This window comes from Pantoea sp. USHLN256, from assembly GCF_037149875.1.
Lineage (GTDB): Bacteria > Pseudomonadota > Gammaproteobacteria > Enterobacterales > Enterobacteriaceae > Pantoea > Pantoea nemavictus.
The window spans coordinates 345,004-402,133 of record NZ_JBBCQO010000005.1; the positions used below are offsets into that span (position 1 = coordinate 345,004).

The window sequence follows — 57,130 nt, forward strand, 5'->3', positions numbered from 1 at the left end:
TTACCGGCAACGTGATTGTGACCCAGGGTTCAATCAAGATTACCGCCGATAAAGTGGTGGTAACACGTCCTGGTGGCGACAGTAAGAAAACTATCGTTGATGCCTACGGTAATCCAGCCACCTTCTATCAAATGCAGGATAACGGTAAGCCGGTGCAAGGCCATGCCAGTAAGCTGCACTATGAGTTGGCGAACGATTTCGTTGAGCTGACGGGAAATGCCTTTATTCAGCAGCAGGATAGCAATATTAAAGGCGACCGCATCACATACCTGGTGAAAGAGCAGAAGATGCAGGCTTTCAGCCAGGGTGAGAGCAAGCGCGTGACCACCGTTCTGGTACCGTCGCAGCTGCAGGATAAAAACGGTTCCTCCGCGAGCCCTAAAAAGAGTAACTGATTGCTATGGCCACACTAATCGCTGAGAACCTGGCGAAAGCCTACAAAGGCCGCCGCGTGGTGGAAGATGTTAGCCTGCAGGTAAAATCCGGTGAGATTGTCGGGCTGCTGGGCCCCAACGGTGCGGGTAAAACCACCACGTTTTACATGGTAGTAGGTATTGTGCCGCGCGATGCGGGGCGTATCGTGATTGATGATGAAGATATCAGCATTCTGCCGCTGCACGCACGCGCACGTCGCGGCATCGGCTATCTGCCACAGGAAGCCTCGATTTTCCGCCGCCTGAGCGTGTACGACAACCTGATGGCTGTACTGCAAATTCGTGATGACTTAACGGAAGAGCAGCGCCAGGATCGTGCCAACGAGCTAATGGAAGAGTTTCATATTGCACATTTGCGCGACAGCATGGGCCAGGCGCTGTCAGGTGGTGAGCGTCGTCGTGTGGAAATTGCTCGTGCACTGGCAGCGAATCCGAAATTTATTCTACTGGATGAACCTTTTGCCGGCGTTGACCCCATTTCGGTTATCGACATCAAAAAAATCATCGAGCATTTACGCGACAGTGGCCTTGGCGTGTTGATTACCGACCACAATGTGCGTGAAACCCTCGCAGTCTGTGAACGCGCTTATATTGTCAGCCAGGGACATTTGATTGCCCATGGCACGCCTGATGAAATTCTTGTAGATGAGCAGGTTAAGCGTGTTTATTTGGGCGAAGAGTTCAGACTCTGATAAGGTGTTGTAACACCCTACGTTTGCTTAGGAAATTCTAACCGAATTATGAAGCAAGGTTTGCAACTCAGGCTCAGCCAACAGCTGGCGATGACACCACAGTTGCAGCAAGCAATTCGCTTGCTGCAACTTTCTACGCTTGAACTCCAGCAAGAACTCCAACTGGCGCTGGAAAGCAATCCGCTGCTTGAACAAACCGATCTGCATGAAGAAGTCGACGCACGCGAATTTCAGGATCAGGAAAGCGATTCGTTAGACACGCGCGAAGCACTTGAACAGAAGGATATGCCCGAGGAGCTGCCGCTCGACGCGACCTGGGATGAAATTTATACCGCTGGTACCCCTTCCGGCACAGGTACCGATTATCAGGACGACGAACTGCCGGTCTATCAGGGTGAAACGACTCAATCGCTGCAGGATTACCTGATGTGGCAGGTTGAGTTGACGCCTTTCACCGATACCGATCGTGCCATTGCCACCTCCATTGTCGATGCCATTGACGACACCGGCTATCTCACCGTCAGCTTACAAGACATTTATGACAGTATTGGCGATGAAGAGCTGACGCTGGAAGAAGTCGAAGCCGTGCTGAAACGCGTACAACGTTTCGATCCGGTGGGCGTAGGTGCGCGCGATTTACGTGATTGCCTGTTAGTTCAGCTATCGCAATATTCCGCCGCAACACCCATGCTGACAGAAGCTCGTTTGATTGTTAGCGAACATCTCGATTTACTGGCCAATCACGATTTCCGCAGCCTGATGCGCGTCACGCGTCTAAAGGAAGAGGTGCTAAAGGACGCGATGCTGCTGATTCAGTCGCTCGATCCGCGTCCAGGCCAGTCGATCAATACCAGCGAGCCGGAATATGTGATTCCCGATGTGCTGGTGCGTAAAGTCAGCAAACGCTGGACGGTTGAACTCAATTCCGACAGCATGCCGCGCCTGAAGATCAATCAGCAATACGCTGCGATGGGCGGTGCCGGACGTAATGACAGTGACAATCAGTTTATTCGCAGCAACTTACAGGAAGCCAAGTGGCTGATTAAGAGCCTGGAGAGCCGCAACGACACGCTGTTGAAGGTGACACGCTGTATCGTTGAACAGCAGCAGGCGTTTTTTGAGCAGGGTGAGGAGCACATGCGTCCGATGGTACTGGCGGATATCGCTCAGGCCGTTGATATGCATGAATCCACCATTTCCCGCGTCACCACGCAGAAGTATTTACACAGCCCGCGTGGCATCTTTGAATTGAAGTATTTTTTCTCCAGTCACGTCAACACCGAAGGCGGCGGCGAAGCCTCTTCCACGGCGATTCGTGCACTGGTAAAAAAATTGATCTCTGCGGAAAATCCCGCAAAACCCTTGAGCGACAGCAAACTGACCTCCATGTTATCCGATCAGGGCATCATGGTAGCGCGACGTACGGTTGCTAAATATCGCGAGTCTTTATCTATACCGCCCTCAAACCAGCGTAAGCAATTGGTTTGACCGAACGAAGAAGGAAGACCTATGCAGCTAAACCTTACCGGACATAATGTTGAAATTACCGAACCTCTGCGTGAATTTGTAAATAGCAAATTTGCCAAACTGGAACACTATTTTGATCGTATCAATCAGGTTTATATTGTTCTAAAAGTAGAGAAGGTAACGCAGATTGCGGATGCAACACTGCACGTCAACGGCGGGGAGCTGCACGCCACATCGGAAGCGGAAGATATGTACGCGGCCATCGACGGGTTAATCGATAAACTCTCCCGTCAGCTGACCAAACACAAAGACAAACTGAAAAAACACTAACCTTCACGCTTGCAGAGTGCTGACTGATTCGGCACTTAGAGCCAGGATGGGGCGGATTTAACCGCCCCGTTTTGTCATCTGCGCAAGCGCCAACGGGCGCAGGGCAATGAAACCCATTGTCTGCTCCTTGCGGCTATGTGAACTCGCAAGTGAAACGATGATGAACAACGATCTAACACTGGAATTGAGCTCGGTCCTTTCCCTGGACTGTACCCGTAGCGGCGTACACTGCCAGAGTAAAAAACGCGCGCTGGAAATTATCAGCGAGCTGGCAGCGAAGCAGCTCAATCTGCCGCACCAGACGCTTTTCGAAGCAATCCTCACCCGCGAACGTATGGGCAGTACCGGCATTGGCAACGGCATCGCCATTCCACACGGCAAGCTGGAGGAGGACACGTTACGCGCTGTAGGCGTATTTATCAGCCTTGATCAGCCTATCGCTTTTGATGCGGTTGATAACCAGCCGGTTGATCTCCTGTTTGCTTTGCTGGTGCCCGCGGACCAGTGCAAAACCCACTTGCATACGCTTTCGCTTGTCGCCAAGCGTCTGGCGGATAAAACCGTCTGCCGTCGTTTACGCGCGGCACAAAGCGACGAAGAGCTCTACGCCATTATCACAGAAGCTCAGGAAGCACACTCTTAAGCGACAAATACTTTTACCGGCGTCTTCGCCGGTTTAAAACGGGAGAAATGTGATGGTGCTGATGATCGTTAGCGGTCGTTCAGGCTCAGGAAAGTCAGTTGCGCTGCGTGCCCTTGAGGACATGGGTTTTTACTGTGTTGATAACCTGCCGGTCGTGCTGTTGCCAGAGTTGGCGAATACCTTAACTGAACGCAACATCTCTGCGGCGGTTAGCATTGACGTGCGTAACATGCCTGAATCGCCGGAAGTGTTCGAAGCCGCACTCAATAATTTGCCCGACACCTTCTCGCCGCAGCTACTTTTTCTTGATGCCGATCGCAATACACTAATCCGTCGCTACAGCGATACACGTCGCTTGCATCCGCTTTCGAGCAAAAATTTGTCGCTGGAAAGCGCCATTGATGAAGAGAACGATCTGCTGGAGCCACTGCGCTCGCGCGCGGACCTGATCATTGATACATCAGAAATGTCAGTCCATGAGCTTGCAGAAATGCTACGCACGCGTCTGCTAGGCAAACGTGAGCGTGAGCTGACCATGGTGTTTGAGTCGTTCGGCTTTAAGCACGGCATTCCGATTGACGCTGATTATGTTTTCGACGTGCGCTTCCTGCCGAACCCACACTGGGATCCCAAACTGCGTCCGATGACCGGTCTGGATCGTCCAGTAGCGGCGTTTCTTGATCGTCACACTGAAGTGCATAATTTCATCTATCAAACGCGCAGCTATCTGGAACTGTGGCTGCCGATGCTGGAAACCAATAATCGTAGCTATCTGACCGTCGCCATTGGTTGTACCGGCGGGAAGCATCGCTCAGTGTATATCGCTGAACAACTAGCAGATTATTTCCGCTCACGCGGTAAAAACGTGCAGTCTCGTCATCGCACTCTGGAAAAACGTAAATCATGAGCGTGAAGCAAACCGTTGAGATTCGAAACAAACTGGGCATGCACGCGCGCCCGGCAATGAAGCTGTTTGAGCTGGTGCAGAGCTTTGATGCGGAAGTGCTGTTGCGCAATGAGTCCGGCACTGAAGCCGAAGCCAGCAGCGTGATTGCGCTGCTGATGCTCGACTCAGCCAAAGGCGGCCATATTGAAATCGAAGCCAGTGGTCCGCAGGAAGTGCAGGCACTGGCAGCGGTTATTGAACTGTTTGAAGCGGGCTTCGACGAAGACTGAGCGTTTTAGTGCAGCTTGTAACGATTCAGGAAACCCTCTCCGCCCAACTGCCGCATCTGACGCATAATCCATTGCTGACGCTGGCGAGTGTAGCCTGAGGGCGCATCGGCGCGGAAACGGATCGGATTGGGCAATACCGCCGCTAACAACGCCGCTTCCGACATCGTCAGGCGGCTGGCGGGTTTATGGAAGTAGCGCTGGGAAGCCTCTTCGACTCCAAACACACCGTCGCCAAATTCAGCAATATTCAGATAAACCGTCAGGATGCGACGCTTAGTCCAGACGGTTTCTATTCCCACCGTTAATCCCGCTTCCAGCCCTTTGCGCATCCAGCTGCGCCCATCCCAGAGAAACAGATTTTTCGCCGTCTGCTGCGACAAAGTTGATGCGCCGCGCATGCGCTCTTTACCCTCGTTATCCAGCACTGACTGAATGGCATCGACGTCAAAACCCCAATGCTCAGGAAACTTTTGATCCTCCGAAGCAATCACTGCCAGGGCCATCCACGGTGAAATCTCATCCATGCCGACCCAATCCGAGTGCGCCACATAATCAAAGCGCCCATTGAACCAGGCACCAATCTGCCGCTCGACCATCACCGCGGAGAACGGCACAGGTATAAATGCAAACAACAAAATGCCCGCTAGCCAGATGCCAAGCCAGGCGAGCAGTACTTTTGCAATCAGCAGTTTAATTCGTTTTCCCAGCGTCCCTTTACTCTTACTCATGCAATTTTCTCTTACCAGTTCCCTGTATTAATCAATCACCCAAGTCATGATAGCGAACACTCGCGTCTCACCACCAAAATTTATCCTCATACACCCAATGCTAAGAGGGTTAATTGTTGCCTACGCAACCAACGTTCCTCTATTAGAGCCAATCACATCAAGCACTTCCATTAAAAAGGAATCGGTTCCATCGCGTTACCCCGGGCAGGTGCTGCAGGCTTGCACACTTAACTAAATGTGATATCGCTCACGTAAAATCTTTCACAAAGCTTAACTATAATTTTTAGTAGTGTTCGAAGATGCTCATTGTTGAGCAAGACCATTCTGAAAAACACCGCTGAATTGGTGCCATCCTGTGCACATTCTGGCGCAGTATTGGTAAAGCGATTTATCGCACGTTTGGTTTACATAATTCATTAAACTGGAAACTGGAACTTTCTGCTGATGGTTTCCAAAACGTTTTGGATAACCCAGCGGGAAATGGAAATTTACTATTTAATATCAGCACGTTAATCTTACTTAACTTCAATTTTTCGCCCGATTGAGTTTTTCGCCGCATCTGCCAGCCTTTTCCTGCTGTCGAGTGAAGCAAAACCAGGCAAAAAACAGATTAATTGGTCAAAAAAGGTGCAATATGGCAAAGAAATTAATTCCTTGCTTGACTGTGTCAGCAAATTAATGTTTTCTGTATTTAATCGCTGCTCAACATCACACAATTTAATGAATCTTGTCGCAAGCATTGGCGAATTTGTTAAGGTGATTTTGAAGCGTTAACCAATACCAAACTGTTGCTTTTTTATTCGACCTCTAATAATAGCAGCAGTACCGATTTCCCTGGTGTTGGCGCAGTATTCGCGCACCCCAGTTTCGACTGGGGTCATTTTTTTCTAACGTCCTGTACTTTTTCCCGCTCCGCAACCCACTCACGTAACACGTTCACGTCCTGCAGCCACTCCTGTTTTAGCTCGTCGATCCACTCCTGTACGTTGTCCCACCACGCTGGCAACTCCGGCGACTGAATCTGCTTCGCCAACTGTTGCAAATGCAGTAAACCAACCGAACCCGCCGCGCCTTTGATTTTGTGCCCTTCTTCCGCAATGCCTTTTTGGTCACGCGCCATCATGTTGGAATCCAGCACCTCGAGATAGCCCGGCATCATCTGCTCAAACATGGTGAGACTTTGCGTAATCAATCCTGGGCCAACCAGTTCAATGTATTGCTCCAGCATTGGCACATCTAACAGCATGCGTGATTGCTCGGCTGAGGACTCAATAACTAACGCCTCCTGCTCCGGCTGATAATCCCAGAACTTTTTGATCATCGCCGTCAACGCCGGTACGGCAAGCGGTTTGCTCAACACATCATCCATGCCTGCATCGAGATACTCTTTTTTGTCTTTCAGCACGTTTGCCGTCAGGGCCACCAGCGGCGGCAAGGATGTGCCAGCATGACGCTGATGAATGGCGCGCGATACATCGAGCCCGGTCATATCCGGCAGCTGGATGTCTAACAACACCAGATCGAACTCCTGCGGATCAAACATCGCCAGCGCGTCCGTACCGGTCATTGCGACTTCAACGCTGCAGCCCAGCTTCTCCAGTACCGAACGCGCCACAATGACGTTGAGTTCAATATCTTCCACCAGCAGTACGTGCAGCGCCGGCAATGGCATGCTGTCATCCAGATTGTCGTCCTCAACCTCCTCAGCGACGCGTGGCGCGTTGATCTCGACGGTGAAGCAGGAACCCTGCCCCGCAACGCTACTCACGCTGATATCGCCGCCCATTGCCTGTGCCAGCCGACGCGATACCGCCAGACCAATACCGGTGCCCGTCGCCGGTTTGCCGCCATGCTGATCCTTCACCTGGTAATACATCGCGAAGATCTTATCCTGCTCTTCCTGCGGAATGCCCATGCCGGAATCCTGCACTTCAAAGTGCAGCGTTTCGTCCTGACAATAAGCAACACGCACCACGATTTCGCCCTGCTGGGTAAATTTCACCGCGTTACCAATCAGGTTCCAGAGAATCTGACGCAAGCGCGTGCCATCCGCCGAGATTTTATGCGGCAGCGGCAACTCTGGCGCCATGACAAACCTCAGTCCTTTGGGCTGCGCCAGCAGACCGGAGAGGTTTTCCAAATCGGCAAGGAAGCCGGTGAAATCCAGCGGCTGATTATCCAGCTGTACTTTGCGGCGTTCGATTTTGTCCACTTCGATGACATCATTGAAGATGTTGCCCAGCGTGATGGCCGAAACATGAATGGTTTTGAGGTACTTGAGCTGCTCCTGATTGAGATCGGTATCCAGTAGGATGCGACTTAGCCCAACAATGCCATTAAGCGGCGTACGCAGCTCGTGGCTAATAGTAGAGATAAAGGTGGTCTTCTCGCGGCTGGCATTCTCCAGCGCGTCCTGATAGCGCTTACGCTCGGTAATATCGCGACCAAAGCCCATCAGGCCACTGCGTTTTCCCACGCGGTCGTAATAGGGCACTTTACGGATCTCGAAGCAGGCTTTGCGCCCATCGGGATACTCCAGCCACTGTTCGTACGTCAGCGACACATTGTGACGGAACACCTTCTCATCGGTTTCAAGCACTTTGGTGGCGGCTTCATCATCGTAAATATCGCGCGGCGTCAGGCCGATCAGCTGCTTTTCGCTCATGCCGGTTAACAGTTCCATGGCGCGGTTACAGCCGGAGAACTGCTTATCAATATTGCGGTAGAACACCAGGTCCGGCGATGCATCCAGGAAGGAGCGTAGGAAGGAGGATTGCTGTTCCAGCTCGATTTGTGCCTGTTCGCGCCGCGCCATCTCTTCGCGCAGCTTGTCCATCACCTGCTCACGCGCTTGTTCGGCTTTAATACGGTCGTTAATTTCCTGATTAAGCTGGGTGATGGTCTCTTTCATCTGCTGATTCAACTCGAGATCGCGCGTGCGCATCTCTTCCAGCTTATCCACCAGTTTCGACAGGCGCTGGCGTGACTCCTCCAGTTGATCGACCACCACCGAAAGAAAATAGACTGCCCAGGGCGTTATCAACAGACCGAAGAAGATCGAACGCACCACGTCGATGCTCTCAACATGGCCGCGCAACACCATGGTGACCGCCATCTGTACCACCATCGCCAGTACCACCAGCGCCGATGCCAATAGCAGTGAAAAGCGCACCAGGCCGAGTTTGACCATCAAATCAACGTAATACTGCGCTAAAAGACGAATCTGTTTCATAACGAGCTCCCTGAACGAAATCTGGCTCATGATAGCGTATTTATCGCCGCGCCGCGCCGCGCCGCTTCGCCTTGCCATATCGCGCGGGTTATGCCCTGTAATGGTGCACCACAGCGGCATTTCGCCGACGTTCCCTTCTATATGCGCAAAGCGCTTGACTAATTCTGCCAACTGAATAATCTGGAGGGCCGCGCTTTTGCGGGCCTTTTCTCAACATCCTGTGCTAATCAGCACTCTGGCAGCCATTCGTCGTAATGGTTGCGCGCCTTTATTGCATACCCATTCAACTTAAATGATTTTTTAATCACGCCCCGCATGATTAATTTTACTAATGGCAGCCCCATTTTGATTCAAATATGACGCCATAAGAAAAACAGATACATGCTGTGTGTGAACCCCCCTCAGCAGAATTAAATGCTGTTATAAGCATACCTGCCAGCATTGTTTAGATATCAGAGGGCTGGGTCACAGTGAGACGGCTCACACTTCCTGGGGGAATGCGCAGCGGGAGATTGACATATATTTACGCAATAAAGTCTTTTTAATCATTTAGTTAAGCGACATAAAAGCCAATTACCCTCAACAAAGCTGGCTATTTGACCTGAGTTCGCTTTCCCGATAAGTTGGAATTCCACTGGGAGCTTTCCTTGTGGGCCTGTGTCTCGGCATATCTATGCAGCAAGAAGACTCCCTCTAGATGCAAGCTATCTCCCGAAAGAGACCGGATTAAAGAGCAGCTCATTAAGGACGTGACAACAGTGTCTGGAGAGCCCTTGCTCGGTGTTGCGACGCCTGCTCTTTATGAGCGGCACAAGAATTGATACCGCCACGTTGTCTGACTCAGTAACGCGGCAGTACGCGAAATAATGCAGGTAATGTCAAAAGAAGTTTAAGGAGACTCTCAATGTCCACGCAAAAACCGAATCCCTATGGTTTGTATGATCCATCAGCCGGAAGTGACAGCTGTGGTGTAGGTTTCATTACCCGTAAGGACGGCGAGCAGACCCATGAGATCCTGCAGATGGCCCATAGCGCGCTTTGCACGGTCCCGCACCGTGGCGGCATGTCTGCCGAAGGCGTGGGCGATGGCGCGGGTGTTAACGTCGATCTCTCCCTGAACTTCTTCCGTAAGGTTACGGGCATGGCGCTGGAAGCCGGTCGGTTTGGCGTGGGTAACTTCTTTGTGCCTAAAGACGCTGAACTGCGAGCTAATGCTGAGCGTCTGGTAGAAGAAACGCTGGCGGCACACAACTTCCCGGTATTAGTGAAACGCGATATGCCGCTCGACGGCAGCGTAACACGACCCGCCGCCCTGCCATTCCAGCTGCCAATTGTGCAGTGGGTGTTTGCTGCGCCGCAGGAAGTGACTGAACAACTGGAGTTCGAACGCCAGATTTATCGCGCGCTGCTGGATATCGAAGCGCGTGCCTTTACCGAAAGCGAATTCGGCGGTCTGTATCCGCTGTCGCTCTCCTCGCGCACGCAGGTGTTTAAAGCCCGCCTGAACTCCAACGAAGTGATTCCGTACTTCAAAGATTTAACCGATGCGGACCATCAGGTGCGCGGGCTGTTCTTCCATACCCGCTTCTCCACCAACACCGATCCGCATACCACCATGGCTCAGCCGTTCCGCCTGATGGCGCACAACGGCGAGCTGAACACCGATCGTAAAAATCGTATCGCCGAAGCGGCACTGATGCTGGCGCGCGGTAAGAAAATTGTCCGTCCTAAAGGTCAGTCCGACAGCTCCCGTCTGGACCAAAGCATCCACAGCCGTTTGATGGAAGATAATCTCGACCTGATCACCGCGGTGGTGTCCATGATGCCTCCGGCCTGGGAGAACGATACCTCGCTCTCTAATGAAGTACGCGCCATGCTCGAGTACTTCTCATTATATGAAGAGAAGAACGATGGCCCTGCCGCGCTAATCTTTGGTAACGGAGAAGTGATTGGCGCCCGTCTGGACCGCCTTGGCCTGCGTCCGCTGCGTTCCGTTGAAACGGCGGAGTATATCGGTGCCATGTCTGAAGCGGGCCAGATCGCCTTCCCACCAGAAAGCGTGCTGCGTCGTGGCCGTATCGAAGCCGGCGGCATGCTTTATTACGATCACCAAGAGAAGCGCTCTTACACCACCGTGGAAGCGCTGGAAAAACTGGCAGCAGAGAAGGATTACCTCTCCCTGCTGAGCAAAGCGCGCGTCGATCTGGAAGATCTGCCAGAAATCCAGGCTGAACAGTTAGGTTCTCCGCTGCGTTATCGTGGTGACCTGCAAACCTATCAGCGTTTTGTCGCCTACTACTACAACCAGGAAAGCTTCAAATTCATGATGGACCCGATGCTGCAAACCGGCGCTGAGAAGATCTCAGCCATGGGTTACGGCAACGCCATCAACGGCCTGTCCGACCATGAAGGAGGCATGGCTCACTACTTCTCGCAACGCTTTGCGCAGGTGACTAACCCGCCGCTCGACTCCATCCGTGAAGCGGACGGCATGACGCTGCGTGTTGCCCTCGGCGCTAAGCCGCACCTTGGCCGCAGCAAGGGCCAGCAGATCATTGTGCCAACACCGATTTTGACGCACCTCGACATGCTGCGCCTGCGCGAGCAAACCGTCGCTCCTTACGCGCGCTTCGAGATGCTGTATGAGCCGGTAGTCGGTAAAGATATCGTCAGCCGTGCAGCCAACGCCAACGCGCTGGAAAAAGCCATCGATGACTTAGCGCAGCAGGTGGTGGATTTCGCACGCCAGCAAGGCGGCATCGCCGTGATTACCGACCGCCACATCTCCTCAACCCATGCAGCGATCCCGATGCTGTTGATGGTGTCGGCGATCAACCAGCGTCTGGTGCAGGAAGGTTTGCGTCTGGATGTTTCGCTGGTAGTAGAAAGCGGTCAGAGCATCTCTTCACACCATATCGCCGCCACGTTGGGCTTCGGTGCTTCTGCCGTTTACCCACTCGGCGTGCAGATGCGTGCGGAAGAGAAGTTCGGTGAAGGTGTAGAGGGCAATAAAGCGTTTAAACGCTATGCCAAAGCCGCTGAAAAAGCGCTGATGAAAACCATGGGCAAAGTGGGCCTGTGTACGGTTGAGAGCTACAGCTGCGGCGAGTTCTTTGAGCCGAATTTCCTTGATACTGAAGATCCGGTATTGAAGAAATACTTCCCGAATATCAAAACGCCGGTCGGCGGCGCAGGCTTCCCGGCTATCGCCCAAATGGCGGTTGATTGGCATCAGAGTTCGTTAAAAATTCAGGGCGAAGCGGAAGTCCCGCTGCTCGGCCTGTTCAAAGAGCGCGCAGAAGGTGCTGGCCACTCGTACGGCACCATTGCGGTACGTACCTTTATTGATATGACGGAACAACCAATTCGTTTTGCTAACAAAGAGCGCGAAGAGGACAACTTTATTCGTTTGATGACGCTGGCCAAGCTGGATAACGCTTTCAATATCAAAGCGGAAGCCTTTAAAGACAGCAGCTTCGAGCGCATCCCGAATGATGTGATCGACACCTTTGCCATCACACCAGATTACCGTCAGTTCTCCGGCCTGATGCACGCTGAACGTAAACGTCGTCCTGCGGCGCTGCGTGACATCCTCGCGCTGCCGTGCGATTTAACGCACGTGGATAGCGAAGCCGAATTCGGTCGCAAGCTGGGCCGCTACTCGCTGGTCAACAACGGCTTCGCTACGCGTGGTCTGCAATGCGAAGCGGTGAACGGCAGCCTGAACCAGTTTGAGCTGCGCCTGATTGATGCGATTGCTGGCCTGAAGCCTGAGAATGAGCGTCTGGAAGCGCTGTCACGTGCACTGAAAACCCGCTTTATCGATGATATCGAAAGCAGCAATGTGGCTGATGGTGTACTGCACATCACCGCTTACGGCAAAGCCGCGGATTATCTGTCACTGATCTTCACCGCGCTGCCATCGCTGCCGCTGGAAGAGATCCAACCGGCACATGAAATCACCCGGACCTTTGCGTCGGGCGCGATGAGCCACGGAGCGCTGGTGGCGCCTGCGCACGAAGCGGTTGCACACGGCACTAACATGGTTGGCGGCATGAGTAACTGTGGTGAAGGTGGCGAGCACTATTCACGTCACGGCACCATCCGCGCGTCACGCATTAAACAGCTGGCATCAGGTCGCTTCGGCGTGTGGGCGGCTTATCTGGCTGACCCAATGCTGGAAGAGCTGGAGATCAAAATCGGTCAGGGCGCGAAGCCAGGTGAAGGCGGTCAGCTGCCGGCACCGAAAGTGACCGTTGAGATTGCGGCAGCGCGTGGCGGTACGCCGGGCGTTGAGCTGGTTTCACCGCCACCGCACCATGATACTTATTCGATCGAAGATTTGGCTCAGTTGATCCACGATTGCAAAGCCGCGCGCGTGCGCGTCATTGTAAAACTGGTTTCATCTGAAGGCATCGGCACCATCGCCGTCGGCGTGGCAAAAGCCGGCGCCGATGTGATTAACGTCGCGGGTAACACCGGCGGTACCGGTGCAGCATCGGTCACCAGCCTGAAATATACCGGCCGCGTGGCAGAAATCGGTATCGCCGAAGTACACCAGGCGCTGTGTGCCAATGGCCTGCGCGACAAAGTACAGCTGCGCTGCTCCGGCGCGCAGCAGACCGGCAGCGATGTCATCAAATCTGCCCTGCTCGGTGGCGACAGCTTCGAATTCGGCACCACCGCGCTGATGATGCTGAAGTGCGTGATGGCGAAAAACTGTAACGTCAAATGCCCGGCCGGTTTAACCACTAACGCCGAAGCCTTTGATGGCGATCCACGTCAGCTGGCGCAGTACTTCATCAACGTGGCGCAGGAAGTGCGTGAGTTCCTTGCCCGCCTTGGTCTGCGTTCACTGCGTGAAGCGCGTGGCCGCTCGGATCTGCTGCACTTGATGGATCACCCGCTGGAAGTCGGCAAACTGGATCTGCGCGCGATGTTAACCGTGGTGCCAGAGCAGAAAATTGCTAAGCCGGTCTATCTGGAAAAAGACTTTGAGCTGGATGATGGCTGGGTCAACGAACTGAAAACCCAGCTGGTTGGCGAGGCAAGCCGTGAAATCGCGCTGGGCGCCGGCATCACGCTGAACAACCGTAACAAGAGCGTGGGTGGCCAGTTGGCGATCGATATCGAACGCATGCTGAACCATGAACTCTCGAAAGAGCAACTGGCAGCATTGCCAGCGGTGCTGAAAGACGATCGCGGTCGTCACTATCTGGCGCCAGCCACCGTGCTGATCAACACCAGCGGTTCTGCCGGCCAGTCGTTCGGCGCATTCTGCAACGACGGCATGCAGATGAAACATTACGGCACCTGTAACGATGGCGTCGGTAAAGGCCAATGCGGCGGCGAGCTGGTGGTGATGTCACCGGGCGGCGGTGCACAGGATAGCGACGGCAACGTGCTGATCGGTAACTTCGCCCTGTTTGGTGCTACCGGTGGTCGTTTGTTTGTTCAGGGCCAGGCGGGTGACCGCTTCGCGGTGCGTAACTCTGGCGCAACCGCGGTAGTGGAAGGCGTCGGCGACTTCTGCTGCGAATACATGACCAACGGCGCCATCCTCAACCTTGGCACCTTCGGTAAAGGCTTCGGCAACGGCATGAGCGGCGGTTTCGCTTACCAGTACGACCCGTATGGATCGCTGGCGGCACACGCAGCGGGTGATTCAGTACTGTTTGGCTCCATCGCCGATGAAGATGAAATGGCGCAGGTGCATAAACAAGCGGTGCTGACCATGCTGAACTGGCATCTGGAAGCGACCCAATCCCCACGTGCCGCATGGCTGCTGGATAACTGGGAAACCGAGTGCCACCACTTTGTTTACGTAATGCCGCGTTCGCTGTTGCTGTATCAGGATGGCACCGAGATTCTGAAGGCCAAATCGCGCAAAGATCTGCTCGAAGAGCTGTCGACGTCGCTGGCTGCGCATCAGGTAGCGAAGTTCAAATCCGCCTGGCGTGACGGTAAAACCATTGCCAATGGCGCAGTACCGGCTTACGGCGCGACCGACACGCTGGAGATGTTTGTGCTGCTGAACAACTACACCGTTCTCAGCCTTGCGCAGCAGCTGGCGCTGGGCAAGCTGCCGAAAGGCACCGCGGTGGAGGATGCGGCAGTCGAGAAAGCGGTACGTAATCTGCTGATGACCGAAGATTTTACGCTGATTAGCAAGCTGCAACGTCACGCGCGCTCCGCGATTGAGAGCTACAGCGATGACGAGCTGGCCAGCCTGATCGCCGCGAAACGTATGGCCGATTACAAAGCGGCATTGACGCAACGTAACATTCGCTCCATGGATAGCCTGGCGACTTACGGCTGGATCATTTATCAGGATGCCTGCAACCGTGAAGTCCTTGGCCATCTCCCTGATTTTGAAGAGCTGTTTGCCCGTGCTGCATTGCCAGAAATCGCTGCTGCGGTCGGGAAACTTTCCTGATTACAGCACTACTGAACATGTGTAATTTAGACCCTCCCCTAAATAATTCGGGGTGCAGGAAGGCGGCAAACGAGGGCATCACGATGAGCTTACTCAAGTAAGTGATTCGGGTGAGCGAGAGCAGCCAACGCATCTGCAACTTGAAGTATGACGGGGAAAAAATTTTGAACAGGATTGAGTGCCTTACCGATGAAAATTCCTTACATTCCTGAAGATGCACCGTTTAACGGTGAGCAGAAATACTGGCTGGCAGGCTTTCTCGCCGGTCTCCATTCGCGCCTGCTGGTATTAGAAGACAAGCAGAGCGCGCCGGCCGCAGGTGCCAATACGCAACTGCATATCCTGTTCGGTTCACAGACCGGTAATGCTGAAGCGCTGTCACAAACGGCTGCCAAGGCCGCTCGTGCCAAAGGTCTGGTGCCGGTGGTACAGGCGCTGGGTGAGGTGGATCTGGATGTGTTCGCCACTATGCGCCACGTGCTGATCGTTACCTCAACCTACGGCGAAGGCGAAATGCCGGATAACGCCCAGCTGTTTTGGCAGGCGATTTCAGCCAGCACCGCGCCACGTCTGGAGCAGATGCACTTTGCGGTCCTGGCAATTGGCGACACCGGCTACGACGGTTTCTGCCAGGCAGGTAAATTCATCGATATGCGTCTCGAGCAGCTCGGCGCGAAACGTGTTGCCGATCGTATCGACTGCGATATCGACTTTGAAGAGCCATCCAGCGAGTGGATCGGCACGGCAATGCCACAGTTTGCTGCCAGCGCTGGCAGTAGCGGTACCGCGCTGGAAAGTGCGCCAGAAGCGCCGGTGATTCCGGGCAGCAATAAGCAAAATCCCTATGCAGCTGCGCTGGCAACGAACAAGCGTCTTTCAGCAGAAGAGTCGGCAAAAGATATTCGCCACTTTGAATTCGATCTCAGCGACAGCGGTCTGAAATATGAAGCGGGCGACGCGTTGGGTGTGATTCCCGTGAATGACGCAGCGTTGGTGTCACTGCTGCTGGCCGAACTGAAAGCGGACTATGAGACGCCGGTGCCAGGCTTTGACCGTAACCTCGGCGATCTGCTGACGTATCAGTTCGAAATCTCTGAGCCATCACGCAAACTGATTGAGTGGGTTGGACAGCACACCACCAACCAGGAACTGCGTCACGTATTGCAGCACGACGATAAAGATACCCTTGCCGTTTGGCTGTGGGGCAAAGATACGCTGGATCTGCTGCAGCTTGAGCTGACGCGCAGCCTGTCAGTGCCGGAATTGGTTGCCATGCTGCGTCCATTGCAGCACCGCGCGTACTCCATCTCGTCGAGCTCGAAAGCGCACCCTAATCAGGTGCATCTGACCATCGCTTCCGTGCGCTATCACAGCGGCGGCCGCGAGCGTAAAGGCGTGTGTTCAACCTACCTGGCTGAACGTGTACGTCGTGGCGAAAAGCCAGCGATCTTCATTTCGCCTAACAAAGCGTTCCGCGTGCCAGCAAACGGCAATGCGCCGCTGATCATGGTTGGCCCGGGAACGGGTATCGCTCCGTTCCGCGCCTTCCTGCAGGAGCGCCAGGCCACCGGCGCTGAAGGCAAAAACTGGCTGTTCTTCGGTGACCAGCATCAGGCACATGATTACATCTATGAAGATGAGTTGCAGGCATGGCAGGAGAAAGGTCTGCTGACTAATCTCGATCTGGCCTTCTCGCGCGATCAGGAAGAGAAGATTTACGTGCAGAACCGCATGCTAGAGAAAGGCGCGGAGCTGTATGCCTGGCTACAGGATGGCGCCTACTTCTACGTATGTGGCGATGCCTCGCGTATGGCGAAAGATGTGGATGCTGCGCTGTATGAAGTGGTTCGTCAGTTCGGTGGCTTGTCCAGCGAACGTGCTGCGGCTTACATCGATCAACTCAAGAAAGATAAACGCTATCTGCGCGACGTCTACTAAGACGCGCAGGCATAAAAAACGGGCCAATCGGCCCGTTTTTTATTTCTCACTCTCAGACGTATTACTTCACTACACGTAGTGAAGGTCGTCCGCCACGCGGTGGCGGCTCATCATCTGGCGAGTGATCGTCGTCAGTCGCATCGTCCGGACGATCGCCATCAATCACAGACATCATCGTCTCTTCCTGACCACCAGCTTCTTGTTCGTCCGTCGCCAGCTCATAGGCCGGTTCCGGTTCAAACATGGTACCAGCGCCGTTTTCACGGGCATAAATCGCCAGAACCGCAGCCATTGGCACAGAAACCTGACGCGGTACACCGCCGAAACGCGCATTAAAACTCACTTCATCATTGGCGAGGTCAAGATTGCCAACCGCACGCGGCGCGATGTTCAGAACGATCTGTCCATCACGCGCATACTCCAGCGGCACCTGCACACCAGGCAGATTGATGTCGACCACCAGGTGCGGCGTCAGCTGGTTATCAAGCAACCAGTCATAGAACGCTCGCAGCAGATAGGGACGACGCGCCGTTAGTTGCGACATTTCCATACGTTAGCCCCGAGCTTGCAGGCGCATTTCACGTTCTGCTTCCGTCAGTGACGCAAGGAAAGAGTCACGCTCAAACACACGTGTCATGTAGCCTTTCAGCTCTTTAGAACCCGCGCCAGACAGATCAACACCCATCTGCGGCAGACGCCATAACAGCGGTGCCAGATAGCAATCCACCAGACTGAACTCTTCACTCATGAAGAACGGCGTGCGTGCGAACAGTGGCGCAATGGCCAGCAGCTCTTCACGCAGTTGCTTACGCGCTGCATCGGCTTCTGCACCGTTGGTGGTTTCGATGGTGCGCATCAGGCTATACCAATCCTGCTCGATGCGGTGCATCATCAGACGGCTTTCACCACGTGCCACCGGGTAAACCGGCATCAGCGGAGGGTGCGGGAAACGCTCATCGAGGTATTCCATGATGATGCGTGATTCATACAGCGTCAGTTCACGGTCGACCAGCGTAGGTACGGTGCGATACGGGTTGAGGTCAATCAGATCCTGCGGCAGGTTATCCGTTTCAACCTGCTCGATCTCCACGCTGACGCCCTTCTCAGCCAGTACAATACGTACCTGATGGCTGAAAATGTCAGTCGGACCAGAAAACAGCGTCATTACCGAACGTTTGTTGGCAGCGACAGCCATGAAAACCTCCAAGTTTGTTCACAAAAAGATACTGCGAATAGCCAACCACGCGGCGACTCACCGGCTCATCAGATTCGCCTACCGTCAGCGTTAGAAGCATCGCCCGGTCTTCCCGACAGGAACGACAAGCACAACGCTGCGTCTCGCAGGCGCAAAGTGACAGTGAGTTTACCAGATTTTAAGCAGCTTGTGGGGCGGGCATGATGATTTGCGGGCAAAATGCGGGTAAAGCTCGCGTTTTTCGTGGGAAAAAATCATAAATACAGATAATAAAAAACCCGCCGAAGCGGGTTTTTTGAGCCAACTGCCGCTGCCGAAGCAGCAAACAATTAACGCTTGGAGAACTGCGGACGACGACGTGCTTTACGCAGGCCGACTTTCTTACGTTCAACTTCACGCGCATCACGGGTAACGAAGCCCGCTTTACGCAGTTCAGAACGCAGAGACTCGTCGTACTCCATCAGAGCGCGTGTGATACCGTGACGGATCGCACCAGCCTGACCAGAAATACCACCACCTTTAACGGTGATGTACAGGTCAAATTTACCAACCATATCAACCAGTTCCAGCGGCTGACGCACGACCATGCGTGCAGTCTCGCGACCGAAATACTGCTCCAAAGAGCGCTGGTTAATTACGATGTTACCGCTACCCGGCTTGATGAAGACGCGAGCGGCAGAGCTTTTGCGGCGACCAGTGCCGTAGTTTTGAGTTTCAGCCATTGCCTATAATCCCGATTAAATGTCAAGAACTTGCGGTTGCTGCGCCGCGTGGTTGTGCTCGTTGCCTGCGTAAACTTTCAGTTTACGGTACATAGCACGACCCAGTGGGCCTTTCGGCAGCATGCCTTTAACCGCGATTTCAATCACACGCTCAGGACGGCGCTCGATCATCTCTGCAAAGGTCGCTTGCTTGATACCACCGATGTGGCCAGTGTGGTGATAGTAAATCTTGTCAGTACGCTTGTTGCCGGTTACAGCAACTTTTTCTGCGTTCAGAACGATGATGTAATCACCGGTATCAACGTGCGGAGTGTATTCCGCTTTGTGCTTACCACGCAGACGGCGCGCCAGTTCAGTCGCCAGGCGACCCAAGGTTTTGCCCGTTGCGTCAACAACATACCAGTCACGCTGTACGGTTTCTGGTTTAGCTGTAAAAGTTTTCATTGAAAAGCTTACCCAAATAAAAAGTTACACGTTGGTGAAATCCCAAACGCTAAGTAAACGATTGAGGCTCACACGACCATTTTGCCCAGCAAGCCACCCCTTCAAGTGAGTTACCGGATCACATCGAGTTCTTGGGAAAGAAAACCGATGCTGTAACGTGGGGTCGCAAGATTATAGAGAAGTCGAACTCAAAGATCGAACCTTTTTGCATCTAAATCCTGCGATTTCTGCCACGTCATCAGGGCAGATGCGGCAGACGCAAATACTCTTCGCTTTGCATCTCCTGCAAACGCGACAAGCAGCGTTGATACTCAAACTTCAAGCGTGTGCCCTGATAAATTTCAAACAGTGACGTTTCTGCCGCCACCACCAGTTTCACGTGGCGTTCGTAGAATTCATCGACCAGCGCAAGGAAGCGACGCGCCTGATCTTCGGTCTTATAAATCATCACCGGCACATCATACAGCAAGACGCTATGAAAACGGCGTGATAGCTCAATATAGTCATGCTGGCTGCGCCCTTCGCCGCATAGCGTCAGGAAATCAATCGCCAACACGCCTTCATGCACGCCGAGCGTCGGCATCTGCCGATGGTTAATTTCCAGCACCGGCGCATCTTCACGTGCTTTGCCTGACAGCGCGCGGAACATGCGCTCCATTTCGCTATGCGTGGCATCGCTCAGCGGGAAATTCCACAAATGTGCCGACGTTAAGGTACGTAAGCGGTAGTCGATACCGGCGTCAACGTTCATCACTTCGCAATGACGTTTGATTTGTTCGATGGCAGGCAGGAAACGCGCACGCTGCAAGCCGTTGCGGTAGAGTTCATCCGGCGGAATATTCGAGGTCGCGACCAGCGAAATACCGCGCGCAAACAGCGCTTCCATTAGCGTGCCGAGCAGCATGGCATCGGTGATGTCCGAGACAAAAAATTCATCAAAACAGAGAATGTCGGTTTCCGCTTTAAAGCGATCGGCGACAATCAGCAGCGGATCGCTGTGGCCCTGCAGTTGCGTCAGCTCCTGATGGACACGCAGCATAAAGCGGTGGAAATGCAGACGCAGCTTACGATCGCCAGGAATTGACTGAAAAAACAGGTCCATTACCCAGGTTTTACCGCGCCCAACGCCACCCCACATATAGAGGCCGCGCACCGGCGCATCGCGGGTGCTTTTCTCTTTATTGATCATCTTAGATAAGCGGCCAAACAGACCTTTTGCTTCCGGTTCAACGTGTTGCTGACGGGCAATCAGTCCTTGCTGGATGGCATCTAAGCGGGTAATCGCTTCTCGTTGTACGTCATCCGGGCGGAATTCGCCCTGCGACAGCGCCTGCTCATAACGTGCAAGCGGAGATGAGGTTTGCATGGTTCTCTCAGAATCCCTGAAAAAGTCCGATTCACGGGTCGGTTGACGAAAATTAGGCCGCTCTACACTATGCTATGCAGCCCGATAGTTCCACTTCCAATAGATTATTGGGTATAGTGGCTGCTATTGAAGTTGATGTTGCAGCAGAAGCAATGCCCTACGAAACAACGGAAATTACACGGGAGTCATTATGACCTGGGAATACGGGCTGATTGGTTTAGTGATTGGCATTATTGTCGGCGCGGTAGTGATGCGTTTTGGCAACAAGAAGCTGCGTGAGCAGCGTAGCATGCAGTATGAGCTGGAAAAATCGAAGGCTGAGCTGGCGGATTACCGCGAGGAGCTCACCAACCACTTTGCACGCAGTGCCGAGCTGCTGGACAACATGGCGCATGATTATCGCCAGCTGTATCAGCACATGGCGAAGGGGTCAAACGACCTGCTGCCAAATCTGCCAGGCGAGAAAAATCCGTTTGCCTACCAGTTAACGGAAGCCGAAGCGGATAACGATCAGGCGCCGGTACAAATGCCGCGCGATTACTCTGAAGGCGCATCCGGCCTGTTACGGGGTAGCGATCGCACACCGCGTAATTAATCCTTTTGGGGCACAGCTTGGCTGTGCCCTTTTTGTTTGTCGAACCCTTGCCCCAAAAGACTGTCACACTTTTTTATCCCCTTTTCTTTTCGCAGCGAGAGCGTTGTAGCAATGAAAAAACAAGCACGACTGTTGAGCGCATTAGCCTTGAGCATTGGCATGAGTCTGGCCGCGGCACCGAGCGCGCTGGCCACGCTACCCGCCCAGATTCAGGGACAAGCATTGCCAAGCCTGGCACCGATGCTGGAGAAAGTTCTGCCTGCGGTAGTCAGTGTGCATGTTGAGGGCACCGATTCCGGCCAGCAGGCGCAAGATATCCCCGAGCCGCTGAAACGCTTCTTTGGTCAGGCGCCGGGACAATCCCAACCGCAGCCGTTTGAAGGGCTGGGTTCCGGTGTGATTATCGATGCCGCGAAAGGTTACGTCCTTACCAACAATCATGTGGTGAACGGCGCAGACAAAATCAATGTGCAGTTGAGCGACGGCAACGAATACGATGCCAAGCTGATTGGTCATGATGAGCAGACCGATATCGCTTTGATTCAAATTGAGGGCGCAAAAAACCTCACCCAGGTGAAAATCGCCGATTCGGACTCGCTGAAAGTGGGTGATTTTGCGGTGGCTATCGGTAATCCCTTTGGCCTTGGTCAGACGGCCACCTCCGGCATCATCTCTGCGCTGGGTCGTAGCGGCCTGAATCTGGAAGGGCTGGAGAACTTTATCCAGACCGATGCCGCAATTAACCGCGGCAACTCCGGCGGTGCATTGGTTAACCTGAATGGCGAGCTGATTGGTATTAATACCGCGATTCTGGCTTCCAGCGGCGGCAACATCGGTATTGGCTTCGCGATCCCAGCCAATATGGCGATGAATCTCGCGCAGCAACTTATCCAGTTCGGCGAAGTGAAGCGCGGCCAGCTGGGCATTAAAGGCACGGAAATGACCGCCGATATCGCCAAAGCGTTTAACGTTGATGCGCAACGCGGTGCCTTTGTTTCGGAAGTGCTGCCGAAATCTGCCGCCGAGAAAGCGGGCATTAAAGCCGGCGATATTATTACCTCCATCAATGATAAGCCGATTACCAGCTTTGCCGAGCTGCGTGTCAAAGTGGGTACAACGCCGCCGGGCCAGGACGTGAAGATCGGCCTGCTGCGTGAAGGCAAACCGGTAAATGTCACCGTCACGCTGGAACAAAGCGCGCAGACTACCGCCAGCGCGCAGCTGATGTCTCCAGCACTGCAAGGCGCAACGCTGAGCGACGGCGCGACTAAAACCGGTGATAAAGGCGTGAAAGTCGATGCCATCGAAAAAGGCACGCCAGCGGAGCAAGTTGGTTTGCAGAAAGACGATGTGATCATCGGTGTGAACCGCAATCGCGTGGCATCGATTGCCGAAATGCGCAAAGTGCTGGAAGGCAAACCACCGGTGCTGGCACTGAACGTGGTGCGCGGCGACGAAAGTATTTACCTGCTTCTGCGATAATCCTCGCATCAGGCGGACAAGCAGGTGTTTGTCCGCCTTTCTCATGCTATTCTGCCCTGCGATCTCACCTGGCTTGAAATAACACCATGTTTCTTAAACTTTTGCGTTCTGTGGTGATGGGCCTGATCGTGGCTGGCTTACTGCTCGTCGCGATCCCTGCGCTGCGTATGGGCAGCAATATCACCTTTGAGCATGACAATAGCGATGATGAAGCACCCGTCAGTTTCAATCAGGGTGTGCGACGTGCCGTGCCCGCGGTCGTCAATGTCTATAACCGCAGCGCCCACGGCAACAACAATCGCGGTATCACCACGCTCGGTTCTGGCGTGATCATGAACGGCAAAGGTTATATCCTGACCAACAAACACGTCATCAACAACGCCGATCAGATCATCGTCGCGCTGCAGGATGGCCGTTTCTTCGAAGCCACGTTAGTGGGCTCTGATGCCATGACCGATTTAGCGGTGCTGAAAATCAGCGCGTCAAACCTGCCGGTGATCCCAATTAACGCTAAACGTATCGCACACATCGGCGACGTGGTAATGGCCATCGGCAATCCGTACAATCTCGGCCAAACCGTGACGCAAGGCATTATCAGTGCCACCGGACGCGTTGGCCTGAGCTCATCTGGCCGACAAAACTTCCTGCAAACCGATGCTTCCATCAATCAGGGCAATTCAGGCGGCGCGTTGATTAACTCGCTCGGCGAATTGATGGGCATTAACACGCTGACGTTTGATAAAAGCAGCGATGGCGAGACGCCAGAAGGGATTGGTTTCGCCATTCCTACCGCGTTGGCGAGCAAAATCATGGATAAGCTGATTCGTGATGGTCGGGTGATTCGCGGATACATTGGCATCACCGGTCGCGAACTGCCGCCGCTGCACGGCCAGGGGAATAACCTCGATCGCGTTCAGGGCATCATTGTCAGCGATGTTACGCCAGGTGGCCCCGCCGATAGCGCCGGGATTCAGGCTAATGACGTGCTGCTTGAGGTGAATGGCAAAACCGCGCTCTCAGCGCAGGAAACCATGGATCAGGTGGCAGAAATTCGCCCAGGCTCGGTGATTGACGTGCAGATATTGCGCAATGAAAAGAAAATGACGTTGCCGGTAACCATTCAGGAGTTCCCGGAAGTAACCGCGCCCACCACCACGACACCATAAGGGCGCTTACGCGCCCATAGGGTTTAACTGCGATCGACCGGGAAGGCGATCACTTCGCTTAATGAACTGGCTTTCAGCGCCAGCATAATCAAACGATCGACCCCCAACGCCACGCCGGAACAAGCCGGCATACCGTGCGCCAGTGCATCCAGCAAGTTGGTATCGATAGGATGTTGCGGCAGGCCCCGCGCGGCACGACGACGATTGTCCTGCTCAAAGCGCTGACGCTGTTCACGGCTATCAGTTAACTCACGGAAACCGTTCGCCAGCTCAATACCTTTGTAGTAAACCTCAAAGCGCTCAGCGACGCGGTGATCTTCAGTACTGATCTCAGCCAGCGCCGCCTGCGTGGCCGGGAAGTGATAGACGAAGCACGGCTTATCAATCCCGATTTTTGGCTCAACGCCCAGCATAAACAGTAGCTGCAGCAGCGTATCGCGGTCTTCTTCACGGTTCGCTAACTCGCCCTCGCCCAGCTTCTCCGCCACTTCGCGCAGCTGCGCTTTATCAGCAGACAGCGGATCGATCTCCAGATGACGAATAAACGCCTGTTGATACGACAGGGATTCGGCGCTGTCACACTCCAGCACCTGCTGCATGAGATCGTCCACCTCGTTCATCAGGCGGTACATATCGTAATGCGGACGATACCACTCCAGCATAGTGAACTCTGGGTTGTGGTGACGTCCCGCTTCTTCATTACGGAAGCTGCGGCCCATTTGATAAATCGGTCCGCTACCCGCTGCCAGCAGGCGCTTCATGTGGTATTCCGGACTGGTCATCAGCCAGAGATCGCGCCCTTCAGCAGCGCCCGGCCCAACGAAACGCGTCTGGAAAGGTACCAGATGAATGTCCGTAATGGTCGCCTGACTCATCGCCGGGGTATCGACCTCCAGCACGCCGCGATCGGCAAAGAAACGCCGTATTTCCGCCATAATAGCGGCGCGTTTCAACAAATTGGCAATAGATGCGCTCGGCTGCCAGCTTGCCGTTTCGCTCATGTTGATGACTCCTCATACAGATAAGGGGTGGAAGTCTACCCGCATTGACGATGGCAAACAACGACGCAGCAAAGGCGGCTGGCACAGCCAACATTTTGGTCACGGGCGGCTATACTTAACTCATTAAAATCGTAAAGGAATCCCACAATGTCCCCATGGAAAACCCTGCTCGCCAGCCTCAGCGCTTTTCTCTCTGTGGCCTGCTCGACCACACCGCCCAAGGGCGTCACGGTGGTAGAGGGCTTTGATAGCCAACGTTATCTCGGTCAATGGTATGAAATCGCCCGCCTTGATCACCGCTTTGAACGCGGTTTACAGCAGGTCACGGCCAATTATAGCCCGCGCGAAGATGGCGGCTTAAAAGTGGTAAACCGCGGCTTCAATCAACCCAAGCAACGCTGGCAGGAGAGCGTCGGTAAAGCCTATTTCACCGGCGATAAACAGCGCGCCTCGCTTAAAGTGTCATTCTTTGGTCCGTTCTACGGCGGTTACAACGTGATTGCGCTAGATCCAGACTATCGCTATGCGCTGGTCTGTGGACCCAATCGCAGTTACCTATGGATTCTGTCGCGCACGCCTCAGCTGGACGAAAGCATTAAACAGCGTTTGGTTGAACAGGCCAGAAGTGCCGGATTCCCGGTTGATGAGCTGATTTGGGTTGAGCAGAAATAGAGATGAGAACCGGTGCGAAAGCAGCTTTCGCACCGGAATATCTTACTGTGCGCTGCGCTGAATTGCCTTGCCGCCCGCCGAAACATCTTCGCCAACACCACGCGTGGTGTTGCAAGCGGTCAGAACGGAAGAGAGTACCAGCACGGAAAAAATCGCAACAATACTTTTCTTTAACATAGCCATATCCTTTTTGGTTGCAGTAAAAGTACAGCTCTTAAAGCATAGTCTCGATCTGTAAAACTGCGGATGGGCGGAGTAAAAAAGAGAAGTGGCAGCGAATTATTTCTCAGCTGCGTGTGAGATGGCGCCGCCTAAATGCGAGACATCTTCACCAAAGCCATGAAAAGTGTTGCAGGCGCTCAAAGCGGAGGAGACCAGCAACGCAAAAACAGCAAACTTTGCCATCTTTTTCATTTTTCTGAACTCAGAAAGAGAGAAAAGGCGCATCACCGATGCGCCTGATTTGACGATTATTTTACGCGTGAAACGTATTCGCCAGAACGGGTATCTACTTTTACTACTTCGCCAATCTGCACAAACAGTGGCACTTTGATGACCGCGCCGGTAGACAGCGTTGCTGGCTTACCGCCAGTACCCGCGGTGTCACCTTTCAGGCCTGGATCGGTTTCGACCACTTCAGCTTCGATGAAGTTCGGCGGCTGAACGGCGATCGCTTTATCGTTCCACAGGGTAACGATACAATCAGCGTTGTCCTGCAGCCACTTGGTCACATCATCCAGCACTTTAGATTCGATCTGATACTGCTCGAAAGATTCCGGGTGCATGAAGTAGTAGAAGTCGCCGTCGTTGTAAGAGTATTGCAGCGTCATATCACGAACGTCTGCGCCTTCGGCAGAGTCAGTAGATTTGAAGGTTTTCTCAACGCGAGAACCGGTCAGCAGACGACGCATTTTTACGCGTGCAAATGCCTGGCCTTTACCCGGCTTAACAAACTCACTGGCTTCGATGGCATAAGGTTCGCCTTCGAACATGATTTTAAGACCGGGACGGAAATCGTTGCTAAGATAAGTCGCCATAAAGGCCCTCTGTAAATATTGAACTGGTAAATAGCCAAAAAAATGGCACACATTGTAACCCTAAATCCCCCCGTCAGAGAAGATTGGTTGCAGCAACTCGCTGATGTTGTGACCGAACCTGCTGAATTACTGCAACTTTTAGCTCTGGATCAACATACAGATCTGGCTGCAGGCGCTGATGCACGCAAGCTTTTCGCCCTGCGCGTACCGCGCGCCTTCATCGCACGCATGAAAAAAGGCGATGCAATGGACCCGTTGCTACTGCAAGTCATCACCAGCCGTCAGGAATTTATTGATGCGCCAGGTTATAGCACCGATCCGCTCGATGAACAAAGCAGCGTGGTACCTGGTTTACTACATAAGTATAGAAATCGTGCGCTGCTGCTGGTAAAAGGCGGTTGCGCCGTCAACTGCCGCTACTGTTTCCGCCGGCATTTCCCCTACCAGGATAACCAGGGCAACAAGCGTAACTGGCAAGCCGCGATTGATTACATCGCCACCCATCCTGAACTGGATGAGATAATTTTCTCCGGCGGCGACCCGCTGATGGCAAAAGATCATGAGCTGGCCTGGCTGGTTGCCGCGCTGGAAAAAATCCCCCACCTCAAACGCCTGCGCATTCACAGCCGCTTACCAGTGGTGATTCCGGCACGTATCACCGAAGGTTTGTGTCAGATTCTGGCAGACACACGTCTGCAGGTGTTGATGGTGAGCCACATTAATCATGCGCAAGAGATTGACGACGAACTGCGTTACGGCATGCAGATGCTAAAGCGCGCGGGCGTAACATTGCTCAACCAGAGCGTGCTGCTGCGTGGTGTGAATGACGATGCGCAGGCGCTGGCAAACTTGAGCAATGCGCTGTTTGATGCCGGCATTCTGCCCTATTACCTGCACGTGCTGGATAAGGTGCAAGGCGCGGCGCACTTCTATGTTGCGGATGAAGAAGCGCGCGGACTGATGCGTCAGCTGCTGGCAATGGTTTCAGGCTACATGGTGCCTAAACTGGCACGTGAGATTGGTGGAGAGCCAAGCAAGACGCCGCTGGATTTACAGTTGCGCCAGGAATAAAAAAAGCCGCATCAGCGGCTTTTTTTTACGACGACAGCTTACGGGCACTTATACACCTGGCCAGACATTTTGCTGTCGAGCGGGGCGAAAGCAGACAGCAGATTCTGCGTCGGGCTGGTGGCGCCATAAATCACGTTGCCGCCCATCTCTGCCGCGCGGTTGCGCAGGTCGTTAGCCGCGCCACGCAGTGAACTGCCTTCACCGCCTGAACCGGTTAGCCAGTTGCTCTGTGAGCCGGTAAGCGTTCCCAGCAGCTGACATTGACTGGCTGGTTGTTGGTCGACGAAGGTCACACGTTCGCCGCCAGAACTCAGTTGATTGGAGCTGCTACAGCCCGCCAGCAGTAAAGTTCCCACTGCCAGTCCGAGCAAGAGGTTAATCCGCATTGTAATCCCCATTTATTATCATCAGTGTCGGGCGGCAGCGTAGCAGAAAAGCGCACTTTTTTTCTGAACATTCATTGCCCTAAACCCGTAAAGCCGAAGTATTGCGCCCTTACTTATACCTTGTTCCCCCGCAAAAGAAAAACCCCCGACCGTTTCCGATCGAGGGTTTTCCAGATGACTTAAGCAGTCAGGGGCAATTACATCATGCCGCCCATTCCGCCCATGCCACCCATACCGCCAGCGCCGCCTAAATCAGGTGCGTCGCTTTTTGGCAGGTCAGTGACCATTGCTTCGGTGGTGATCATCAGGCCAGCCACAGATGAAGCGTATTGCAGTGCAGAACGCGTCACTTTGGTTGGATCCAGGATACCGAAGTCGATCATGTTGCCGTACTCTTCGGTCTGCGCATTGTAACCGTAGTTACCGTCGCCCGCTTTCACGTTGTTGGCAACGACAGATGGCTCTTCGCCGGCGTTAGACACGATCTGACGCAGTGGCGCTTCCATTGCGCGCAGCGCAACTTTGATACCCACGTTCTGGTCTTCGTTATCGCCTTTCAGGCCAGATGCGGCGATTTTCGCTGCAACGCGAACCAGCGCCACACCACCACCTGCAACCACACCTTCTTCAACCGCAGCACGGGTTGCGTGCAGGGCATCTTCAACGCGTGCTTTCTTCTCTTTCATTTCAACTTCAGTTGCTGCGCCCACTTTCAGTACGGCAACGCCGCCTGCCAGTTTCGCTACGCGCTCCTGCAGTTTCTCTTTGTCGTAATCAGAGGTCGCTTCTTCGATCTGCTGACGAATCTGCGTTACGCGACCAGAGATAGCGCCTTGATCGCCCACGCCATCGATGATGGTGGTGGTGTCTTTGTTGATCACAACGCGTTTTGCCTGACCCAGATCTTCCAGCGTCGCTTTCTCCAGCTCCATACCGATCTCTTCAGAGATAACGGTACCGCCGGTCAGGATAGCAATATCCTGCAGCATCGCCTTACGACGGTCGCCGAAGCCCGGCGCTTTAACCGCAGCCACTTTCACGATACCGCGCATGGTGTTAACCACCAGCGTTGCCAGTGCTTCACCTTCCACGTCTTCTGCAACGATCAGCAGCGGCTTACCGGCTTTAGCAACGGCTTCCAGCACAGGCAGCATTTCGCGGATGTTAGAGATTTTCTTGTCAGCCAGCAGGATGAACGGGGTTTCCAGCTCAACTGCGCCAGTTTCTGGCTTGTTGATGAAGTACGGCGACAGGTAGCCACGGTCGAACTGCATACCTTCAACCACGTCCAGCTCGTCTTGCAAGCCGGTGCCTTCTTCAACGGTGATAACGCCTTCTTTGCCCACTTTGTCCATTGCATCAGCAATCAGGGTGCCGACGGTTTCGTCAGAGTTAGCAGAGATGGTACCCACCTGGGCAATTGCGCGTGAATCCTGGCAAGGCACAGACAGGGTTTTCAACTCTTCAACAGCGGCGATAACGGCTTTATCGATACCGCGCTTCAGATCCATCGGGTTCATGCCCGCTGCAACGGCTTTCAGGCCTTCGGTGATGATCGCCTGAGCCAGTACGGTTGCAGTGGTGGTGCCGTCGCCTGCTGCGTCGTTCGCTTTAGAGGCCACTTCTTTCACCATCTGTGCGCCCATGTTTTCGAACTTATCTTCCAGCTCGATTTCACGCGCAACAGAAACACCATCTTTAGTGATGGTCGGTGCACCAAAAGATTTATCCAGAACCACGTTACGGCCTTTCGGGCCCAGGGTAACTTTTACTGCATCTGCCAGTACGTTTACGCCACGCAGCATTTTCACGCGTGCGTCATTACCGAATTTTACGTCTTTAGCTGCCATTTCAAATATCCCTTAAATTCGTTTCGTTCAGTGAATTACGCGTAAATTACGCTTCAACAACTGCAAGGATGTCGCTTTCGGAGATGATCAGAACTTCTTCGTTGTCGATTTTCTCGGTCTTAGCACCGTAGCCTTCGCTGAAAATCACCAGATCACCCACTTTTACGTCCAGTGGCTTAACTTCACCGCTTTCCAGGATGCGGCCTTTGCCAACAGCCAGGACTTCACCGCGGGTAGATTTACCGGCAGCTGAACCGGTCAGCACGATGCCGCCCGCTGATTTAGCTTCAACTTCTTTACGCTTGACGATGACGCGATCGTGCAATGGACGAATTTTCATTTGATAGCTCTCCTTTGAGAAGTCCAATCATTCATTTTTTGGGTTAGAACCGGACTGCATGGCTTCCGGCCTCGTGCTGGAAGAGATAGGGGCAATAAGTGGGCTTTCAAGGGTAAAAAATATAAATATTTTCGTTTCTGCAATAGATGGCGAAAAATGCAGCAAAAAGGCGGCTTGCGCCGCCTTGTCATGTTTATTGGTCTTTATCGTGGCCAATCTTGTCCTGATCCTTGCGCTCATACTCACCGTCCATGGTGAAGCCCGCGTCGGGGCCCGCGCCCGGTCCGCGCCACACGCGCAGATGCGGCATCAGCTTTAGCGTCAAATGCTTCTGCACCGGCGGCAATAGCAGCAGCAGGCCGAGGAAGTCGGTAAAGAAACCCGGCAACAGCAGCAGGAAACCGGAGATGATCAGCGAAACGCTCTTGGTCATCTCTGCCGCCGGGCTCTCATTGCGCGCCAGCTTCTCCTGCATCAGCCGGAAGTTCTTCATGCCCTGATTTTTCACCAGCGACACACCAATACATGAGGTGAAGATCACCAGCAGCATGGTGAGCAGCACGCCCAGCGCATGCGCAACCTGAATGAAGATTGAGATTTCAATCCAGGCCAATACAAAAAAAATCACTAACGGTAACCAGCGCACCGAATTCTCCTGTGAGTTGGAGCTGCCTCGCAAATTGCCAGACAGCAGAAAGGGAGGGTCTGCATGACCGTATTGACAGAGATGGGCATTTGCGGCGCCGATTTCAACCGATCCTGCCATTTTTTTCCCACTGACTTAAAATTGCGAAGTACATCACATATCGTTATTACCGCTGGGCCTGCAAAAGCCCGTAAAGTGATCTGTGCACAAACAATTCTGTAACATCAGAATATGATCGTGCCCGTCAGCGTGAAGATGGATAATATGTCGGCGCTGACATTCCACGACAATATAATCGCTTCACCTGCACGTTAATTGCCGCCCGTCCCTTCGGACGCCCGGTAGTAACAAGGCAGCAATAATAAGAAGGTAATCATGGCGAACAACATTCGTATCGAAGAAGACCTTTTAGGCATGCGCGAAGTTCCAGCAGATGCTTATTACGGTGTTCATACTCTGCGTGCGATTGAAAACTTCTATATTAGTAATAACAAAATCAGTGACATACCTGAGTTTGTCCGCGGTATGGTGATGGTAAAGAAAGCAGCCGCGCTCGCCAACAAAGAGCTGCAAACCATTCCCCGCAACATCGCAAACACCATTATTCAGGCCTGTGATGAGGTGCTCAATAACGGCAAATGCATGGATCAGTTCCCGGTTGACGTCTATCAGGGCGGCGCGGGCACCTCGGTCAACATGAACACCAATGAAGTGCTGGCGAACATCGGCCTGGAGCTGATGGGCCATCAGAAAGGGGAATATCAGTACCTCAATCCCAACGATCACGTGAATAAGTGTCAGTCGACCAACGATGCTTATCCAACCGGTTTCCGCATCGCGGTTTATGCCTCAATCCTGAAACTGCTCGACGGCATCAGCCAGCTCAGCGAAGGCTTCCAGCGCAAAGCCGTCGAGTTCGAAAATATCCTGAAAATGGGCCGTACCCAGTTGCAGGATGCGGTGCCAATGACGCTTGGCCAAGAGTTCCACGCGTTTAACGTGCTGCTGAATGAAGAGACCCGCAGTATTCTGCGCACCGCCGAACTGCTGCTGGAAGTGAACCTCGGCGCCACGGCCATCGGTACGCGTCTTAACACACCAGAGGGCTATCAACAGCTGGCGGTACAGCGTCTGGCAGAGGTGAGTAATCTGCCGGTGGTGCCAGCAGAAGATCTGATTGAAGCCACCTCCGACTGCGGTGCCTACGTGATGGTGCACTCCGCACTGAAACGTCTGGCGGTGAAACTGTCGAAAATATGTAACGATTTGCGCCTGCTCTCCTCCGGTCCACGCGCTGGCCTGAATGAAATCAACCTGCCAGAACTGCAGGCCGGTTCATCTATCATGCCGGCCAAAGTGAACCCGGTGGTGCCGGAAGTGGTGAATCAGGTGTGCTTCAAAGTGATCGGCAACGACATCACCGTCACCATGGCGTCTGAAGCAGGCCAGCTACAGCTTAACGTGATGGAGCCGGTGATTGGCCAGGCGCTGTTTGAGTCAATCAGCATTCTGACAAACGCCTGCTTTAATCTGCTGGAAAAATGCGTCAACGGCATTACCGCCAACAAAGCGGTGTGTGAAGCCTACGTGTTTAACTCGATTGGTATCGTCACTTACCTCAACCCGTATATTGGCCATCACAACGGCGATATCGTCGGTAAGATTTGTGCTGAAACCGGCAAGAGCGTGCGTGAAGTGGTGCTGGAGCGCGGTTTACTGACGGAAGCCGAGCTGGACGATATCTTCTCCATCCAAAACCTGATGCATCCAACCTACAAAGCCAAACGCTATACCGACGAAAACGAACAGTAATCCGCTCCGGATCAAGTTGCCAAAAGCACGCCCCGATACAATGCGGCGTGCTTTTTTCATTTTGGCGGCTACAACTTTAAGAGTCGGGATTTTTCCACGGCTCAGGGAGTGGAACGAATGGTAGTAGTGGAGTTGGTTATTGTCCTGCTGGCGATCTGGCTCGGTGCACGTCTTGGCGGCATCGGCATTGGTTTCGCGGGCGGTTTAGGTGTGCTGGCGCTGACGCTGTTTTGCGGTTTAAAGCCCGGTGCCATTCCTTTCGATGTGATCGAAATTATCATGGCGGTGATTGCCGCGATTGCCGCGATGCAGATCGCCGGCGGTCTTGATTATCTGGTGGGATTAGCAGAGCGCCTGCTGCGCCGCCATCCCCGCTACGTCACCTTCCTCGCACCGCTGGTCACTTACGTCATGACGCTGCTGGCCGGTACCGGTCACACCGCATTCTCTACCTTGCCGGTGATTGCCGAAGTGGCGAAAGAGCAAGGCGTGCGCCCTTCGCGCCCGCTGTCGATAGCAGTTGTCGCCTCGCAGATCGCCATCACCGCTTCGCCGCTCTCGGCAGCGGTGGTGTTCTTCGCCTCGATTCTCGAGCCGCACGGGGTGAGTTATCTGGCGCTGCTCGGCGTGGCGCTGCCCTCCACCATGGCGGCGATCTTCTGTGCTGCCATCATCACCAGTTTCCTCGGCAAGGAGTTAAAGGATGATGAGGTTTACCAGGCGCGTTTAGCCAAAGGCGAAGTGAAACTGCGCGGCGAGCAGGTGTATGACATCAAACCGGGCGCGAAACGCGCGGTGCTGCTGTTCCTGATCGGTATCGCCGCCGTGGTGCTCTACGCCACCGCCATCAGCGACAGCGTGGGCCTCATCAGCAATCCGGTGCTACCGCGCAACGAAGCCATCGTGGTGTTTATGCTAACCGTTGCCACGCTGATTTGCCTGACCTGCAAAGTTGATACCGGTGAGATTCTCAGCGCCAGTACCTTCAAATCAGGCATGAGCGCCTGTATCTGCGTGATGGGCGTAGCCTGGCTGGGTGATACCTTCGTCAAAGCGCACCTGGCCGATATTCAAAACCTGGCCGGTGACATGCTGCAAGGTTATCCATGGATGCTAGCGCTGGTGCTGTTCTTCGCCGCCACGCTGCTCTATTCGCAGGCCGCTACCACCAAAGCGCTAATGCCCGCCGCGCTGATGCTCGGTGTATCGCCGCTGGCGGCGGTGGCATCTTTTGCCGCCGTTTCCGCGCTATTCGTGCTGCCAACCTATCCAACGCTGCTGGCTGCGGTGGAAATGGATGATACCGGCTCAACCCGTATCGGTAAGTTTGTGTTTAACCACTCCTTTATTATCCCCGGCGTGTTGGCGATTGCCTTCTCGGTGGCGTTTGGTTTCCTGTTTGGTAGCCTGATTTTGTAGCGCCGTTACATCCTGAAAACCTCGTGGCGAGGCGGCCGTGCTATCATCGCGGCCTATTCGCCACCGGAGCTAATTCATTCGTTATGGCTGCTCGACTCTTACGCCTTGCCGGCTTTTGCCTGGCACTGACCTTTTGCCTTTCGGCACAAGCCTCACTTTTCTCTCCCAATAACAACAGCCGCTTTGTACCGGTTGATCAGGCATTTGGCTTCGATTTCAGCCAGCAGGGAAATCAGCTGACGCTGAGCTGGAAAGTGAAAGATGGCTACTATCTCTATCGCCAGCAAATTCACGTCACGCCGCAAAAAGCGCAGATTGCTCCGCTGAGCTTGCCGCCGGGCCAGCCGCATGAAGATGAGTTTTACGGCAAAAGTGAAATCTACCCGCAGGATCTGCAGCTGCCGGTCACCCTGCGCCAGGCCGATGCCGGCGCGACCGTTACCGTGACGTATCAGGGCTGCGCCGCCGCCGGATTCTGCTATCCGCCCGAAACCCGCAGTGTGCCGCTCAGCGCGGTGGCCGCCAATCAGGATGCGCCCGCTGCCCGCGCGCAGCCAACCCATCAAAGTACGCCGCTGCCGTTTTCTCCGCTGTGGGCACTGCTGATTGGTATCGGCGTGGCCTTCACGCCGTGCGTACTGCCGATGTATCCGCTGATCTCCAGCATCATTTTGGGTGGCCCGCGCCGCTATTCGATGGGTCGACTGTTCGCGCTGGCGATGGTTTATGTGCAGGGCATGGCGCTGACTTACACCGTGCTCGGCATGGTCGTTGCGGCAGCAGGATTACGCTTCCAGGCGGCGCTACAGCATCCTTACGTGCTGATTGGCCTATCGGCGCTGTTCATGGTGCTGGCGCTGTCGATGTTTGGCTTGTTCTCGCTGCAATTGCCTTCCGGATTGCAAACCCGCCTCACCTTGTGGAGCAATCGTCAGCAAGGCGGATCGCTGCCGGGCGTCTTCATGATGGGCGCGCTGGCTGGGCTGATTTGTTCCCCCTGCACCACCGCACCGCTCAGCGCCATTCTGCTGTATATCGCGCAGAGCGGTAATTTGTGGGCCGGCGCCGGCACGCTGTGGCTGTATGCCTTCGGCATGGGCCTGCCGCTGATTGCCGTGACGATGTTTGGTAATAAGCTGCTGCCGAAAAGCGGGCCGTGGATGCAAACGGTCAAAGAGGGCTTTGGTTTTGTGATTCTGGCGCTGCCGGTGTTCTTGCTGGAGCGGGTGATTGGCGATGTCTGGGGCTTGCGTCTGTGGAGTCTGCTCGGCGTGGCGTTTTTTGCCTGGGCATTCAGCCTCAGCCTGCGGGCGACCGGCAAATGGCGCGTGCTGCAAATCATCATGCTGGCCGCCGCGCTGGTGAGTGCTCGACCCTTACAGGATTGGGCATTTGGCAGCAGCAGTGTGCAAACCGTGGCGCATTTGCCGTTCCAGACCATTGCCAGCAGCGCTCAGCTCGAGAGCGCGCTGCAGCAGGCGCAAGGCCGTATCACCATGGTCGATTTGTATGCCGACTGGTGCGTCGCCTGCAAGGAGTTCGAAAAATATACCTTCAGTGACGATGGCGTGCGCAGCGCGTTGAGCCAGGTGCAGCTGCTACAAGCCAACGTTACCGCCAACAACGCGCAGGATAACGCGCTGTTGCAGCATCTGCAGGTTTTAGGCTTGCCGACCATTCTGTTCTTCGATGCGCAAGGCAAAGAGATTCCCGATTCGCGTGTCACCGGCTTCCTCAACGCCGCCGATTTCCGCGCGCATTTGCACAATGTGTCGCGTTAAACGACACTGTCTGCAGGACACTGCCCGTTTGTCCGCGAGCGGGCCCGCATTCCAGAGGAGAGTCACTTGCAACGTGAACAAATACTCGAGCATGCGCTGAATGTGCTCGAACAGAGCGGCCTGGCCGCCACCACATCTTTAACGCAGCTGGCGGGTGAAAGCGGTCTGGAAGCAGAGCAGTTAACGCGCTTCTGGCCCGATCGTGATGCCCTGCTGTACGATGCGCTGCGCTATCATGGCCAGCAAATCGATAGCTGGCGCCGCCAGGTGCAGCTAAATGAACATCTCAGCGCCGAACAAAAGCTGCTGGCACGCTACCAGGTATTAAGTGAATACGTTAGCAAAAGCCGCTTTCCCGGCTGCCTGTTCATCGCCGCGTGCAGCTTCTATCCTCAGCCCGACCATCCTGTGCATCAGTTAGCTGAACAGCAAAAACGCAGCTCATGGCAGTTTACCCACGAAATTCTGGTTGATTTAGCGCTGGATAATCCCACCATGGTGGCCGATCAGATGGAGCTAATTCTGGAAGGTTGCCTGAGCAAGCTGCTGGTGAAACGCAATGTACAGGATGTGGAAACGGCGCGCCGCTTAGCGGAAGATGTGCTCGGCATCGCGCTGTGTCGTCAGAACGGCGCACTGGCGTAGCCTTTTTATCCATCTTGTCTGAAAAGCAAGCAATCAATCACGATTGCTACGCTTTTTTGACGAAAGCCGTTGACGACTGAGAGCCATTAAGGTTTAATGCGCCCCGTTGCCCGGATAGCTCAGTCGGTAGAGCAGGGGATTGAAAATCCCCGTGTCCGTGGTTCGATTCCGCGTCCGGGCACCAACATTTAGAAAACCCAGCTTATGGCTGGGTTTTTGCTTTTCTGCGTTTGTAAATCCCAACGCATTTTTTCCTCCCCTCAATACATCTTCATGATCCTGCACTAATCGATGCCAATATCATTCCCGCCAGCTAATACTTTAAATTTATCTCCCCATAATAAAATCCAATAAAATTAATTATCAGCGAGTTAAATAACGGCACAATGTTATTTCGTGATCCTGTTTCCGTAAGCCGTAACATCCGATACGTAACACCGATGCAATCGCGTAAGCTTTAAACACAGCTGATTATTAAAGAGTTTACTTGAGTGCATGCTTAATAAGCTGATGCATTAAACAGTCATCAAATAAAACAATTATTTTCACCCATTTAATTAACGATTAAATATCACTATCCGATTATCAAAACATCCCCTACAGGAAAATAACGATGAGCGCAGGAAACCGAATCTATTTACGTCGTCCGGCCGATGCCGAACCGCTGCTGGAAGCCTTTCGCTGTTTGCCGGCTGCGGTGGTAGCCGATTGCATGAGCCGCTTGCCCGCGTTGTCGTCGGAGATCAGCCTGAAAACCGCGCCGCGCCAGCCGATAATGTGCGGCCTGGCCGTTACGGTCAAAGCCCGCTCTGGCGACAACCTGATGCTACATAAAGCGTTAGACATGGCGGGCCGTAACGATGTGATCATCCTGTCGAACGAAGGCGATCGCAGTCAGTCATTGATGGGCGAAGTGATGGCGACTTACGCCAAACAGCGCGGTATGGAAGGCATTGTGCTGGATGGGCCGGTACGTGATATCGACGGTTTGTCGCGCATGGACTTCCCCCTGTACGCCGCCGGTCACACGCCAGGCGGCCCATTTAAGGATGGTCCGGGTGAAATCAATGTGCCGATTGCCTGCGGCAAAATCCACGTCTCACCGGGCGATATCGTGTTGGGCGATGCGGATGGCGTGATTGTCATTCCACGCCAGGATGCGGCGCGTATTCTCGAAGCGGCACAGGCCTATTTGATTGTTGATGAACGCAACTTCGAGCTGGCAAAAACCGGCTCGCTGGAGCGCAGCTGGCTGGATGAGACGCTGCGCAGCAAGCAGGTTGAAATCATTGATGATGTGTTTCGTTAACGCAATGCCCATGTTTCACCGTTGTAGGGTGAGCATTCCTGCGCACCTTGCTAAGGCGTACTGCTCACCATCGCCAGTTTACGCTGTCGATTCTCACGCCACACCGCGAAAATGCCGGCCAGCGCCACAACTGATGCCCCCAGTAAAGTGGTGCTGCCCGGCAAACTATGCAGAAACAGATACCCAATCAGCATCGACCACACCAGCGTGGTGTAATCGAACGGCGCCAGCAGCGAGGCATCGGCGTAACGCAGGCTTAGCGTCACTAAAATCTGCGCCAGGCCGCCAAACAAGCCGCAGCCCACCAGCAGTAACAACTGCAACGCGTTGGGTTGGGTCCAGCCAAACAGCGCAGTTGCCAGGCCGATAAGGGTGGTCATCAGCGAGAAATAGAACACAATCGCGCCCGGCTTCTCGATGCCGTTAAGAAAGCGGATTTGCACGTTCGAGGTCGCCGAACAGAGCGCCGCAATCAACGCAAACGCCACGCCGAGGCTGGTCGTCGCGTTGCTGGCCTGGCTGGAAAATAGCGCGCCGCTGGCGCTCAGACTGGAGGAAAGCATAATCAAAATGCCGGATAACCCCACCACCACCGCTACCCAGCGCGACATCCGCACCCGCTCTTTAAGCAGCATCGCCGCCAAAATGACGGTAAACAGCGGTGCCGCGTAGCTCAGCGCCGTCGCATCGGCCAGCGAGATATACACCAGCGCCAGATAGTTAAAATACATGCCGCCGGTGCCGGAAAAACCACGAATGAAGTGGCCAAACAGGTTGCGCGTTTTAAGGTTTTCCATCACGTTGCCCTGCACTTTTAGCCATATCAACAGCGGAAACAGGGCGATAAAACTGCGGAAAAAAATCACTTCGCCGGTGGGAATCGCACCGTTCAGCCCCTTCACGCACGCCAGCATCAACGTGGCGCATAGCGCGGCCAAAATCTTCAGTAACACGCCTAATCGGGCATTCATGCGGTTTCTATTCTCTCTACCACTTGCAATCGGCGGGACTGCCGAGAGGACATGCATGCAGCCTGGCGAGAAAAGTGTGCGCTGGATAACACTTTTTCGCTCTGCCCGAATAGAAAGAACTTATGCCCCGCTGGTCATATTTTTTCGCTATTGCACAACAGGGTTTCCCTCTTTTTAGTCTGAAAACAAAGCCGATATAGTCCAGAAAAGCGAGAACGCTGGCGCTCCGACCCGGTGACGCCGTGGTATTCATCATTGAGGACGTTCACATGACCATGAAAAGATCTACCACCATCGGGCTGGCACTGCTGCCGCTACTGACTATTTCTGCTGCGCATGCAGACATGATGGCGAACATCAAATCCAGCGGCGAGCTGAAGTGTGCGGTCTATTCGGACGTCCCGCCCTTCTCCTCTCCGGACCCAAAAACACGCCAGCTGGCGGGGATGGATATCGATCTGTGTAACGCGCTGGCGAAGCAGATGAACGTCAAGCTGACGCTGGTGCCGACTTCGGTTGAAGCGCGCATTGCGGTGATCGCCACCGGGCGCGCCGACGTGCTGATCGCCAACCTTGCCTACACCAAAACCCGCGGCAACCAGATTCAGTTCAGCGATCCCTATTACGTCGCCAAAGAGATGCTGCTGGTGAAAGCACCGCTGGCCGATAAGCCGCTGAGCTACTTCCAGGGGAAACGCATCAGCGCCACTAAAGGCACCACCTCTGAGCAGTCGATCCACATCAAAGGCGGCAAAGCGGTGACTTTCCAGGATTCAGCCTCCGCGTTCCTCGCACTGCAGCAGAACAAGTCAGTGGGCTTCGTCACCAACACCATGACCGGCATCAAAACCATCTCGCAGGCGAAAAAAGACGGCATCAATCTGGCGATGATTAAAGAGCCCATGGCGCTGGAGCCGATTGGTGTCGGCATGAAGCGTGACGAGCCGGCACTGCTGGCCAGCGTCAACAGCAGCCTGAAGGCGATGGATGATGATGGCACTATCGACAAAATCTGGGACACCTGGATTGGGCCAAATACCGAATACAAAATGGTGCGTGAAGAGCGCGTGCAGCCGCTCTCCAGTCTGAAATTTGAACCGCTGGAATAACCATGCCCGTGACGTCGCACTCTGCTCTCCAGCCCGCCAGCGCCCCCGCGCTGGCTTGCTCCTCTGATATCAAACTCTCCACCATTGGTGCACGTGCGTGGCTGGTGGAAGCGCCGGGCGGTTTCGATCTCCCGGCACAGCGCCGCATCTGGTCGCTGGCGCGCCTGCTGCATGCCGACGAAGCGATTGAAGCGCTGATTCCCGGCGTCACAAACCTGCTGGTGCTGTTCCGCCACATTCCCAGCGATGAAACCGCCGTGCGCATGCAGTTGCACGCCGCCTGGAATCAGGCGCAGGCGATCAGCCCGCAGGGCAAACTGATTGAAATCCCCGTGCATTACGGCGGCGAACACGCCACCGATCTCGAAGCCGTGTGCCGTCATACCGGTCTGAGCCCGCGGGAGGTGGTACGTCTGCATCATCAAAGCGAATACACGGTGTTTGCCTTAGGCAGCGCGCCGGGCTTCGGCTATCTGCATGGTTTAGATCCGCAGCTAGCGACGCCGCGTAAGAAAGTGCCGTCGCTCAGCATGCTGAAAGGCACCGTCACCATCGGCGGCGCGCAGGCGGGCGTCTCGGCGCTGACCGGTCCAAACGGCTGGAATGCTATTGGCTTTGCCGAACTGGCGGTGTTTGACCCGCTGGCGGAATCCCCTGCGCTGATGGCGCCGGGCGATCGCATCCGTTTTCTGCCGCAGAGGATTGAGCTGTGATTGAGATCGAACAGAGCGGTGCGCTGAATACGGTACAGGATTTAGGACGTTTCAACTTCCGCCACATGGGCGTATCGGTGAGCGGCGCGATGGATGCGCTGGCGCTGCGTGCTGGTAATTTGCTGCTGAGCAACGATGAAAACGCGGCGGCACTTGAAGTGCAGCTGTTCCCGTTTCGCATGCGTTTTCTGCAGGACAGCAGCATCGCGGTGACCGGCGCCGATTGTCGCGCCACGCTGGATGGCACGCCGCTGCCGCCATGGTGGGGCTGCGGCGTGCGCGCCGGGCAACTGCTGGAGCTGCGTTACCCGCGTAGCGGCGCGCGTGGCTACGTGTGTGTCGCCGGCGGGATTGATGTGCCGCTGGTGCTCGGTTCGCGCAGTACCGCGCTGCGCGGCGGTTTCGGTGGTGTTGATGGACGCCCGCTTCAGCGTGGCGATCGGCTGGCGCTGGGCGAAAGCCGCGTGCCGCCGCTGCCGGTAAGCGGCATCGGTATTGAACCGCCGGACAGCGCCTTGCAGAGCTGGTTTCCGCGCAACAGCGCCGGTGAAATACAGCTGCGCGCCATACCGTCGGGCGAATATCCGCTGTTTGCCGCCGATGCCGCACGTTTCTGGCAGCAGTCGTGGCAAGTCTCCAATCAAAGCAATCGCACCGGCTATCGACTGGCGGGCGATCCCATTTTCCCATCCGAAAGCGTTGAGATGCGATCCTACGGTTTGATCCCCGGTATTGTGCAGGTGCCGCCGGGTGGCGAACCGATTATCCAGCTCAGCGATGCCAATACCGCCGGCGGATATCCGAAGATCGCCGGGGTGATCGAGCAGGATCTGTGGCGACTTGGGCAGGTGCTGCCGGGTCAGTCGATCCAGCTGATCCAGAGCGATGCGCGCGAAGCCATCGCTATCGAACAGGAAGTTGCGCGCTGGCTGAATCGGCTGCGCCTCAGCTGCCAGCCACTGCGTAAAGCCCTTACCGTTTAATCCGTAACAGGAACCCAGCCATGAAGATTGATGTGAATTCCGATATGGGCGAAGGCTTCGGCGTTTATCAGCTGTGCGATGACGCCGCCCTAATGAAAGTGGTGTCGTCGGCCAATATCGCCTGCGGTTTCCACGCGGGCGATCCGGCGATCATGACCAACATGGTGCGGCTAGCGAAAGAGCATGGCGTGGGCATTGGTGCGCATCCCGGCTTGCCCGATCGCCAGGGTTTTGGCCGTCGCGAGCTGCCGTTTAGCGCCGAAGAGATTTGCCAGCAGGTGGCGTATCAACTCGGTGCGCTGATGGCGATTGCCGTTGCAGAAGGTACGCAGGTGTCGCACTTCAGCTTCCACGCCGCGATGGGCAACATCGTCAATCGCGATGCCGCGCTGGCAAAACAGGTGATGGAATTAGTGGCGCGCATCAATAGCGATCTGATCATCTTCGCCCAGCCCGATACGCTCATCGAAGCCGCCGCGCAGGCTGCAGGGCTGAAAACGCTCACGCTGTTCCTGGCCGACCGCGCCTATGACGCGCAAGGTCGCCTGGTGCCGCGCGGCATCGCCGGTTCGGTGATCAAAGAAGAGAACGCACTGCGCGCCCGCGTGCGTCAGTTTTTGCAGCACGGCACGGTCACGACGATTGAAGGCGAGGAGATCAGGGTGCGCGCGCGTTCGATTCTGGTTCACAGCGACACGCCCGGTTCACTGGCGCTCGCCAATATTGTACGCAGCGAAATCGAAGCCAGCGGCCATCAGGTCGCCCCGGCCGCGCAAGTATTAGCGCAATAACCCTGGTCGCCATAAATGGCGCCCCTACAAAACAGACCGCGAATATGAAGCAAGAGAACGCATTGCTGTCACAGCGCGGGTGTTGAGGCGACATCCCAACCCGCTGACCGAGAGAGGGATTCCAGGGCGAGCCGCAGGGATGCGGCGAGAGGCAGCGCTGAGCAGGAGCGAATCGCCGCCGGTCCGTCAGGAATCGTGAACGAGCGAAGGCACCGCGCAGCGGCGGGCTGGGCTGGCGCAAGGCCGGGGAGTGCAGAGGGCGCGGCCAGGCGCCCTTTGCTCGGTCGCCGCACGGCGGAACTGCAACTGCCTCAGCCGATGGCGAACGAAAGTCGCTCCATGCAAACGAAAGTCGCTTCGTGCGAACGAAATTCGCTTCGTGCGAACAAGATCTCAGCGACAGCCGTCGCAAAACGCCGCAATGCGATCGCATCCAGTCTCTAACCGCTCCATGCTCGTCGCATACGACAACCGAATAAACGGACTCATCCCGTACGCCGCGCCCTGCACCGTCACCACGTGCTGCTCCTCAATCAACGCCAGCACAAAATCAGCATCATTGGCGATCAACCGACCACCGGCGCTGGTTTTGCCAATATAGCCGGCGATATTCACAAACAGATAAAACGCGCCCTGGGGTTTGTGGCAGCGCAGGCCATCAATCGAGGTCAGGCGCTCCAGCACGTAATCGCGGCGTTCGCGGTAGATGCGCGCCCGCTCCTGCAACAGATCCTGTGGACCTTCCAGCACCGCCACCGCGGCCGCCTGCGTTAAGGTACAGACGCCGCCGCTGTTCTGGGTATTAACGTTGCTCATCGCGTTAATCAACGGCGCCGGGCCGCCACAGAAGCCCAGGCGCCAGCCGGTCATCGAATAGGCTTTCGACACGCCGTTCACCGTCAGTACGCGATCAAACAGGCGCGGTTCAACCTGCGCCAGCGTGTAGAAGCGTACCTCGTCATAAATCAGGTGCTCATAGATATCGTCGGTCATGATCCACACCTGCGGATGGCGCAACAGCACCTCGCCCAGCGCTTGCAGCTCCGCTTTGGTCGCCACCGAACCGGTTGGGTTGCTCGGATAGTTGAGCAGCAGCCATTTGGTCTTGTCGGTGATGGCGGCATCGAGATCGGCAGGCAGCGGTTTAAAGCCGTTCTCCTGCGTACACGGCAGCGCCACCGGAATCCCACCGGCGAATTTGACGATATCGGCATAGCTGATCCATGACGGCGTGGGGATCACCACTTCGTCGCCCGGATTGATGGTCGCCATGATGGCGTTAAAGATGATCTGCTTGGCGCCACCCGCGGTGAGGATCTGGCTGACGTCATAATCCAGCTGATTATCGCGTTTGAATTTCAGCTGGATCGCCTTGCGCAGCGCAGGCGTGCCGTCGGTGGGCGGATAACGCGTATCACCGCCGCGCGCGGCAGCGTAGGCGGCTTCAATCGCATGCGGCGGCGTGGGGAAATCGGGCTCGCCCGTGGAGAGCGCCACCACATCAATCCCCTGCGCCGCGAGATCGCGCGCCTTTTGGGTCATGGCAACGGAGGCTGAAACGGTAACATTGTTTAATCGATCGGCTATCTCGGGCATGGGTTAATCCTGGCTCTGTGTCAGCATGAACGGCTCGCAGCAAGCTGCAAACACCACGTTTACCAGAGAATAGGTTTTTGCCCGAAGCGGCGGTTAATAGTGCTTTGTTGTGGTGATATAACACAAAGCGATGACTGAACCGACCGCACACTTTCGTCATAAAGGTGGCGAGCCTAATGTGGAAATGCGCGGCAGGTCACGCGCCACCGCCTGACGCGATGTTAATAGAGTGTTACTTTTAGTGCCGGATGACACCGCGCACCGGCACTCTACTCACTCCCATCATCGCCAAATCTAATGAGTGACACGCACCATACCAGTGCAAAGGTGGCGATCTAGCACGTGCCGTCACGGCAACTCACCAACTCAGCACCAGCCTTAGGAGGCACTGTGGCTCTATCCTCCTGTCTGAGTTCAATAGCGAAAGCTTATTTTGGCATCAACTTTGCTTAGTAACAGACATGCGTTCTGTTGGAGGAAGTGTCCATGAATCTTCGTCGCCTTAAGTACTTTGTTAAAATTGTTGATGTCGGCAGCCTGACCCAGGCGGCCGATATTTTGCATATTGCCCAGCCTGCGCTGAGCCAGCAGCTGGCCACGCTGGAAGGGGAAGTGAATCAGCAACTGCTCATTCGTACCAAGCGCGGCGTGACGCCGACCGAAGCCGGTAAAACGCTTTATTCCCACGCGCAGGCGATTTTGCGCCAGTGCGAACAGGCACAAAGCGCCATTGAGCTGGTGGGTGCGTCGCTAAGCGGCAGCGTTTCGGTCGGCTTAGCGCCGGGCACCGCCGCGCAAAACCTCGCGTTGCCGCTGATGATGGAAGTGCAGCAGCAGCACCCTGGCATCGTGCTCTACTTCAATGAGAACTTTGGCACCACGCTAAGCGAGCTGATCATGAATGGCCGCATGGATATGGCGGTGATTTACGATCATCGCACCATTCACGGCCTGCGTTTTATGCCGCTAATGAAAGAGGATCTCTACTTCGTCTGCCCGTTCAGCCTCGCCCAGCCGGTGAAAGAGATCCCGCTGGCGCAGGTGGCGCAGTACGATCTGTTCCTGCCGCGCGTCTATAACATCATGCGCAAAGTGCTCGACGATGCTTTCGTGCACAACAATCTGCAGTACCGCGTGAAATGCGAAATCGAATCACAAACCACGCTGAATGCCGCACTGAGCGCCGGTCTCGGCACCACCATCATGCCGGAGTCTGCGGCGCGCGCGATGCTGAAAAGCGGCGATGCGTGGATGGCGAAGATCGTCGATCCGGATGTGCAGGTGTCGCTGTCGTTCTGCATGTCCGATCACCTGCCGCTGTCCCAACCGGCTGAAGCGGTGAAATCGATTCTGCTGTCGCTGATGTCACGCCGCAATGTCGAGAACCATCCGCTAACGCTGGTGGGATAAGACCCGCTTATTACCGCAAAGCGAAACCCTCTTACTGCCCGTCTTACGAACGCGCTAGATTACGATTTTGCCCGCTTCGGCGGGCGTGCTTCGCTTTGACGGGAATGTTATGGAAAAAACCGCAATACCGCTGCCGACGCTGCGTGCCCTGGCGCGCAAGATGCAAAGTGCGGGGCTGAGCAGCCTGGCGCTGGATGGCAAGCACTGGTCGATACGGTTAACTTTTGCCGTCACGCCTTCCACGCCACCGCCCGTATCCGCGAGGGTTCCCGCCCCGGAAATCCCCCCCATAACACAACGTATCGGCGCACCGATGCCCGGCACGCTGCTGCGCCGCCATCCGCATAGTCAGCAGGATTTTGTTGCGCCTGGCCAACACGTGCAGGCTGGCGACGTGGTGGCGCTGGTGCAGGTGGGCCCGCTGTATGTGCCGGTGCGCAGTTCCGCCAGCGGCACGGTGCAGGCGCTCACGCCGCAGCATCTTTCGCCAGTGGAGTACGACGAGGAGATTCTGACATTTGCGCCGTTGGCGGAGAAGGTCAACACCGCGCGATAAATCGCGCCGCTACCAATACGTGCATTTTGTAGGTCGATCAATCACCGCTCATAGCGTAGCGGCGCAATTTATTGCGCAATGTTGGAACGGGCGAAGTGCCGCAGACAAGCGTTATAAGGGGCGCTTATCGCCTCAAAATTTTTATGTCTTATGCCCTTGCGGCATAACTGCATACAGTCAAAAGACGCAACAACGAGGAGAGGCACATGCCATTTTCAGATTACAAAACCGCACTGGTGACCGGTGCATCGGCGGGAATGGGCGAAGCGATTGTGGAGCGCTTGTGCCAGCAAGGTATCACCGTACATGCGGTCGCGCGGCGTAAAGAGCAACTGGCGGCACTCGCCGATCGTACCGGCTGCATTCCACACGCGGTGGATGTCAGCGACGTCAACGCGCTGACCGCGCTGTGCAAAGACCTCGAAATCGACATTCTGGTCAACAACGCCGGCGTGTCGCATCCCGGTTCAATCCTTGAAGCCGACGAGAACGTGGTTGAAACCCAGGTCGACGTCAATTTGCGCGCGGTGCTGCATTTGTGCCGTCTGCTGGTGCCGGGCATGGTGGCGCGCGATCGCGGCCACGTCTTCAACATCACCTCGATTGCCGCCATCTACAACTTCAACGGTAACTCGGTTTATCACGCCACCAAAGCCGGGGTGCACGCCCTTTCGCGCCAGCTGCGCGTGGATTGCTATGGCGCACGCGTGCGCATCACCGAAATCTGTCCGGGCCGCGTTGCCACCGATATTTTCGGCAACGTCTCGGGCGATCATGAAGAGGCGCGTCGCCGCTTCATTGATGGCTTCGAGCTGCCGCAGGCGAAAGATATCGCCGACTGCGTCGCCTTCGCGCTCGCCGCACCGCTGGCGGTGAATATCGGCAACATCGAAATCACCCCAACGCTGCAGGTGCCGGGCGGCCTTTCCACCATGCGACCGGGCGACCACAGCGCGTAGCATGCGATCATGAGGTAACAGTATGGCTCTCGATTTCAGCAGTGTGATAACCGGCCATTACGGCCAGATGATCGTTGACGGAACGGTGATCACCCTTGAACTGGCGTTGGGTGCCTGGCTGCTGGCGATGGTGCTGGCATTGCTGCTGGTGGTGATCCGCCTGACAGAAAATCGACTGGCTGTCGGGCTGGTTAAAGCCTATGTCTCCTATCACCGCAACGTGCCGACGCTAATCCAGTTGATGATGTGGTATTTCGCTATTCCTACCCTGCTGCCGGAAGCGCTGCAGATGTGGATCAACAACTACAACGCCGAATTCCTGTTCTCCCTTACCGCGCTGGGCCTGTGTCAGGCGGCGTACTTCTCGGAAGATATCCGCAGCGGCCTGCGCGCCATTCCCGATGGGCAAAATGAGGCGGCGCGTGCGCTGGGGATGAGCTATGTGCGCGCCATGCATGCGGTGATTCTGCCGCAGGGTATCCGCAATGCGCTGCCAGCGATGATCAACCACACGGTGCTGCTGTTTAAAAACACCAGCCTGGCGATGGTGATTGGCGTGGCGGATCTCACCTACGTCACCCGCGATATTGAGAACCAGACGTTCCGCACTTTCGAATCTTACATCGTGGCGACCCTGGGCTATCTGTTCTTCTCCCTGCTGCTGATGGGCCTGGGCGCGCTGCTGGCCCGCCGCTTCCAGCGCGTCTATGCGAGGTAATGGCGATGTTTGAGATTTTCACCATTTTGCATGACAACGGCATGCTGCTGTTAATGGGCCAATACCCGAATGGGCCGATTGGCGGCGTGCTCTGTACGCTGCTGATCTCAGTGCTGGCCGTGCTGCTGGCGTTTCCGATCGGTGTGCTGCTGGGCCTGGCGCGTCTATCGCCATGGCGCTGGCTGAGCTGGCCCGCCACCGGCTGGGTTTACCTGCTGCGCGGTATTCCGCTGATGATGGTGGTGTTCTGGACCTACTTCTGCGTACCGCTGCTGATTGGCCACAACATCAGCGGATTCGCCACCATGCTGTGTACGTTGGTGATCTACGAGAGCGCCTATATCGCCGAGATCGTGCGCGGCGGCATTCAGTCGCTGCCGCACGGGCAATATGAAGCGTCACGCGCGCTGGGCATGAGCCATCTGAAAACCCTGCGTCTGGTGATTCTGCCGCAGGCGCTGTTCAACACGCTGCCCAGCCTGGTCAGCCAACTGGTGTCGATCATCAAAGACAGCACGCTGGGCTATGTGATTAACGTGCCGGAGCTGACGTTTGCCGCCAATCAGGTGAGCAATCAGCTGCTGACCAAACCGTTCCAGGTGTTCGCCATTGTGGCGCTGAGCTACTACCTCATCTGCTTTAGCCTCACCTGGCTTGCCAATAAACTCGAAGCGCACATAGCGCAGAAACGTCGCCAACCGCCGCAGCTTGCCAGCAGCGTGGCGCCGGCGGTAATGCTGACTAAAACCTCTTCGCAATAAGGAAGCACCATGGGACCGATGATCATGTTTAATCAGGTCAACAAATGGTACGGCGCGTACCAGGCGCTGACCAACCTGAGCGCCGAGATTAATAGCGGCGAAGTGGTGGTGGTATGCGGCCCTTCCGGCTCGGGCAAATCGACGCTGATCCGTACCGTTAACCGCCTGGAGCCGATCGATGATGGCCAGATCGTGTTTGATGGCATTGATATTCACGGCAGCAGCACGCGCCTTAACCAACTGCGCACGCGCATTGGCTTTGTGTTTCAGAGCTTTAACCTGTTCCCGCATGTCTCGGTGGCCGAGAACATTATGATGTCGCCAATGAAAGTGCTGGGCGTGAAGCGTTCGGAGGCTCGTCGCCAGGCGGGTGAATTGCTGGAGCGTGTAGGGTTATCGCATAAAGCCGATGCCTATCCGGCGCAGCTTTCCGGCGGTCAGCAGCAGCGCGTGGCCATTGCCCGTGCGCTGGCGATGAAACCGCCGGTGATGCTGTTTGATGAACCCACCTCGGCGCTCGATCCGGAAATGGTGGGCGAAGTGCTGTCGGTGATGCGCAGTCTGGCGCAGGAAGGGATGACGATGATGTGCGTCACCCACGAGATGAACTTTGCGCGTGAAGTGGCGGATACCATCTGGTTTATGGATCAGGGACAGATTCTGGAGAAATCCAAGCCGGAACAGTTCTTCACCCAGCCGCAGCACCCGCGCGCGCAGCGGTTTTTGAGTGATTTGCGGTCGCATTGAGTTGCTGGTCGGCATGAATGCCGACCAGGTCCATCACCGCACTGGATTCAACAATCCACCCATACCGCGCCCGCGTCGGCGGATTTCACGCACTGCTCCACCCAACGTACGCCCATCAAGCCAGCATGCGCGCCGGGATACCAGAACGCCTGCAGGAAGGCGGCATCGCCGCGATCGGTGGCATCCATCGCCAGCGCGAAGCGGCGATAGAGATTCGACCAGGCTTCAAACAGCCCTTCCGGATGGCCGCCGCCAATACGGTCGTCAGCCAGCGCGCTCTGATGCAGATAACCCATGCCGCGCTCGAGAATCTGCACCGGCTCGCCCTGCACTTCATAGCGCAGCTGATTCGGCTGCTCGTCCCACCACTCAAGACTGGCTTTCTCACCAATTACGCGCACTTTCTGACCGTGCATCGAACCGCAGTTCACCGCAGAAGCCCACATGGTACCGACCGCGCCGTTATCGTACTCCATCATCACGAAGGCGTTATCTTCCAGCGGCGCGCGGGTTTTAACAAAGCTCTGGCGGCTGCACAGCAGGCGTTTTACCTGCAGATGCGGCACCATGGTTTCGGCAATAAACAGCGGATGCGTCGCTAAATCGCCCAGCACGTAGCTAGGGCCGACAAAACGCGGATCCACGCGCCATTTGGTGCTTTCGTTCTGCAGCTCAACTGCTTCATTATGGAAACCGTGGGCGAACTGCATATTGATGATGCGAATCTCGCCCAGCAAGCCTGCGGCGATCATCTCGCGCGCCTGATGAATCAGCTGATGCCCGGCATAGCCGTAGGTCACACCGATAATTTTCTTCTTCTCGCTGCACAGCTGTTCCAGCTCATCGGCTTCGGCGGCGGTGAAGCACAGCGGCTTCTCGCACACCACGTGCAACCCCGCATTCAGCGCCGCACGGCAGATGGTGAAGTGGGTGTTGTTAGGCGTAGCAATCGACACCGCTTCAATGCCGTCCGCACGTGCCGCTTCCGCAGCAAACATCGTTTCGTAATCTGCATAGCAGCGCTCGGCATCGATACCCAGCGAAGTGCCAAACGCGCGGCCGCGTTCAGCGTTGATATCGAAGGCGCCCGCCAGCAGCGTAAAGTTGTTATCACGCGTCGCCGCCGAACGGTGGATGTAGCCAATCTGGCTGGTACCACCGCCGCCGACCATGCCCCAACGCAGGGAGCGATTCAGCGCTTTAATGCCGTTAATCATGGTGATCTCCTTAGAATCCGACGGAATGCAAATAGTGCAGGCTGGCGGTGACGTCACGCAGACTGGTCTCCGCATCTCGCGGATCGCGCTCCTGTTCAACGGTGATCCAGCCCTGATAATTGCGCTCCGCGAGGAAGGCGCGCACCGCCGGATAATCAATCGCCCCTTTACCAATCGGGCACATGACGCCTTCCGCGCAGGCGGCAAAGAAATCCACACCGCGGGCAATCACGTCGCGCCATACCGCCTCGTTGACGTCTTTGAAGTGCAGGTAATCGATGCGCTGCCAATAGCGGCTGAGGTAGGGAATCGGGTCCATGCCGGAGTAGTACAAATGGCCGGTGTCGAGGCACAAACCCGCCACCTCGTGCGGAATGTCCTCCACCAGCTGCTGCAGCTCGTCGGCGAACTCTATGCAACCCCCGGCATGCGGATGGATCACCGCGCGTACGCCATACTCATTCCAGGCAATCTGGCTCAGGGTGGTGATGTGCTGCATCATGCGCTGCCAGTCGGCGTCTGACAGGCGCGGCGCCTTGTCAGATTGACCCGCGTATTTGGCGCGCTCTGGATTGCCGAAGTCGATAATCACCAGATAGGGCGCGGGTTTGTTATCGGCGTGGGTTTTGGTTGCGGTGGGGACTCGCGACAGATTGCGGCAAATGTTATGCGTCAGTTCAACCATCGCCGGGAAGTTGGCTTCACTCACCAAATCATCAAAAATCGTGCCTGCCACCAGCGACAGATCGTGCGCTTCCAGCTGCTGGCGCAGCTCGGCAGGTTCCACCGGCAGATAGCTCCACGGGCCGAGCTCAATGCTTTTATAACCGGCCTGCGACGCCTCACTCAGCACCTTCTGCCATGGCGGAAGGAAAGGGTTTTTCGGGTCATCAACGCCCCAGCTACAGGGCGCGTTCGCAATATGAATAGTCATGATCGTTCCTTGCGGTAATGGATGGCGCAAGTATCAAATAAATATTTCATCATCAACAACCATGAAACATTCATTTTTTGATAGCGATCATACTATTTCGCATCATTAAAATGATAGATAATATATCAAATTCAGCAATGGCGCGGTTTACAGGTTTTCACGCGTGACGATATCGAACGGCAGGATGACCTGCGTAAAATGCTCGCCGGGTTCAGCATGATGCTGCAACACCGTTTGCGCCAAACGCATCGCCATCTCATCAATGCGATTGCGGATCATCACCGTAATGGTGCCGTCAATCAGCGCCAACTCGCCCTCCTTCACCGGACCATGGCAAATCAACGCCACCTTGCGCTGTGGCTGCTGGCGCAGCGCGTGAATCACCCCCTCAATACCGCCGCACGGCGCGAAAATCAGCGCCAAATCAGCATGTTCATCCAGCAGTTGATGCGTCGCACGGTAGCCGCCATCAATCGACTCATTGGTCTTTAACGGCTCTAGCACCCGCCGTGCGCTGTCCTGTTCGCGCAGATACGAACGGAAGCTGATCTCATTACTCTCCTGGCAGATAAAGCGATGGTCGCCCACCAGCACACCCGCCGAACCCGGCTGATGCAGCAGATGCGTGGCGATCCAGGCGGCAGTGCGCCCGGCTTTCTGGTTATCCAGACCGAAATAACCGGCGTGACCGCAGGGTGAGAAGTTGGAAAATAGCGCATACACCCGCACGCCCTGGCGCGACACGCTTGCAATCGCGTGGCGAATGAGCGGGTGATCCAGCGCCACCAAACCGATGGCATCCACCTGCTCAGCGAGCGCATACAGCGAGGCTACCACCGCCTCAACATCATCAATATCGTGCCAGGTGAACAGCGGTTCGCTGCCCAGCGGATGGAAGGGTTGCGTGTGCTGGCGTAGCGCATCGGTGAGGGAGTGATAGAACGAGTAGGATTTTGATAGCAGGATAAAGCCCATGCGCACCGTGACGCTGGCTGCCGGCAAGGTGCTATTCAGCAGCGGCGCAGGTCCAATGCGATATCCCAGACGATTCGCCGCTTCTAGCACCTTCTGCTCGGTGGCAGCACGCACCGGCGCACGACGATTGATCACACGATCGACGGTGGCCACGCCCACGCCTGCGGCGGCGGCAATGGCGTTCATGGTGATTTTGCTCATGGGTTATTTTCCACACTTAAATGATAATAAATTATCAAAAATAATGCCTTAACCTGACTTAAATCGCCAATAGCTCTGCGCTCAAATCATCATCAAATTAGATTGAGTGATAGATAATCTCTCACTATTTTGATCGCCCTCGCAAAAATGAAACTTATCATTTCATTTTAATACCAATCAGAATAAATGTTTGATATTTATTTGCCCGATAACGGCGGTTTTGGCTGATGGTTTTGCATCAGGAAAAGAGTAGAGACCACGGTTTGCTGTTTCTACAGTTAACGCGATCTGCCTTACACAAAGGTCGAAAAACGGAGATACCATGTTCCCTACCACTTTACCGGCACCGCGTCGTCACCCTGCTAATCAAATTCCTGCGCTACGCTGGGGCATTGTCGGGCCCGGCTGGATCGCCGACCACTTCGCCAACGCGCTGCGTCACCATACACAACAACAGCTGGTTGCGGTGTCATCACGTAGCCTCGATAAAGCACAAGCCTTTGCCAGTAAATGGGACATTCCCCATGCGGTAGCAGGCATTGATGCGCTGTTAAGCCGTAATGATATTGATGTGGTGTATATCGCTACCCCGCACAATCACCACTTCACCGATGGCCTGCGCACCTTGCAGGCTGGCAAGCATGTGCTGATTGAAAAACCGCTGGCGCTCAATGCGCAGCAAGCCTTGCAGCTGCAACAGGCGGCACAGCAGCAGCAGCGTTTGTGCGTTGAAGCGATGTGGTGCGATTTTGCGCCGAAATATGATGTGATTCGCCAGCTGTTGGCCGATGGCGCGCTGGGCGAGGTGCATACGCTACTTGCCGATCATGGTGAGTATTTCACGGAAGATCATCGCATTTTCAACGCGGATCTGGCGGGCGGTACGATGTTGGATCTGGGCAGTTATCTGCTCAGTTTCAGCGTTTTGGTAGGCGATGCACCCGCAAGCATCAGCGCCATTGGGCAATCGGCGCCCGGCGGCGTCAATGGGCAAACCTCAATGCTATTAACTCACGCCAATGGCATGCATTCGGTGCTGAACACCACGCTGTTCAGCAACACGCCCGGCACGGCGGTGATAGCCGGTCGCGATGCCACGCTTTATCTCGACGGCCAGTTTTATGCGCCGGGTAATTTCCGTCTGACCTCCAGCGACGGCCGCCACACGCTGCGCTGGGAAGAACCGAATAATCGCTATATTCAGCTCAGTTATGAAATTGAACATACCGCCTGGTGCATTCATCAGGGCCTGCTCGACTCACCCGTACGTCCGCTTGCCACTTCGCTGGCGACGCTGCACGCCATGGATGAAGTCAGGAAGCAGATCGGCGTGGTCTTTAACGAAGAGCGCACCGCTTAACGCTCAGGAGAAAACAATGAAAATCGCTTTTGATGTGGATGTAATCCGCGATCTCGGCATCACGCGCATGGTGCATCAGGTGGCTGAATGGGGCTACAAGTACATCGAGCAGTCCCCGCATCCGCAAATCAACCCGTTCTATAAACATCCGAAAGCCAGCCGTGAAATCATACGCGAATACAAAAACGCGCTGAACGCTACCGGGCTGGAGATCTCCTCTTTCATTACGGTGTATCGCTGGTCAGGCCCGGATGAGCTGCGTCGTCAGGCGGCGGTGAAAAACTGGAAACGCATGATCGAGATAGCCGTCGAAATGGGCGTGCAGGTGATCAACACAGAGCTGTCGGGCAATCCCAACGAACCGGAAATTTGTGAAGAGATGTTCTATCGCTCGATGGAAGAGCTGCTGCCGATCATCGAACGTGAAGGCATTCGCGTCGAGATTCAGGCCCACCCGTGGGATTTCTGCGAGCAAAGTAACGAAACCGCGGACATTGTGAAGTCATTCCGCAGCGAAAACGTGAAGTATATCTACAGCGCACCGCACACCTTCTATTACGACAAAGGCGTCGGCGATGTGAAGAACATGCTGCATTACGCCGGTGACGATCTGTCACATATGCTGATCGCCGATACCATGAACCACACCAAGCACTGTCGTTACATCGTTAACCCGCCGGGCGTGGATGCCACTATCCACCAGCACGTGGCGGTCGGTGAAGGCGAAGTCAATTTCGATGCGCTGTTTGAAGCGCTGCGCGAGATGAATTTTGCGAATCGCACGTTTAAAGTCGGCGGCGAGTCAATTATCTCGGCGGCGCTGTTCGGCTACCCGGAAAAGATGAAGTATCAAGCGGTTGAAACGCGCGAGCTGATTGAGCGTGAGCTGTTAGGGTAAATGCGCGCTGATGCCCTCACTCTAACCCTCTCCCATAGGGAGAGGGAACTGGAAAGTGCGGCGTGATTGCTCTCTCACACAGGGGGAGAGCTCAAAGCGAGCTCGATCGGTCCCTTCTTCCGCTGGCGGGAGAAGGTTAGGATGAGGGCCCGCCCTAATGGAACCTACACCATGAAAGCAGTGACGCTGGCCGAGCTGGCAAAACAAGTGGGCGTCGGTGTCGCCACCATTGACCGGGTATTAAACGATCGCGGCGGCGTGTCGCCCGCCATGAGCAAAAAAATTCTGCAGGCAGCGCGTGATGCCGGTTTAAAACGCATTCTGCCTGAAGAGCATCGCCATCCGTGGCAGATTGAAGTACTGCTCAGCGGCAACGCCTCCTTCTTCTTTCAGCAATTAGCACAAGACTTCGCCACACTTGCAGACGAACTCGGCTATCGCCGCTTGCGCCTGCACCGCACGCTAATCCCGGAAAATGCGCCAGAAAAGTTGGCGGCACATATCACTGCCAGCAGTAAAAAGCGTGATGCGCTGATCGTTTTCGCCCACGAAAATCCGCTGATTTACGCTGCGCTGGCTGACTGTAAAGCGCGCGGCGTACCGGTCATCACGCTGGTCGCCGATCTCCCGGATGCCGCGCGGCTCTGCCACGTAGGCATCGATCAATACAAAGCCGGACGCACCGCCGGTTTAATGTTGGGCAGCATGCTGTCGCAGCCGGGTGAAGTGGTGCTGATGAGCGGGCGCGCCGATTATGCTGCGCACCGCCTGCGCATTGAAGGTTTCCAGGCGGTGCTGGCCGAACGCTTTCCGCAGCTGCGTCTGCGCGAGATTCTCGCCGGTCAGGACGAGCGCGCGCGTATCAGTCGCCTGCTGGAAAAAACGTTGGCCGCCTCGCCACCGATTATGGGGCTCTATAATACCGGCATCGGCAACACCCAGATTTACGAAGCCCTGGCGCGCCATCGGCTCGACGGTAAAGTGGTGTACGTCACGCACGAGTTGTATAGCACTACGCGCCAACTGTTACAGGATCGCGTGCTCACCTTAACGATCGATCAAAACACCCTACGCCATGCTCAGCTGGCCTTGACGCTGCTGTTGCGCCATCTGGAAGAGGGCGACATCCCCGACATCTACCAGCCCGGCAAAGTCGACTTTATGCTCTTTACGCAAGAGAACTTTACATAATCAGACTTTGTATCCCACCGCCAGCGCGGTTAAATCGCCTGTATCACGCGCTGCTACACTCAGTAGCAGCAAAAAACCAAACACAACAAGGCGAACCACTATGTCGGAACATCAGTATCAGCCCGCGAAAGTCTGGACCTGGGACCCGGAAGCCAAAGGTAACGGCGCAAAAACTAACCGTCCAACCGCCGGACCGACGCATGAGAAAACGCTGCCGGTCGGCAAACATCCGCTGCAGCTCTATTCGCTCGGCACGCCAAACGGCCAGAAAATTACCATCCTGCTGGAAGAGTTGCTTGCCGTCGGGGCCAAAGACGCCGAGTACGATGCCTGGCTGATTCGTATCGGCGATGGCGATCAATTCTCCAGCGGTTTTGTTGATGTGAACCCAAACTCAAAAATTCCGGCGCTGAGCGATCACTCGGTTACCCCACCGCAGCGCGTATTTGAATCCGGCAACATCCTGCTGTATCTGGCAGAGAAGTTCGGCCACTTCCTGCCGACCTCACTGGCAGGCCGCACCGAAACCCTGAACTGGCTGTTCTGGCTGCAAGGTTCTGCGCCCTACCTCGGCGGCGGCTTTGGTCACTTCTATCATTACGCGCCAGAGAAGATCGAATACGCCATCAACCGCTTTACGCTGGAAGCCAAACGTCAGTTCGACGTGCTGGATCGTCAGCTGGCCAACCATCGCTTCCTCGCCGGTGATGAATACACCATCGCCGATATCGCCACCTGGCCGTGGTACGGCAACCTGGTGCTGAATAACCAATATGGCGGCAGCGAGTTCCTCGATGTGCAGTCGTACAAACACGTGGTGCGCTGGGCGAAAGAGATTGCTGAACGTCCGGCGGTAATCCGTGGCCGAAAGGTGAATCGTGCATTTGGTGCCGAACCGCAGGATCAGCTGCTGGAACGTCATGATGCGTCAGATTTTGATAACAACACTGAAGACAAACGTCAGGCGCGAGGCGAGAAATAATGGCTGCATATGTGGTGTTTATTAAGGACGAAACCTTAGACAA

The 57,130-nt window shown here is 55.2% G+C and carries 54 protein-coding genes and 1 tRNA gene (2 of these 55 running past the window's edge); 35 read left to right on the forward strand and 20 right to left on the reverse strand.

The genetic code is table 11. The features are described 5' to 3' along the window. From lptA to npr, 7 genes are all read left to right on the forward strand, one after another. Positions 1–395 carry the 3' portion of a lipopolysaccharide ABC transporter substrate-binding protein LptA gene (lptA, locus tag WFL93_RS15410; protein ID WP_007886625.1) on the forward strand. Its footprint begins 160 nt before the window's first position, so 395 of the gene's 555 nt are visible here — the last part of the coding sequence; the start codon falls outside the window, past its left edge; the stop codon is at positions 393–395. A 5-nt stretch (positions 396–400) separates the two neighbouring features. Next, entirely contained in the window at positions 401–1,126 is a 726-nt protein-coding gene (lptB, locus tag WFL93_RS15415) for an LPS export ABC transporter ATP-binding protein (RefSeq protein ID WP_007886624.1), read from the forward strand. A gap of 48 nt (positions 1,127–1,174) precedes the next feature. Next, on the forward strand, positions 1,175–2,614 hold the full coding sequence (gene rpoN, locus WFL93_RS15420; protein ID WP_007886620.1) for an RNA polymerase factor sigma-54: 1,440 nt from the start codon (positions 1,175–1,177) through the stop codon (positions 2,612–2,614). Between the two features lie 21 nt (positions 2,615–2,635). Beyond that, the gene (gene hpf / locus WFL93_RS15425) at positions 2,636–2,923 is read left to right on the forward strand and encodes a ribosome hibernation promoting factor (protein ID WP_007886619.1); all 288 of its coding nucleotides are present in this window, start codon (positions 2,636–2,638) and stop codon (positions 2,921–2,923) included. 160 nt (positions 2,924–3,083) lie between these two features. After that, positions 3,084–3,566: a PTS IIA-like nitrogen regulatory protein PtsN gene (gene ptsN, locus WFL93_RS15430; protein ID WP_175501705.1), complete on the forward strand. Its 483-nt coding sequence runs from the start codon at positions 3,084–3,086 to the stop codon at positions 3,564–3,566. 52 nt (positions 3,567–3,618) lie between these two features. Next, the gene (gene rapZ, locus WFL93_RS15435; protein ID WP_049851350.1) at positions 3,619–4,473 is read left to right on the forward strand and encodes an RNase adapter RapZ; all 855 of its coding nucleotides are present in this window, start codon (positions 3,619–3,621) and stop codon (positions 4,471–4,473) included. Continuing rightward, entirely contained in the window at positions 4,470–4,742 is a 273-nt protein-coding gene (gene npr, locus WFL93_RS15440; RefSeq protein WP_007886615.1) for a PTS phosphocarrier protein NPr, read from the forward strand. The genes rapZ and npr overlap by 4 nt, the downstream gene beginning before the upstream one ends. Positions 4,743–4,747: 5 nt before the next feature. On the opposite strand, the gene mtgA is transcribed toward npr, so the two are convergent. Then, positions 4,748–5,470, reverse strand: a complete 723-nt coding sequence (gene mtgA, locus WFL93_RS15445) for a monofunctional biosynthetic peptidoglycan transglycosylase (protein WP_049851349.1) — start codon at positions 5,468–5,470, stop codon at positions 4,748–4,750. Positions 5,471–6,347: 877 nt separating this feature from the next. After that, positions 6,348–8,702: an aerobic respiration two-component sensor histidine kinase ArcB gene (gene arcB / locus WFL93_RS15450; protein WP_336778510.1), complete on the reverse strand. Its 2,355-nt coding sequence runs from the start codon at positions 8,700–8,702 to the stop codon at positions 6,348–6,350. 904 nt (positions 8,703–9,606) lie between these two features. On the opposite strand from arcB, the gene WFL93_RS15455 reads away from it, so the two are divergent. Together WFL93_RS15455 and WFL93_RS15460 are read left to right on the forward strand one after the other, a co-directional pair. After that, positions 9,607–15,138: a glutamate synthase-related protein gene (locus WFL93_RS15455; protein WP_007886610.1), complete on the forward strand. Its 5,532-nt coding sequence runs from the start codon at positions 9,607–9,609 to the stop codon at positions 15,136–15,138. Positions 15,139–15,327: 189 nt separating this feature from the next. Then, complete coding sequence (locus WFL93_RS15460) at positions 15,328–17,076, forward strand: sulfite reductase subunit alpha (protein WP_007886604.1); 1,749 nt, start codon at positions 15,328–15,330, stop codon at positions 17,074–17,076. A gap of 61 nt (positions 17,077–17,137) precedes the next feature. On the opposite strand, the gene sspB is transcribed toward WFL93_RS15460, so the two are convergent. From sspB to zapE, 5 genes are all read right to left on the reverse strand, one after another. Further along, on the reverse strand, positions 17,138–17,626 hold the full coding sequence (gene sspB, locus WFL93_RS15465; RefSeq protein WP_336778511.1) for a ClpXP protease specificity-enhancing factor: 489 nt from the start codon (positions 17,624–17,626) through the stop codon (positions 17,138–17,140). A gap of 3 nt (positions 17,627–17,629) precedes the next feature. Further along, the gene (sspA, locus tag WFL93_RS15470; protein ID WP_007886602.1) at positions 17,630–18,271 is read right to left on the reverse strand and encodes a stringent starvation protein SspA; all 642 of its coding nucleotides are present in this window, start codon (positions 18,269–18,271) and stop codon (positions 17,630–17,632) included. 329 nt (positions 18,272–18,600) lie between these two features. Continuing rightward, complete coding sequence (rpsI, locus tag WFL93_RS15475) at positions 18,601–18,993, reverse strand: 30S ribosomal protein S9 (protein ID WP_007886600.1); 393 nt, start codon at positions 18,991–18,993, stop codon at positions 18,601–18,603. A gap of 15 nt (positions 18,994–19,008) precedes the next feature. Beyond that, a complete protein-coding gene (rplM, locus tag WFL93_RS15480; protein WP_007886599.1) occupies positions 19,009–19,437 on the reverse strand; it encodes a 50S ribosomal protein L13 in 429 nt (142 codons plus the stop codon). Positions 19,438–19,675: 238 nt separating this feature from the next. Next, entirely contained in the window at positions 19,676–20,803 is a 1,128-nt protein-coding gene (zapE, locus tag WFL93_RS15485) for a cell division protein ZapE (RefSeq protein ID WP_049851346.1), read from the reverse strand. Positions 20,804–20,993: 190 nt separating this feature from the next. Here zapE and zapG point away from each other — a divergent pair, with 190 nt between their 5' ends. The 3 genes from zapG (at position 20,994) to degS (ending at position 24,046) form a co-directional block, all read left to right on the forward strand. Next, the gene (zapG, locus tag WFL93_RS15490) at positions 20,994–21,398 is read left to right on the forward strand and encodes a Z-ring associated protein ZapG (RefSeq protein ID WP_007886597.1); all 405 of its coding nucleotides are present in this window, start codon (positions 20,994–20,996) and stop codon (positions 21,396–21,398) included. Positions 21,399–21,509: 111 nt separating this feature from the next. Next, positions 21,510–22,880: a serine endoprotease DegQ gene (gene degQ, locus WFL93_RS15495; RefSeq protein ID WP_007886596.1), complete on the forward strand. Its 1,371-nt coding sequence runs from the start codon at positions 21,510–21,512 to the stop codon at positions 22,878–22,880. An 86-nt stretch (positions 22,881–22,966) separates the two neighbouring features. Next, entirely contained in the window at positions 22,967–24,046 is a 1,080-nt protein-coding gene (gene degS / locus WFL93_RS15500) for an outer membrane-stress sensor serine endopeptidase DegS (RefSeq protein ID WP_180822952.1), read from the forward strand. A gap of 23 nt (positions 24,047–24,069) precedes the next feature. On the opposite strand, the gene epmA is transcribed toward degS, so the two are convergent. After that, positions 24,070–25,047, reverse strand: a complete 978-nt coding sequence (gene epmA, locus WFL93_RS15505; RefSeq protein ID WP_049851344.1) for an elongation factor P--(R)-beta-lysine ligase — start codon at positions 25,045–25,047, stop codon at positions 24,070–24,072. Positions 25,048–25,194: 147 nt separating this feature from the next. On the opposite strand from epmA, the gene WFL93_RS15510 reads away from it, so the two are divergent. Further along, on the forward strand, positions 25,195–25,719 hold the full coding sequence (locus WFL93_RS15510; RefSeq protein ID WP_007886593.1) for a lipocalin family protein: 525 nt from the start codon (positions 25,195–25,197) through the stop codon (positions 25,717–25,719). A 42-nt stretch (positions 25,720–25,761) separates the two neighbouring features. Here the strand turns inward: WFL93_RS15510 and WFL93_RS15515 are convergent, their stop codons facing one another. The 3 genes from WFL93_RS15515 to efp form a co-directional block, all read right to left on the reverse strand. Continuing rightward, positions 25,762–25,896 carry an entericidin A/B family lipoprotein gene (locus WFL93_RS15515; RefSeq protein ID WP_007886592.1) on the reverse strand — a complete coding sequence of 45 codons (135 nt, stop codon included), beginning with the start codon at positions 25,894–25,896 and terminating at the stop codon, positions 25,762–25,764. Positions 25,897–25,998: 102 nt separating this feature from the next. Further along, on the reverse strand, positions 25,999–26,133 hold the full coding sequence (locus WFL93_RS15520; protein ID WP_007886591.1) for an entericidin A/B family lipoprotein: 135 nt from the start codon (positions 26,131–26,133) through the stop codon (positions 25,999–26,001). 56 nt (positions 26,134–26,189) lie between these two features. Continuing rightward, positions 26,190–26,756 (reverse strand): elongation factor P, encoded by a 567-nt coding sequence (gene efp / locus WFL93_RS15525; RefSeq protein WP_007886590.1) that lies wholly within the window; start codon positions 26,754–26,756, stop codon positions 26,190–26,192. Positions 26,757–26,798: 42 nt separating this feature from the next. On the opposite strand from efp, the gene epmB reads away from it, so the two are divergent. Then, complete coding sequence (gene epmB / locus WFL93_RS15530) at positions 26,799–27,827, forward strand: EF-P beta-lysylation protein EpmB (protein WP_049851343.1); 1,029 nt, start codon at positions 26,799–26,801, stop codon at positions 27,825–27,827. A 38-nt stretch (positions 27,828–27,865) separates the two neighbouring features. Here the strand turns inward: epmB and WFL93_RS15535 are convergent, their stop codons facing one another. The 4 genes from WFL93_RS15535 to WFL93_RS15550 form a co-directional block, all read right to left on the reverse strand. Beyond that, positions 27,866–28,213: a DUF4156 domain-containing protein gene (locus WFL93_RS15535; protein WP_336778512.1), complete on the reverse strand. Its 348-nt coding sequence runs from the start codon at positions 28,211–28,213 to the stop codon at positions 27,866–27,868. 197 nt (positions 28,214–28,410) lie between these two features. Then, positions 28,411–30,063, reverse strand: a complete 1,653-nt coding sequence (gene groL / locus WFL93_RS15540; RefSeq protein WP_007886587.1) for a chaperonin GroEL — start codon at positions 30,061–30,063, stop codon at positions 28,411–28,413. 46 nt (positions 30,064–30,109) lie between these two features. Next, positions 30,110–30,403 (reverse strand): co-chaperone GroES, encoded by a 294-nt coding sequence (locus WFL93_RS15545; RefSeq protein ID WP_007886586.1) that lies wholly within the window; start codon positions 30,401–30,403, stop codon positions 30,110–30,112. A gap of 193 nt (positions 30,404–30,596) precedes the next feature. After that, positions 30,597–31,049: an FxsA family protein gene (locus tag WFL93_RS15550; RefSeq protein WP_036620254.1), complete on the reverse strand. Its 453-nt coding sequence runs from the start codon at positions 31,047–31,049 to the stop codon at positions 30,597–30,599. A gap of 375 nt (positions 31,050–31,424) precedes the next feature. On the opposite strand from WFL93_RS15550, the gene aspA reads away from it, so the two are divergent. The 6 genes from aspA to WFL93_RS15580 all read left to right on the forward strand — a co-directional run bounded on the left by aspA (position 31,425) and on the right by WFL93_RS15580 (position 38,015). Then, the gene (gene aspA, locus WFL93_RS15555; RefSeq protein WP_049851342.1) at positions 31,425–32,861 is read left to right on the forward strand and encodes an aspartate ammonia-lyase; all 1,437 of its coding nucleotides are present in this window, start codon (positions 31,425–31,427) and stop codon (positions 32,859–32,861) included. A gap of 117 nt (positions 32,862–32,978) precedes the next feature. Next, positions 32,979–34,280, forward strand: coding sequence for an anaerobic C4-dicarboxylate transporter (locus tag WFL93_RS15560; RefSeq protein ID WP_336778513.1), 1,302 nt, complete (start codon positions 32,979–32,981; stop codon positions 34,278–34,280). An 83-nt stretch (positions 34,281–34,363) separates the two neighbouring features. Continuing rightward, the gene (locus tag WFL93_RS15565; RefSeq protein ID WP_336778514.1) at positions 34,364–36,061 is read left to right on the forward strand and encodes a protein-disulfide reductase DsbD; all 1,698 of its coding nucleotides are present in this window, start codon (positions 34,364–34,366) and stop codon (positions 36,059–36,061) included. 66 nt (positions 36,062–36,127) lie between these two features. Then, entirely contained in the window at positions 36,128–36,706 is a 579-nt protein-coding gene (gene dicD, locus WFL93_RS15570) for a division control transcriptional repressor DicD (protein ID WP_007886581.1), read from the forward strand. A 108-nt stretch (positions 36,707–36,814) separates the two neighbouring features. Then, positions 36,815–36,890 (forward strand) — tRNA-Phe (locus WFL93_RS15575). A gap of 429 nt (positions 36,891–37,319) precedes the next feature. After that, positions 37,320–38,015 carry an RraA family protein gene (locus WFL93_RS15580; RefSeq protein ID WP_007886505.1) on the forward strand — a complete coding sequence of 232 codons (696 nt, stop codon included), beginning with the start codon at positions 37,320–37,322 and terminating at the stop codon, positions 38,013–38,015. Positions 38,016–38,065: 50 nt separating this feature from the next. Here WFL93_RS15580 and WFL93_RS15585 read toward each other — a convergent pair whose 3' ends face one another. Beyond that, positions 38,066–38,986, reverse strand: a complete 921-nt coding sequence (locus tag WFL93_RS15585) for a DMT family transporter (protein WP_336778515.1) — start codon at positions 38,984–38,986, stop codon at positions 38,066–38,068. A gap of 269 nt (positions 38,987–39,255) precedes the next feature. On the opposite strand from WFL93_RS15585, the gene WFL93_RS15590 reads away from it, so the two are divergent. Genes WFL93_RS15590 through WFL93_RS15605 form a run of 4 tightly spaced genes read left to right on the forward strand, consistent with a single transcriptional unit; the run spans position 39,256 to position 42,582 of the window. Next, complete coding sequence (locus tag WFL93_RS15590; protein ID WP_007886503.1) at positions 39,256–40,095, forward strand: transporter substrate-binding domain-containing protein; 840 nt, start codon at positions 39,256–39,258, stop codon at positions 40,093–40,095. 2 nt (positions 40,096–40,097) lie between these two features. Then, the gene (pxpB, locus tag WFL93_RS15595; RefSeq protein WP_336778516.1) at positions 40,098–40,808 is read left to right on the forward strand and encodes a 5-oxoprolinase subunit PxpB; all 711 of its coding nucleotides are present in this window, start codon (positions 40,098–40,100) and stop codon (positions 40,806–40,808) included. Beyond that, the gene (locus WFL93_RS15600) at positions 40,805–41,791 is read left to right on the forward strand and encodes a biotin-dependent carboxyltransferase family protein (RefSeq protein ID WP_336778517.1); all 987 of its coding nucleotides are present in this window, start codon (positions 40,805–40,807) and stop codon (positions 41,789–41,791) included. Before pxpB ends, WFL93_RS15600 begins: the two co-directional genes overlap by 4 nt. Before the next feature lie 20 nt (positions 41,792–41,811). Further along, positions 41,812–42,582, forward strand: coding sequence for a 5-oxoprolinase subunit PxpA (locus WFL93_RS15605; RefSeq protein WP_049851335.1), 771 nt, complete (start codon positions 41,812–41,814; stop codon positions 42,580–42,582). Between the two features lie 393 nt (positions 42,583–42,975). Here WFL93_RS15605 and WFL93_RS15610 read toward each other — a convergent pair whose 3' ends face one another. After that, positions 42,976–44,178: a pyridoxal phosphate-dependent aminotransferase gene (locus WFL93_RS15610; protein ID WP_336778518.1), complete on the reverse strand. Its 1,203-nt coding sequence runs from the start codon at positions 44,176–44,178 to the stop codon at positions 42,976–42,978. A 486-nt stretch (positions 44,179–44,664) separates the two neighbouring features. Here WFL93_RS15610 and nac point away from each other — a divergent pair, with 486 nt between their 5' ends. From nac to WFL93_RS15640, 6 genes are all read left to right on the forward strand, one after another. After that, positions 44,665–45,588, forward strand: coding sequence for a nitrogen assimilation transcriptional regulator NAC (gene nac, locus WFL93_RS15615; RefSeq protein WP_049851333.1), 924 nt, complete (start codon positions 44,665–44,667; stop codon positions 45,586–45,588). 109 nt (positions 45,589–45,697) lie between these two features. Further along, positions 45,698–46,144, forward strand: coding sequence for an acetyl-CoA carboxylase biotin carboxyl carrier protein (locus WFL93_RS15620; protein ID WP_336778519.1), 447 nt, complete (start codon positions 45,698–45,700; stop codon positions 46,142–46,144). Positions 46,145–46,350: 206 nt separating this feature from the next. Then, on the forward strand, positions 46,351–47,103 hold the full coding sequence (locus WFL93_RS15625) for an SDR family oxidoreductase (RefSeq protein ID WP_049851331.1): 753 nt from the start codon (positions 46,351–46,353) through the stop codon (positions 47,101–47,103). Positions 47,104–47,125: 22 nt separating this feature from the next. Then, complete coding sequence (locus WFL93_RS15630) at positions 47,126–47,821, forward strand: amino acid ABC transporter permease (RefSeq protein WP_007888428.1); 696 nt, start codon at positions 47,126–47,128, stop codon at positions 47,819–47,821. Positions 47,822–47,826: 5 nt separating this feature from the next. Then, on the forward strand, positions 47,827–48,582 hold the full coding sequence (locus WFL93_RS15635; RefSeq protein WP_180822911.1) for an amino acid ABC transporter permease: 756 nt from the start codon (positions 47,827–47,829) through the stop codon (positions 48,580–48,582). Positions 48,583–48,591: 9 nt separating this feature from the next. Then, positions 48,592–49,329 (forward strand): amino acid ABC transporter ATP-binding protein, encoded by a 738-nt coding sequence (locus WFL93_RS15640; protein ID WP_007888432.1) that lies wholly within the window; start codon positions 48,592–48,594, stop codon positions 49,327–49,329. Between the two features lie 47 nt (positions 49,330–49,376). On the opposite strand, the gene WFL93_RS15645 is transcribed toward WFL93_RS15640, so the two are convergent. The 3 genes from WFL93_RS15645 to WFL93_RS15655 form a co-directional block, all read right to left on the reverse strand. After that, positions 49,377–50,546, reverse strand: a complete 1,170-nt coding sequence (locus WFL93_RS15645; RefSeq protein ID WP_049851330.1) for a Gfo/Idh/MocA family protein — start codon at positions 50,544–50,546, stop codon at positions 49,377–49,379. 10 nt (positions 50,547–50,556) lie between these two features. After that, the gene (locus tag WFL93_RS15650; protein WP_336778520.1) at positions 50,557–51,480 is read right to left on the reverse strand and encodes a TIM barrel protein; all 924 of its coding nucleotides are present in this window, start codon (positions 51,478–51,480) and stop codon (positions 50,557–50,559) included. A 147-nt stretch (positions 51,481–51,627) separates the two neighbouring features. After that, positions 51,628–52,656: a LacI family DNA-binding transcriptional regulator gene (locus tag WFL93_RS15655; RefSeq protein ID WP_336778521.1), complete on the reverse strand. Its 1,029-nt coding sequence runs from the start codon at positions 52,654–52,656 to the stop codon at positions 51,628–51,630. A gap of 322 nt (positions 52,657–52,978) precedes the next feature. Here WFL93_RS15655 and WFL93_RS15660 point away from each other — a divergent pair, with 322 nt between their 5' ends. The 5 genes from WFL93_RS15660 to WFL93_RS15680 all read left to right on the forward strand — a co-directional run. Then, positions 52,979–54,016 (forward strand): Gfo/Idh/MocA family protein, encoded by a 1,038-nt coding sequence (locus WFL93_RS15660; protein ID WP_336778522.1) that lies wholly within the window; start codon positions 52,979–52,981, stop codon positions 54,014–54,016. A 16-nt stretch (positions 54,017–54,032) separates the two neighbouring features. Further along, a complete protein-coding gene (locus WFL93_RS15665; RefSeq protein WP_277976895.1) occupies positions 54,033–54,914 on the forward strand; it encodes a sugar phosphate isomerase/epimerase family protein in 882 nt (293 codons plus the stop codon). 171 nt (positions 54,915–55,085) lie between these two features. Further along, a complete protein-coding gene (locus tag WFL93_RS15670; RefSeq protein ID WP_336778523.1) occupies positions 55,086–56,105 on the forward strand; it encodes a LacI family DNA-binding transcriptional regulator in 1,020 nt (339 codons plus the stop codon). 100 nt (positions 56,106–56,205) lie between these two features. After that, the gene (gene yghU, locus WFL93_RS15675; RefSeq protein ID WP_049851325.1) at positions 56,206–57,087 is read left to right on the forward strand and encodes a glutathione-dependent disulfide-bond oxidoreductase; all 882 of its coding nucleotides are present in this window, start codon (positions 56,206–56,208) and stop codon (positions 57,085–57,087) included. Further along, positions 57,087–57,130 carry the beginning of a DUF1330 domain-containing protein gene (locus tag WFL93_RS15680; protein ID WP_007888459.1) on the forward strand. Its footprint extends 247 nt past the window's final position, so 44 of the gene's 291 nt are visible here — the first part of the coding sequence; the start codon lies at positions 57,087–57,089; its stop codon lies off the right edge, out of view. Before yghU ends, WFL93_RS15680 begins: the two co-directional genes overlap by 1 nt.

Coding starts and splice junctions, on each gene's coding strand:
- lptB (WP_007886624.1), top strand. CDS start 401: ATGGCCACACTAATCGCTGAGAACCTGGCGAAAGCCTACAAAGGCCGC.
- rpoN (WP_007886620.1), top strand. CDS start 1,175: ATGAAGCAAGGTTTGCAACTCAGGCTCAGCCAACAGCTGGCGATGACA.
- hpf (WP_007886619.1), top strand. CDS start 2,636: ATGCAGCTAAACCTTACCGGACATAATGTTGAAATTACCGAACCTCTG.
- ptsN (WP_175501705.1), top strand. CDS start 3,084: ATGAACAACGATCTAACACTGGAATTGAGCTCGGTCCTTTCCCTGGAC.
- rapZ (WP_049851350.1), top strand. CDS start 3,619: ATGGTGCTGATGATCGTTAGCGGTCGTTCAGGCTCAGGAAAGTCAGTT.
- npr (WP_007886615.1), top strand. CDS start 4,470: ATGAGCGTGAAGCAAACCGTTGAGATTCGAAACAAACTGGGCATGCAC.
- mtgA (WP_049851349.1), bottom strand. CDS start 5,470: ATGAGTAAGAGTAAAGGGACGCTGGGAAAACGAATTAAACTGCTGATT.
- arcB (WP_336778510.1), bottom strand. CDS start 8,702: ATGAAACAGATTCGTCTTTTAGCGCAGTATTACGTTGATTTGATGGTC.
- WFL93_RS15455 (WP_007886610.1), top strand. CDS start 9,607: ATGTCCACGCAAAAACCGAATCCCTATGGTTTGTATGATCCATCAGCC.
- WFL93_RS15460 (WP_007886604.1), top strand. CDS start 15,328: ATGAAAATTCCTTACATTCCTGAAGATGCACCGTTTAACGGTGAGCAG.
- sspB (WP_336778511.1), bottom strand. CDS start 17,626: ATGGAAATGTCGCAACTAACGGCGCGTCGTCCCTATCTGCTGCGAGCG.
- sspA (WP_007886602.1), bottom strand. CDS start 18,271: ATGGCTGTCGCTGCCAACAAACGTTCGGTAATGACGCTGTTTTCTGGT.
- rpsI (WP_007886600.1), bottom strand. CDS start 18,993: ATGGCTGAAACTCAAAACTACGGCACTGGTCGCCGCAAAAGCTCTGCC.
- rplM (WP_007886599.1), bottom strand. CDS start 19,437: ATGAAAACTTTTACAGCTAAACCAGAAACCGTACAGCGTGACTGGTAT.
- zapE (WP_049851346.1), bottom strand. CDS start 20,803: ATGCAAACCTCATCTCCGCTTGCACGTTATGAGCAGGCGCTGTCGCAG.
- zapG (WP_007886597.1), top strand. CDS start 20,994: ATGACCTGGGAATACGGGCTGATTGGTTTAGTGATTGGCATTATTGTC.
- degQ (WP_007886596.1), top strand. CDS start 21,510: ATGAAAAAACAAGCACGACTGTTGAGCGCATTAGCCTTGAGCATTGGC.
- degS (WP_180822952.1), top strand. CDS start 22,967: ATGTTTCTTAAACTTTTGCGTTCTGTGGTGATGGGCCTGATCGTGGCT.
- epmA (WP_049851344.1), bottom strand. CDS start 25,047: ATGAGCGAAACGGCAAGCTGGCAGCCGAGCGCATCTATTGCCAATTTG.
- WFL93_RS15510 (WP_007886593.1), top strand. CDS start 25,195: ATGTCCCCATGGAAAACCCTGCTCGCCAGCCTCAGCGCTTTTCTCTCT.
- WFL93_RS15515 (WP_007886592.1), bottom strand. CDS start 25,896: ATGTTAAAGAAAAGTATTGTTGCGATTTTTTCCGTGCTGGTACTCTCT.
- WFL93_RS15520 (WP_007886591.1), bottom strand. CDS start 26,133: ATGAAAAAGATGGCAAAGTTTGCTGTTTTTGCGTTGCTGGTCTCCTCC.
- efp (WP_007886590.1), bottom strand. CDS start 26,756: ATGGCGACTTATCTTAGCAACGATTTCCGTCCCGGTCTTAAAATCATG.
- epmB (WP_049851343.1), top strand. CDS start 26,799: ATGGCACACATTGTAACCCTAAATCCCCCCGTCAGAGAAGATTGGTTG.
- WFL93_RS15535 (WP_336778512.1), bottom strand. CDS start 28,213: ATGCGGATTAACCTCTTGCTCGGACTGGCAGTGGGAACTTTACTGCTG.
- groL (WP_007886587.1), bottom strand. CDS start 30,063: ATGGCAGCTAAAGACGTAAAATTCGGTAATGACGCACGCGTGAAAATG.
- WFL93_RS15545 (WP_007886586.1), bottom strand. CDS start 30,403: ATGAAAATTCGTCCATTGCACGATCGCGTCATCGTCAAGCGTAAAGAA.
- aspA (WP_049851342.1), top strand. CDS start 31,425: ATGGCGAACAACATTCGTATCGAAGAAGACCTTTTAGGCATGCGCGAA.
- WFL93_RS15560 (WP_336778513.1), top strand. CDS start 32,979: ATGGTAGTAGTGGAGTTGGTTATTGTCCTGCTGGCGATCTGGCTCGGT.
- WFL93_RS15565 (WP_336778514.1), top strand. CDS start 34,364: ATGGCTGCTCGACTCTTACGCCTTGCCGGCTTTTGCCTGGCACTGACC.
- WFL93_RS15580 (WP_007886505.1), top strand. CDS start 37,320: ATGAGCGCAGGAAACCGAATCTATTTACGTCGTCCGGCCGATGCCGAA.
- WFL93_RS15585 (WP_336778515.1), bottom strand. CDS start 38,986: ATGAATGCCCGATTAGGCGTGTTACTGAAGATTTTGGCCGCGCTATGC.
- WFL93_RS15590 (WP_007886503.1), top strand. CDS start 39,256: ATGACCATGAAAAGATCTACCACCATCGGGCTGGCACTGCTGCCGCTA.
- pxpB (WP_336778516.1), top strand. CDS start 40,098: ATGCCCGTGACGTCGCACTCTGCTCTCCAGCCCGCCAGCGCCCCCGCG.
- WFL93_RS15605 (WP_049851335.1), top strand. CDS start 41,812: ATGAAGATTGATGTGAATTCCGATATGGGCGAAGGCTTCGGCGTTTAT.
- WFL93_RS15610 (WP_336778518.1), bottom strand. CDS start 44,178: ATGCCCGAGATAGCCGATCGATTAAACAATGTTACCGTTTCAGCCTCC.
- nac (WP_049851333.1), top strand. CDS start 44,665: ATGAATCTTCGTCGCCTTAAGTACTTTGTTAAAATTGTTGATGTCGGC.
- WFL93_RS15620 (WP_336778519.1), top strand. CDS start 45,698: ATGGAAAAAACCGCAATACCGCTGCCGACGCTGCGTGCCCTGGCGCGC.
- WFL93_RS15625 (WP_049851331.1), top strand. CDS start 46,351: ATGCCATTTTCAGATTACAAAACCGCACTGGTGACCGGTGCATCGGCG.
- WFL93_RS15630 (WP_007888428.1), top strand. CDS start 47,126: ATGGCTCTCGATTTCAGCAGTGTGATAACCGGCCATTACGGCCAGATG.
- WFL93_RS15635 (WP_180822911.1), top strand. CDS start 47,827: ATGTTTGAGATTTTCACCATTTTGCATGACAACGGCATGCTGCTGTTA.
- WFL93_RS15640 (WP_007888432.1), top strand. CDS start 48,592: ATGGGACCGATGATCATGTTTAATCAGGTCAACAAATGGTACGGCGCG.
- WFL93_RS15645 (WP_049851330.1), bottom strand. CDS start 50,546: ATGATTAACGGCATTAAAGCGCTGAATCGCTCCCTGCGTTGGGGCATG.
- WFL93_RS15650 (WP_336778520.1), bottom strand. CDS start 51,480: ATGACTATTCATATTGCGAACGCGCCCTGTAGCTGGGGCGTTGATGAC.
- WFL93_RS15655 (WP_336778521.1), bottom strand. CDS start 52,656: ATGAGCAAAATCACCATGAACGCCATTGCCGCCGCCGCAGGCGTGGGC.
- WFL93_RS15660 (WP_336778522.1), top strand. CDS start 52,979: ATGTTCCCTACCACTTTACCGGCACCGCGTCGTCACCCTGCTAATCAA.
- WFL93_RS15665 (WP_277976895.1), top strand. CDS start 54,033: ATGAAAATCGCTTTTGATGTGGATGTAATCCGCGATCTCGGCATCACG.
- WFL93_RS15670 (WP_336778523.1), top strand. CDS start 55,086: ATGAAAGCAGTGACGCTGGCCGAGCTGGCAAAACAAGTGGGCGTCGGT.
- yghU (WP_049851325.1), top strand. CDS start 56,206: ATGTCGGAACATCAGTATCAGCCCGCGAAAGTCTGGACCTGGGACCCG.